A 57,671-nucleotide genomic window follows, 5' to 3' on the forward strand; every position below is an offset into this window, starting at 1 on the left:
TCTGTCAGTGAGATCGCTTTCACGCGTGGGGCACCCGGCATAATCGTATTCTTTGCCAGATCAAGCGCGAGATGGGAAGCGGTTGCCGCGCTGCCACCATTGCCCATAATAAAGATGCGTTTTTCTTTGTAATATGCATCTTCAAGGATATCCAGGACATTTTGCAATTGCGGCAACGAGATAGAACGAACCATGCGCTCAACATCATGAAAGTATGCTACAGTTGAATGCAACATGTTTCCCCCTTAGACAAACTCACAACGCTCCGCGAACAACAACAGCCCGCTTACTCGTGTTCATAGGGCTGAACCCGCAGATGATCGTAACCAGACGAAACGTTGAGTATTACCGCTGCCCCCTGCCGATCAAACCGGAAATTCATTCGCTGCAAGCCCTGCTGCTCAAGAGCCAGCGTGACCGCCTCTTGAGCCTCTTCCGGGCAATAGAGCAGCAGAAAGCCACCACCACCGGCACCGGTAATCTTTCCGCCAAGCGCTCCACGCTGAAGCGCCAGTTCGTAACATTCATCAATAAAGCTTGAAGACAGGCCAGGTGCAAGGCAACGCTTCTCCTGCCACGCATAATGGAGCAGGCGAGCAAAGCGTTCAAGATCCCCAGATTCCAGACACTCCTGCATTTGCAGCGCCCCTTCTTTGATATGATGCAGTGCCTGCAACACCATCACATCATTCTGTTCAGTCGATGTACGCTGCTGTTTCAGGATAGAGGTTGACAGCCGGGAACGGCCCGTAAAGAAAAGCAACAGGCGCCTTTCCAGCGTCCAATAGGTTTCACGGGCAATCTGTAAGGGGGTCACGGTGACCCCATCGGCAGTAAAGGAGATTTTATTCAGGCCACCAAAGGCGGAGGCATACTGATCTTGCTTGCCAATTGGCATCCCCATTTTTTCGATCTCGATAGAGGATGCCAGTTCAGCAACCTGCTGTTTGCTCATTGGCAGCTCCAACAGGGTTGAGAACGCGCGCACCAGCGCCACAGCCGCAGAGCTTGACGAACCAAGCCCTGTCCCCGGGGGCACTTCGCCCGCCAGAAAGAGATTCAGACCACCACGTATACCAAAGTGGTGACAGACCGCTTTCGGCAACGCAAGATCACCATCCCAGGAAAGGGCATCAAAAGGCGCATGACGAAAGAGAGAGCGATAATCGGCTGAGATTATTTGTAATTCATCTGTAGCTGCAGCTTCAATAATAGTATAAAAGTATTTATTAATAGCAGTGCTGATCACCACGCCACCAAAGCGGCCATAGTACGCTTCTAGATCCGTCCCTCCACCTCCGAAACTGATTCGCATAGGAGCTCTTACAAGCAACATAGAAACACGATCTCCTCTACCACAAAATAAGGGAGCGCTTCCTTGCCTTTACCACAGGATTTGATAAATCCTATAAACCTTACAAATGCTTTGTGAAGCGCAAGCATAATATCTTCAACCAACTATCTAGTACCACGAAACAGATGCGTATCCTGCTTCAAACAAAGCTTCAACCAGGGAGTAGTATACGCAAGCCGCTCATCACCAGGCGATATAGCGGGATGAAACCAGAACAGAAAGCATGCAGGTGGAATATTTTACCCCGGCAAAAAGGTTAAGATGTTGTAGAGTCCGTGCCGGGCTGCATTCTGCGAGTGAGTCTTTTCCCCCTGAAAGCGACAATGCGCAGCCAGAAGAAGCACGGAGAAAAGGAGAAAAAAGAGAAGTGTCGAAGAAAAAAGTTCGTGTTGCAATTATCGGCGTTGGCAACTGTGCCAGTTCACTGGTGCAGGGAGTGCAATACTACCAGAACGCCAGCGAGGACGATTTCATCCCGGGACTGATGCATGTCAACCTGGGAGGGTATCATATTCGGGATATTGAGTTCACCGCTGCCTTTGATATCGATCAGAACAAAGTCGGCAAGGATCTGAGCGAGGCTATTTTCAGCGCCCCCAACAATACCTACAAGTTTGCTGATGTCCCCTACCTGAACGCCCGCGTTTATCGAGGAATGACACACGATGGTCTGGGTAAATATCTTTCACAAATCATTACCAAAGCCCCAGGCCCGACCGACAACATCGTGCAAATCCTCAAAGATACCGGAACCGATGTCGTCATCAACTATTTGCCTGTCGGCTCCGAGAATGCCACCAAGTGGTATGTTGAACAACTGCTACAGGCAAAGGTCGCCTTCGTCAACTGTGTCCCCGTTTTTATTGCTCGCGAACAATACTGGCAGAACCGCTTCAAAGAAGCCGGCCTCCCGATGATTGGAGATGATATCAAGAGCCAGGTAGGCGCAACCATCGTTCACCGCAAGCTGGCCCGACTCTTCCGTGAGCGCGGCGTCAAGCTGGAACGCACCATGCAGCTCAACGTCGGCGGCAACACCGACTTCTACAACATGCTGGAACGCGACCGCCTTGAGTCCAAGAAGATCAGCAAAACCAACGCGGTGACCAGCCAGCTTGATTATGAACTGGGCGAAGAGAACGTGCACATCGGCCCTTCAGACTATGTGGAGTGGCTCAGTGACCGCAAATGGGCCTATATCCGCCTTGAAGGCCGAACCTTTGGGGATGTTCCGCTCAATGTTGAGCTCAAGCTTGAGGTCTGGGATTCGCCGAACTCCGCAGGTGTGGTGATCGATGCCGTGCGCATGGCGAAACTGGCCCTCGATAACGGAATAAGCGGCACGCTTGAGGGACCGAGCGCGTACCTGATGAAATCGCCTCCCGTTCAACACTCCGATGACGTGGCTCGCGAAATGACCGAGTCCTTTATTGCCGAAATGGCAGGAAAAGGAAACGTCAAAGTGGAGGCAAATGGTCATCAGGTTGAAGCACCAACTGAGTAAGCAGAAAAAAGGGCGGCAGTATATGCCGCCCTCGGGTTTTACCCTGCACTATCTGTAGATGCTATGTATTCACACAGGCAATACATGGCATATCCACGATTGCTCACCGATGCTGTACCGGAGACGTGTTCTGTACCGAAGACGTCTCTGGAACAGAGCGGAGCAACTCTTCGCGCACAATCGAGACATCTGGGGGTGCGCTAATGCCGATCTTTACCCGCTCGCCTTCAACAGCCAATACAGAAATGTTAATTACTCCAGCCAGCACAATGCTTTCGCCAACTTTACGTCGCAATACAAGCATGCAAAGCTCCCTTCACCTTCATCATTTTGAAGCACATTTCAAGCGTCCCTGCGCTGCGACAAACGCCTAAAGGAGCATCTTTCAGCGTAACCGCACCAGTAGACAAAAAACCTGGCATACCATCAAGAGTTACAGACCACACCTATTATGACGTCTGATAGTGCATTTTTGATCCCCTATGACTATCAGACAATCCGCGGTCAGTCTCTCCCTCTGTACAAGGAAGATAGAATACATTCTCTCTTCCGAAAACGTACACCAACCTACCTGAAACAGGTTTCATTTTTAAGTATACAATTGGCAACAACCGTACTCTCTACAGTATACGTACCTGCTTCGATTTGGGCACGTAATTTGTCGACCAAAATGGCTCGATCTTGCTCCCAGGCAATTAAGCTCTCAACAGTTGGTAGATCATAGTACCAGCGAGAATGTGGTACTGGCTCGTAGTTCATCTGATTTCCCGGTTGAAATGTCTGGCCTTGCACTTTATTTCTCTCCCTATGCTGCGCTTGTTCAAAAAACAGAGGTTTACGCGCCGCATTGCTTTTCATCTCTTGACCTCCCGAATGAGAGCCTCCGACAGGCCCTCAACATCCTACACATTACAATCGGCAGCGCGTGAATTTTTGTTAGACATAGGTCACTGAAAAAGAATCCGGTCAGTTCAATCAGTGGATTTTTCTTCGGTCGTGCTTTTCCGTCGTGGACGACCACGGCCACGGCGCTGACCGGCCTCCGCCTTTTTTCTGGGTGTTTTACGAGCCTTCGCTTCTCCGGTCTGATAGGTCTGCATAGAGGCCCGCAAATGCATGATGGCCTGCATCCGAAGCTGGCAGATACGAGACTCGGAAACGTTCATGATCCGGCTGATTTCCTTCATAGTCAGCTCCTCTTTGTAGTACAGAGAGAGCAATAGCTGTTCCCGTTCCGGCAAGCGCTCGATCGCCTCTGCCAGCACTGTAACAAGCTCATGCTGCTCAACTTGCTCCGCGGGCCCTGTCGTCTGCTCATCTTCCAGCAAATCGCTCAGGGAGGTCGCATCGTCTTCCTGTGCCATTGATCCCAGGGGGGCATCAAGCGAGAGCACGGTTGCGCTCATATCCAGCAACATCTGTCGATACTGATCGATGGAAACGCCCATTGCCTCCGCGGCTTCCGTCTCAGTCGCCGGACGCTGCAAACGTTGTTCCAGCGTTGCTAGCGTGTCCTCGACCTGCCGCATGCGCGAAACAGCAGAACGTGGTAACCAGTTCAACTGTCTGATCTGATCAATGACCGCGCCTCGAATCCGGGGTGTCGCAAAGGATTCAAAGCGCACTCCTCGTGATGGATCATAGCGGTCAATTGCGTTTATCAGGCCAATCATACCATAGCCAATGAGGTCTTCAGTATCGAGTAGGCTGGAAGGAGGAATACCCAGACGACCAACAACAAAACGAGCAAGGGGAGCATAATGTGCAATCAGCTCTTCGCGCAGTTCTGGACGGCGAGTATTCATATATTGTGTCCAGATATCATCAACAGAAGTTTTCACCCCGACCCTCATACTAATTACTCTACGCTCCTTTCACCTGCAAAATACAACTCACCGCCCTCCTCTTTTCGTCTCGCTCCTTGACGTACCTACAGTGTAGTTTGGAATTACAGGCAATACCTATTGACTCTGGTCCCTTCTTCTACATACAGAAGTCCCGAAGAAAAGAGAACTATACATTTTGGCAAAGAGGTCGATATAAGTAGATAACCAATCCCTTCCATATGCACTGAAACGCTATTATCTTTCAAGATCCTAAGGAGAGAAACAGGAATGCACAATCTACCCTATCAGCCAGGAGATTCGGAGCAGCCAGAACAAACGCTGCACACCAGTGAGACAGACCAGACAGAGACCACACAACTGGCACTGTACAAAGAGCATACACAGTTAAAAGCATTGCTGGACAGCGGTTTTTCCTGGGGTGAAGCTATTCGCCTCATCGATATGAAAGAGGGTTTCTATAGCAATCCAGAAGTGCGCCAGCGCATGGAGGAAGACAGCCATATTCAATTCGCCCGCTGGTTGTACGAGCAGGGTGAATTAAACGAAAATTAGTGCTTGTCAGAATGCGGAAGTTATGCTATACTTCACGGCGGAGAGGTGTCAGAGTGGTCGAATGTGCCGCTCTCGAAAAGCGGTAGGGTGAACAGCCCTCGCGGGTTCGAATCCCGCCCTCTCCGCTTGCGTGGAGGAGTCTCATAGTGGTCTAGTGAGCACGACTGGAAATCGTGTAGGGTGAATAGCCCTCGTGGGTTCGAATCCCACCTCCTCCGCCCGTCAAGAGGTCAATCGCCGGTTGGTCTCTTTTTTTTGTCCTGTTTCCCTTGTTTTCTCACGCTTCTTCAGGTAAAATTGCGAAGAACCTATACCTTCCCCCGTCCTTGTAAGAATGCATTAACGCATTTTTACCCCCTTTTCCCGATACAATCTAGCTTTTTTTTATGAAAGGGAAACCCGATGGACACCTGTACAATCGGGCTGCTACTTGGTCTGCGCACACCCTTTTTTCTCACGATCCAGAAAGGGGCTGAGACCGAAGCCGCCCGTCAGAACGTCGCACTGCTTGTTGATGCACCCGCCGACTGGGATGCATCCTTACAGATCCCACTGATCGATTCGTTTATTGAGCGTCACGTTGACGCGCTGATTGTCACTCCCTGCGATAGTCAGGCACTGGTTGAACCCTTGCGCCGGGCCCACGAAGCCGGAATCAAGGTGCTAACCGTTGATGCCCACATCGGCGATGGCACCTCTACCAATGGTTTTCCCCTGACATTTATTGGCTCCGACAATACCGCCGGGGGTAGGCTCGCCGGCGAGCTGTTGCTGCGTCTGCTCAATGGTCAGACCAAACCAAAGGTCTATATCCAGAGCCTGCACCCGGGCGTCAGCGCAACTGATCAGCGCGAGGAGGGCTGCATTGAGATCCTGCGCACAAGCGATATCGAACTGCTCGGCATCGAGTATGATGGCGGCTCGATTGATGTCGCGTGTGAGCAGGCCACAGCCATGCTCCAACGCCACCCGGACCTTGCGGCCATTATGAGCACTGGAGATTATAGCTCGAAAGGTGTTGCCCGTGCTCTTAGAGCCACAAACCGGGCGCAGGACATCAGAGTTGTGCGCTTCGATGCTTCAGAACAGGGCATTGATGAGCTTCGTGCCGGAGTCGCAGATGTTGTGATCGCGCAGCGCCCATTTGATATGGGCCAACTCGCGGTAAAATGCGCGGTAAAAGCAGTGAAAGGAGAAGAAAGTACTATTCCCGAACGTATTTCAACCGGTTTTGTCATCATCGATCGGGAGAATGTAGAGACAGAAGAAGCACAGGCAGTTATCTGCAAAGAGCCGGAAATAAATCAATAACGCTGTCATATTACAGAAGAAATACGGGCTGTGGATTCCCTTCCACAGCCTTTTTACCTCTGTAGCTATCCCGCCCCCTATCTATAATTTTCAGAAATTTCTCCCGTTTTTAAATTCAAAACCAAGGATAGTATATATCGTTCTTCTAGCATCTTCCATAGCTTCTATGCCACTTTCCTACCTACAAATAAGAAGTACTTATATGGACTTGCCTGCCTTTATTTGTTATAATATTGCCCGGGAAGGTAAATAAAGATAATACTTTTTTTCGGGTGTATACATGAATAGATAGTAATACCCGGGCAATATATTTTAACTCAATTTATTTTTCTACTTTCGCTGGCAAGATCACCTTATTTTTTACTATATTGCTCCGGAATTTCAATCTACCTGTTCTACCTGTCATTTCTCTGTATACGCCCGTCTTCTCTACGGGGTGTCTCACCCCCGGAGTTCTTCTTCATGGGAACGAGCACCTGTGTTCACGTGCAGAAGTAGCGCTATGCAAATGGGAGATACATTCAACCGGTCACCTTGACGACAGATATAGAGGTAGAATACGAAGGAAAGGCCACCCGGCAGCTTCTCAGGCGTACTACAAGCATCACTAGAGTTATACGCTGGATGGGAGCACTAGACGAATGTTTGAACCAAATGAAACCCAGACCGATGATCTGGGGAGCGTGATAGATACGCTACAGTTAGGACGGAAATCCGGGGTACTTATTGTGAAACGAGAAGATACAATGAAAAAAGAAGTAGGGGTCATTACTTTTGTCAACGGGCAGATTACCCGGGCTACACTGGGCAATCTGGGAACAGCGGAAGCACTCCGGTGGCTCAGCACCTGGAAAAATTGCTTCTTCTCCTTTTCTCCCGGCATCCCACCCGAGACAAGCCCCACCCTTTTTCGTATGAGTGGCCCCCTTCCTCCTCGTCAAACCAGCAGGCAGCGGGCTCTACCACCTGCCACCCCCTCTGTACAGGGCTCTCCGACGTGGTCTGGTATTCGCAGAATTAAACATCCAGCAGAAGCCCTTCAGATTATTGAACAATACGGCCTTTCTCGTACGCATCGCCGTCTCTTCCTGTTACTTGACGCTCAACGAACCATCTCTGAGCTAGCCGTCCTGGTCCGGCGCTCACCCGAGGAAGTTCACCAGATGCTCGGACAACTGGAAACCCTCGGGCTCATTCAGCGATAGCACATCCGTAGAAGGGAGCCTCATGTTACAGCCAGTCCATCGGACACACACCCGACGCTCGCTCTCGCTTTCGCTTAAAGTTGCCTTGCTTCTGGTGATTGTCGCCATCACACCGCTACTCTTCAGTATCGGTATCATTACGCTTGTCACGCGTCCGACCGCAATCGCCCAGGCGAATCGCGAAATAGAGACCGACGCGAAAATCCATACAGAGCTAATTGACAACTTCTTTGCCGAACGCATCCTCGCCGCCGAAGCGCTCAGCCGCCTGGCTCCTCTCCATACCTTTATGGAAGAGCTACAAAAGAATGGCAGCGCAAGTGAAACGACCAAACAACGCGCACTGGACAGCCTTGAAACCGGTCATGGACGCGGCAGCTACTATGAGAACTGGACACTGCTTGACCTGCAAGGAATGCCCAAACTCTCTTATCCAGCCTCGCCCCTGCCACATGGGCAGTATTACATTCTCCCGGCAGATTTAAAGCAGATGCAGCCAGATGGACAGCAACAGAGTAGCGGCGCCAATCAGCCGCCACCATCAGCCAAGAAGACCCTTGTCTCTGGCGTGTTTTATAGCCCGATCACAAAGGAAGCCTATATTGATATCTATACGCCTATTACAACCACAGATTATGTGCAGGTTGGTATCTTACGCACCACGTTCGACATTCACTATATCTGGGATCTGGTGAATAAAGAGCAGGGAACGAATGGAAGCGGCAGCTATGCCTTTATTCTTGATCAGAACGGCGTCATTATTGCCCATAGTAGCCCCAACCCGGACCCATTCAGTGGTGTGCACTCGCAGCATCTTTTTCAAGCCGTGATGCCGCTCTCGGAGAAAACACGCAGTCTGATCGGCGCTGGTGATCTTTACGGTAAAGGGGCAGAGAATGCTGTTGACGTGCTTGACATTCCCGAGCTTGAACAGCTCTATAAGCAGGTCAACCCACCTGTCACGTTACAATTTACGCCTCCCGGACAGAAGGAGGTCCATCAGGCCGCGCGCCAGACAACATATACCGTCCCCTGGACCTATGTCGTGGTAACGCCGCTGAAAACCGCTACCGCGGTCGCTGATGAACAGCTTCTCAGCACCATCATTATCGCCTGTATACTCACCATTTCAGCCACAATCATCGGTGTTCTGCTGGCCCAACGCGTCACGTTCCCGATCCTGGCATCGGTCAACAATTTGCGTAAGAGCAGCGAATCTCTGAAGCAGCTAGCGGAAAAAGAGCAGAAGGCCGCGACCCAGCAGTCCTGGGTGATTGATTCCTGTAACGTCGGTCTGCAATCACTTCAATACTATACCGACGCTGCCAACACCGCTATCAAGCAGGCAAGCGAGGTCGGCACCAGACTAGAACAGCACTGGGAAAACCTGGACGGTGTTACAACCCGCAAAGCTTTGCAGCAGCTTATGAACGCAACTCGCTACGCGGAAAAGGCCATCCGGCTTCAGACGGAAAACAACAAAAAGCTGACCTCGGCTGTCAAGGTTTCAACCCAGGTCGCCGATCAGCTCGTGATGGGAGCGACCTCAGCAACCGACGCCGCTGACCAGCTAGAGCAGGTGGTGAACCAGTTGCGCACCGTCGTTGGCAAATAAGACATTTCTCTTGTGTTGCATAAACACATTCACTCTTTCTCTATTTTCTGTGCATTAAAGGAGTTTATTCATGAGCAAAACAAACAAACCCCTGGACCTTTCGAACGCGCTAAACAGGCGCACATTTCTTGTCAGCATCGCTACTGTTGCTGGTGGTGCGGCCCTGGTTGCCTGCTCCGCCAACAACTCAACCAACGCCTCAAACAATAACAACAATCAAAATACGTCTTCCTCAAAAAAGTACGCTCTGGCGGTCGTAGGCGGTATGGCGGGCGTCCCGTTCTATGAGATGATTAAAAAAGGGGCGGAGGAAGAAGCAAAGGCGCAAGGCATGGATCTGACCTATCAGGCCCCCAAACAGTGGGACCCGGTCGAGCAGACCAAAATTGTTGAGGCCCTGATTGCCAGGAAGGTAAACGCCATTATTATTTCTCCCTGTGACAATCAGGCGCTGGTAGCGCCGCTCCAGAAGGCGCACGATGCTGGCATCACCGTCATTACCGTTGATACCGTTCTGGGCGATGGCGACTACGCCAATGGCTCGGTCAAGTTTCCTATCACCTATATTGGCTCCGACAACACCAAAGGCGGCAAGATTGCCGGTGAGGTGATGATCAAAGCGATCGGGGGCAAAGGCAAGGTGTACATCCAGAGTAATAAGCCCGGCACAAGCTCAACCGACCAGCGCGAGAAGGGCTTTAAGGAGGCCATTGCAGCCACGAATGGCGCGGTCACCATCGTCTCCACCAGCTATGACGAGGGCAGCATGGATAAAGCAACACAGCAAACCTCGGCAGTGCTCCAGGCACACCCTGATATCGCTGGTATCTTCGGCACCACAGCCTTCAGTTCTGAAGGCGCAGCCGCCGCGGTGAAAAATGCCAACAAGAGCAATGCCATTAAGATTATCCACTTCGACTCGTCACAGCAGGGCGTGACCGATCTCCGCAACGGGATCATCGACTTTATCATCGGCCAGAAGCCCCGCGAAATGGGCAAAATCGGTGTGCAGTACGCGATCAAGGCCTTGAACGGCGACAGCTCGCTTCAGAAAAACGTGCAGACTGACTTCGTGGTTATCGATAAGACCAACGTTGATACCCCCGAATCCCAGAATGCGATCTACTAAACCAATTACGACCATCAGAACATGTGCAGTAAGAGAGGCGAGATCAGTACGATCACGTCTCTCTTCTGTCAAACAAAGGAGCAAGTATGGTCAGCGTTAAAACTCGTAACCGCCGGGAGCTATCCTGGAAAGACCTCAGCAAAGCATGGTCATGGATATTTCTGTGTGTTCTCTTCCTGTTCTTTTCTATCAGCGGCAACGGCTTCCTCAGCATTACGAATATCCAGAATATTTTTGCTGATATGTCTTTCATGCTGCTCATGGCACTCGGCCAGACCTTTGTGATTATTCTGGGCGGCCTGGATATCTCCGTAGGCTATACGACTGGCATGGCTTCCGTGATTGTGGCACAGATTATCATTGCCCTCGCTCCACGGCTGCCCCTGCCGCTGGTTGTGGTGATCGCCTTCCTGGTTGGCCTGGCGGTAGGTGTTCTGCCTGGCCTGCTGAACGGCGTCCTGATCACACGTCTCTCTGTGCCTCCCTTTATCGTCACGCTTGGTATGTATGGCATTGCACGAGGAGCCGGCTTTATCATCGAGAATGGCCTGCCGATCAGCATTCCCTTGCAGGATATCGGGCGCATCGGCAATAATAACCTGCTCTATATTCAGCCCACTGGAGCAATCACCTTCTTTCAGCCGCCACAGGGCTTGACTGCCGTGCAGATGAGCAACGTGGTTGGCCTCTTTACGATGCCATTGATCCTCAGCCTGCTCCTGGTGCTCTTCTGCCACTGGTTGCTTACCCGCACCCGCTTCGGTCAACATACCTATGCGATTGGCGGCAACAAAGAGGCCGCTCGACGTGCAGGCATCCCGGTCGCCCGCCACACCGTGCTCGTGTATATTCTCTCCTCCTGTCTGGCCGCGACGGCTGGCGTTCTCTATGTGTTCCGCTTTTCCAGTGGTGCCGCTGAGGCTGGTGATCCCCTGCTGATTGACTCCATCGCGGCGGTGGCAATTGGTGGCGCTTCCTTGTTCGGTGGCGAGGGAACCATTATCGGCACGCTCATCGGTACGCTGATTATCAGTGTGATTCAAAATGGCCTGATCATTCTGGGAATCGACCCATTCTGGCAGTTTATCGCGGTAGGCGTTGTTATCATCATTGCCGTCTTTGTTGACCGCATGCGCACCAGAGCCTGAGGAGGTTATCCATGCCCGAGAAAGAGCCTGTATTGCAACTCGATGGCCTCTCAAAGCATTTCGGGGGCCTGATCGCCGTCAATCAGGTAAGCCTGACTATCTATCCCGGTGAGGTTGTCGGCCTGCTTGGAGACAACGGGGCCGGCAAATCAACCCTCATCAAAATGATCTCCGGCGTCTATCGGCCCGATCAGGGTACTATCAGCATTGCTTCGACACCGGTTCATTTCTCAACGCCGATGGACGCCCGTAAGGCGGGTATTGAGACCATTTATCAGGATCTGGCGCTCTGTGAAAATCTGGATGCCAGTTCAAATCTCTTTCTGGGACGCGAGCCCTTGAAACGTCGCCTGGGCCTGTTCAAAGAGCTCGACCGCAAGCTGATGCAGAGCGAGGCCCACACCTTGCTTGAACAGCTTGATATCCAGATCCCGGATCTGACCCGCCCCATACGTGAGCTCTCCGGAGGCCAGCGGCAGGCAATCGCGATTGCTCGCACTATCTACTGGAACGCCCGTCTGCTCATCATGGACGAGCCAACAGCAGCCCTGGGCGTCCCGGAACAGCGGAAAGTGCTCCAACTGATCAGAACGCTACGCGAACGCGGCACCCCCATCCTGCTGATCAGCCATAATATGCAGGATGTCTTCGAGGTCGCCGATCGCGTCATCGTGCTGCGTCAGGGGCGCAAGGTAGGGGAGCGGCTCATCCAGGAAACAAACCAGAACGAGATCATCAGTCTGATTACCGGCTCCGAGCAAAAAGGATTGCACGCATGACAACAGTAGAAGTTCCTCAGCAGATGGCAGCCCGGACACGCTGGCTTGCGCTGGTTGTGCTCGTATTGGCCGCCTTTATGACAACGCTCGACGACTTCATTGTCTTTGTGGCCGAGCCCGCGCTACAACGCGAGTTGCATATGGATGCAGCGGGCCTGCAATGGGTCATCGCGGGCTACGTTCTGGCCTATGGGGTGCTCGTCGTGACAGGCGGGCGCCTCGGCGATATCTACGGGCGAAAGCGCCTCTTTCTTTACGGGGTCTGGGGCTTTACGCTCACCTCATTTCTCTGTGGGATCGCCCCTGATACGCTTGTCCTGATTATCGCGCGTATTCTGGAAGGAATCACTGCCGCGCTGATGTTTCCGCAGGTATTCTCGTTGCTGAAGGTCACCTTTCCCGAGAAAGAACAGGGAATAGCGCTCGGAATTATCGGAGCAGTTCTGGGAGCCGCCGCGATTGGAGGGCAATTACTCGGGGGCCTGCTACTTGGTGCAAATATCGGGGGTCTGGGTTGGCGACCCATCTTCTTCGTCAATGTGCCTATCGGGCTTCTTGCAGCGCTCGCGGCTCCTTTTCTGCTGCGTGAGTCGCGCTCAACCACAGCAACCCGCGTGGATGGGCCGGGCGTCCTGCTGGCAACAGGAACCCTTTTCCTGCTTGCGTTTCCGCTTGTCGAGGGGCGTGAAATGGGCTGGCCGTGGTGGACCTTGCTCTGTCTGGTGGCCTGTCTGCCTGCAGGCTGGCTCTTTCTGCGCTATGAGCAACGGCGCACCCAGATGCTTGGATCCCCGCTGCTGGATCTCTCCCTGTTCCGCAACACCGTCTTTACACGGAGCATCCTGATCCTGTTACTGGAAACAGCTCTCGGCAGCGCCTTTTTCTTTATTCTGGCCCTCTATCTTCAGAGCGGGCATCACTTCAGCCCCTTTGAAGCGGGGCTGGCCTTTACGCCTATGGCGATCGCCTATACTGTTGGTTCTCTGGCAACCAGCCGCCTGACGCCGAAACTCGGCACTCGTATCCTGCATCTGGGCATCCTTATAGCAGCCTTGGGAACGGTCGTGACCTTTGTGGTGGTCAGTATGACGACAAAACCAACGCTTCTCACTATGCTTCCACTTGCTATACTGGGCTTCGGCAATGCGCTGGTTGCCACGCCTCTGCCGGGCTTTATTCTGACTGTCGCGGGCGATGATGCCGCCGGGGCCGCCTCAGGCTCGATCAGCACGGCGCAACAGGTTGGGCCTGCTCTGGGTATTGCGGTGATCGGGGTTATCTTTTTCAGCCTACTCGGAGAACAGCATTATACCACTGCCTTCTCAATCACAATGCTGTGCTACATTCTGGGAATCTGTATGTTACAGATAGCGCTGGCGCTTGGCCTGCCCCGCCTGCTACATGAACAAGCATAACAGAAAGAAGAGAGGCTTTGCAGCCTCTCTTCTTCTGGTGCTAGTGTGTATGTTTGCGTCGACGAAGCGTGCGGCGCAAAGCCACTGCCTCCCGCCAGAGCCGATATAGTACAGGACGATAGATGTAATCTTGCGTCCAGAGATAGTGAGCAGGGAAGCCGCCAAAGCCCTTCTTGAAGTGATAGACTCCCCACATCTCTGACCCTTCGCGTGGATTGTCAGGAATGGTACGGAAATCAAAGAGGGTGCAGCCCTGCTCCTTTGCCCACAGAAGCGCATGGTATTGCAGAATATGCGATTTCGGCAGGTCGGTTCGATCATCTGTCATGCCGGCAAACATATCCCAGCAACAGTGACCATACCGAATCAACAGTTTTGCGGCAACCGGTTCCCCCTGATATTCAGCGATCAACAGAGCAGCATTGCCGTTCTCAGAGAACTGACGCAGGATCTCTCGATGATAGTCTTTATCATGAATAAAGAAGTCATCACGTTTGCTCGTCAGTTGCAGTAGTCGATAATACGTCTCGAAGTCCTCTTCGCTCTGTGCCACGCGTACGACCGCGCCCATACGCTCGGCCTTTTGAATATTATGTCTCCATGTCTTACGGAACGCCGAACGAAGTATCGGGAGTGCAGGCCGGATATCGAGATGCCAGCTACTCCGCCCATGAACAGCAATCGGATTGATCTTAAAACCCAGAGAGCGAAAAGCATCAAGCCAGCGCTCATACTGAGGATCATCTTCGGTAATGTTAGGCTCAAGACGCAAAATAAGGGCTCGCTCTCGACTCGCAATGGCATGGGCCTCTTCAATCAACGCTTTTAAAGCAGGCGAATCAGGCGCATCAACGGCAGGCCCACGACAACAATACAGCCATTTCAGGCGCAAGCCGGGAAGCGGCACATCAGAAAGAGAGAGCATCATAGCACCGATCATGCACCCGTCCTGAATAGCAGCCAGACGATATACTTTCGCGCCCAGATAACGCAACAGCTCTCCCCACTCATATGACTGAAGCAGGTGACCCTGTGGATGTTCCTGTAAGAAGCCATTCCACTCTTCACGATCTATCTCGGTTTTGATTTCCAACGACAACTTCGTGAAGGGCTTTTCTTCTAGCTGGCTCATCGACTCACTTCCTTTGTCAAGTATGTATTTCAGCGGCATATGACAATACACGCTCCTCCCCTCTCCATACATTTCCGTCATTCGCCTTCATAAGAGCCTTAACCTAGCTACGGAGTAATCACTTTTCTTTATTACGTCTCCGCAGAAGAAGATGTTCCAGCACGATGCACTTTTTCAGCGAACAACTACACACTCATACATCGCTGCAAGGTCGACATATATAACTAGTATACAAAATTTAAGCATTTCTATCCTCCTTTTCATGAAAATCATGCTGCTTCTTCTATGGCTCTCCGAGATACCTTCCCTCGCTGAATTTCTGGAAAGAATACTGCTCTTGCATAAGAAATTGACATATATCTATCATCAAGGTAGACTTGTAGTTGCCTTTCGGTATTCTTTCACATTGTTCATCCTTTTTATTACCTGTAATAAATAGCATTCTTTGTCGCATATAAGGAATTTTATAAATGAAAAGATCTAAATGGCCTCTTGCTTCAACATGGGCGGCAATTTTTGTCCTCACAGGGTGGCGTTTGCGGAAAACAGGACCACTGCTGGCAATCACAGGATTGGGAATGATCGCGGCCTCGTTCGTTATCTGTGCGATCCCCCTCTTGACACAGACTATTTTTCGGCTGGGGTTGCCCGAGGCCACCATTACCCTGCATGCCACCGCAGGAACACTCTCAGCGGCCCGGATGGCCCAGATCCAGCAACAGCTGACCCAACCCCTTCAACGCAATCTAACGGATTGGCTTACGGTGCCCCCGACGCTCTCACTTGAAACGAGCAGTACCAGAGTACTTGCACCATCAACGTCGCACCCGTATACCATGAGCCTGATAGGAGCCTCCGGAGAGCAGGCCAGGCCGCACCTGACGATTCTTGAGGGTCGGCTTCCCCGCATCTCAGCGGACGCACTCGAAGTCGTGCTTCATCCGTCTGTTGCCACTCAGCTTCAACTCAGGCCTGGAGCGACACTGACCTTGCGCTATCTGCTGCTAGTGCCGGGCACACATGTCGGCACTCCAGCGACACTGACCTTGCGCGTCGTCGGAATCTTTCTTCCTGCGGCAAGCGATCCCTATTGGCAAAATACCACGTTCGCCTATCAGCCAGATACCTCCCTGACCGCATTGACCGAGAATACAGCGCTGGCTAACGCGATCGATACGCTGACGCGATCAGGAACAATGACGCTTCCAGAGCCGATTCATCTCTACTGGCGTTATCCGGTTGTGCTCCAGCGCCTTGAGAATACAGAACAGCTCAACGAACTTTTGACGCGCTATCACATAACCGGGGAACAACTGAAAAGCAGCGACAGCAGCCTGACCGAGAAGCCTCCTTTCCTTCAGCAACGTGAGCTACGCTCGGCAGCCTTTGGCACAGCAGGCAAGCCCGGCACCCTCTCAATCTACCGCGATCAACTTCAAGTAGTGCAGCTCCCACTTTTTGTCCTCGCGGTTCAGATAACAGCGCTGATCCTCTTCTTTGTGGCGATCATGACTGAACTGTTACTCGAGCAACAGGACGAGGCGCTCGCGCTGCTGCACAGCCGTGGTGCAACCCGGCTTCAGCTTTTCGGCACGCTCCTGCTTCAGGTCTGTGGCCCCGCGATCCTGGCGCTACTGCTTGGGCCGCTCCTTGCGCTGCTCGCGGTCAGATCGCTTGTACAATGGCTCTTTAGCTCGCAGTTGCGTCTCGGAATAGATACCCTGCTCACGATCGCGCCTTATAACCTTGTCGTGATTCTGCTCACGATGGGGATCATGCTTCTGGTCAGTTCTCGTTCGCTACGGCTGGATATCCTGGTGCTCCGTCGCGAGACCAGTCGTACCAAACAGCGCCCCCTCTGGCAGACCCTCTATCTGGATATTGTCGCCGGGCTGCTTGCCTTCATTATCACCCTCATTTCGCAGTATCTGCACTCGGTCGGCATCTCCAATTCCACCGCAGATGTCTTACTGACAACTCCGCTGACGCTGCTTACCCCTATTTTTCTGGCGCTGGCAGTCCTGCTCTTCGCGTTGCGCCTGTATCCCCTTGTCCTGCGCTTCTGTGCGCAGCTCGCCCAACATGCCACTGGCGCGATCCCTTCGCTGGCCCTGGCTCAACTGGCCCGAGCCCCCGGGCGATTTGTCAGAACATCGCTGTTGCTGGCCTTTGCTATCGCCCTCGGCATCTTTACACAGGTATTTGCAGCGACCCATACCCGGCACAGTAACGACGTCGCTGCCTACCTCAGCAGTTCCTCGATCAGCGGCCCCATCAGCGAGCAGGCAATGCGCAATCAGTGTGCAAATCATCCGCAGACGACACCAGAGACGCTGCAAGCCGTTACGCTACTCTATCGCTCACTCCCAGGAGTACAGGTGGCCTCGGTGGGCTATCGGGAAGAACTCTCGCTACCCTCGGATCTGAACACACCATCAGTCGTGCTTCAGGCAATTGATACGGACACATTTCTCCCTACCGTTCATTGGCCATTGGAGCAACCTGTATCGCTCCTTCAGCAGCAACAGGGACCATTTCTGCCAGCAATTGTCGACCGCCAGCTTCAGCGCAGCCTGCAACTCACCCTGCACCATACGTTTACGCTGACCACCAGTTCCAAAACACGCACCTTCTTCGTGGCCGGCATTGTTGAGCGCATCCCACCCCTCAATGACGGAGACAATGCCACACAGGCCGGGCTGCTCGTTGACTACACTCGCTATGCAACTGGCATCACCTTACAACCAAACTATGTCTGGCTCGCCACAGAGGAGCGCCCGGAGACACTGACACGCATCCGTAGAGCGCTCACAAGCAACCCACAGCTCCAGCTCGACGCGCTCTATGATCGCACTGCGCTTCAAAACGCTCTGCACACCAACCCATTGATCCTCAACCTGCTGGCTTTGCTCGCACTGGGCACACCACTGGCACTCGGGCTGGCGCTCTTCGGCAATCTGGTCGCGGCCAGCCTGAGCGCCCAAAACCGCCTTGTGCATTTCTCTGTTTTGCGAGCGCTAGGGACCTCTACACGCCAGATAACCGCTATGCTGCTCTGGGAACAGACCTTCTTATATGGCACCGGGCTCCTTCCGGGACTCAGCTTCGGGCTCTTCCTCGCCTGGACCATCGCTCCGGCGCTGGCACAGACAATCTTGCTCGATCCCACCAGCACGCGCATAGATCTGTTCACGCTACAACACCTGCTCCCAGCACGTCCTGTCTTTCCCGCGACGCTCTGGCTCTCTGTCTCCCTACTTGTGCCGCTATACATCGCGGCTCTGTTGTTGATGCTTCGACTGACCACCCGAGCCGATATGCCCGCCACGCTCCGATATAATGCAGATTGAAAAGGAAGAAACAGTATGCAACAGAATAAGCGGTTTGAGAAAATGAAGGCCAGCCTGATTCTCGCGAAGTGGCAGCTCCGCCCTTCCCTGCATTCCCTCGCGTTGACGGGTCTGGGAATGCTCTGCGCGATTGTGCTCACCTGTGTGGCACCACTTCTGACCGAAGTGATGCGACTGGCAGTTCTACGGGAGGCGATTCAGGCACAACCTGAAACCCCCTATCTCTCTATTCAAATCGAAACGCAGCGCTACACAAATGAGTGGACAGCTCAGGAACTTCAGGGCCTTGTTTCAAAGGCCTCACAAGGGATCAGCCCGTTTCTGGCATCCACGCCACCCACACCCTTTCTGACAGCTATCAGCAGAAGAGCATCCGGTGCGCCATACAAGCTCATTGGCACCTCTATAACCGAGGCAGCGCCCCATCTGACGCTCTTCGAAGGAAGATTACCTCGTCAAACCACCCGGGGAATCGAAATCGCGCTCCACAAGCAGACAGCGGCACAGCTCGGGCTGCACATTGGAGAGACACTACTGCTTCGTTTTCAGCTTATCCAAAGAGAAAACGCACAACCAGTATCCAGCCAACCCATCAGGCTAACTGTTGTTGGACTGTTCACCGCAGATCCAAATGACGCCTTCTGGCATAATCAGCCCCTCGCCCTCACCCCACCACCACAGCAAGAAGAGCCGTCCTATTACCCTCTGCTCGCCGATCGCCTTGCGCTTGAAAAGGCGCTCTTCACAGCATGTGGACAGAATACCTTCAGCGCCGAATCCTTCTCACTGAACTGGTATTATCGGCTTGACCCTCAACGGATTACCAGCCAGAATACCACTCAATTTGAGCACAGTGTGACACATCTCCCTGAGCACGTCTACACCACCTTTCAGAGCTTTCTAAACGCTGAGGAGGAAAGTTCCTATACCCATCTGCCTACCCGCAGTACAGCAGTGGCAGCCGGAAAGCTTCTGCCTACCACGCAAACACCCGGTCTGCTGCTGCTCTATACACTCCGGCTGCAACAGGCCATTCCTTCAACCACCGCTCTTCTGCTTCAGCTTCTGGTCCTTGCCCTGATCTTTCTTGCTATCACGGTAACGATGCAGGTTGAGCACAAGGCCGAAACAATCGCCCTTCTTCGGAGTCGGGGGGCCAGCCGCTGGCAGATCTTTATCATCTTCGGGACACAAAACGCACCCCTTATCCTGCTCACACTTCTGCTTGGTGTCCCGCTCTCCTTCGGGATCACGGATCTGCTGATACGGCTCGGGATGAGTCAGAACGCTCCGCTTGACGCCGTCTGGACCAACCCACTCAGCACGTTTCTCATACCAGTTCGATGGCTCCTCATCACGATCTGTTTGCTGCTCGGAACCCTGTTCTTCACGCTCTATCGTGCAACCAGCCGTGATATGCTCACGGTGCGTCAAACTGCCAGCCGTCCGAGACAGAAGCCGCTCTGGCAGCGGTTGCATCTGGATATGTCTGCAGGCATTGTGGCGCTGAGCGGCTATGGGATGACATTCTCTCTTCTGCACAGCAATGTGCTTGATCCGGGCACATACTATCTGATCGGGAGGCCCCTGGCCTTGATCGCACCCTATTTTCTGGTTGTGGGCTGCCTGCTCCTTTTTTTGCGTCTCTATCCCTTTCTCCTTCGATGGGGTTCACGACTGGCAATTCGTGGGCGCGGAGCAGAACATATGCTGGCGTTGACCCATATTGCACGCTCACCGGGCCCGTTTCTGCGTATGAGCCTCTTACTGGCTGTTGTAACAGCATTAAGCCTCTTTGGACAGATCGTCACGGCATCGCAGCATCATTACATTGAGCATCAGGCGATGCTAGCAACGGGAGCCGATTTCAGCGGTACAACTGAACTGCATCCGCTTCTCGGGACTTCTCTTCAACAGCTCGGGCAACCTTATCGCGAGATTCCCGGAGTGCAGGCAGTCTCGCTGGCCTTTAAACAGGAATTCCCTTCACAGGAAGCAGGCAACGCACAGCAAACAGATATAACCGTCTTTGCCGTTGATACCGATACCTTCGCACAGACCGTTCAGCTTCCCGACAGCACAAGCCTGATCCAGCAGCTTCGGGCACAGCGCATTCTCCCCGAGCGAGCCCGGAACACACCTCTACCGGTTATCATCAATCAGGCGTTTCAGGACAGAACCCACCTGACCCCCGGCACACCCTTTATGCTAAAGCTCGATAGTGCAACCGGCCTACCCTGTATCGTTCTGGCAGTCATCCCTCGCCTGCCAGAGCTGAACGATCTGCCAGGCACGTCAACAGCCGCTAATGGCCTGCTCACCGACTTTCATAGCCTGGCCGCCATCCTTGCCCGACAGCACAACCGTTCTCTGAGCATCAATCACATCTGGCTCAAAACGGATCATGCGCCGCAGATACTACAGGAAATTCGCACTCGACTATCCAACGGTCCAACCCGGCTCTTTCCGCTAAAGGATCGCATAGCGGAACTGGAAACGCTGCAAAAAGATCCACTCTATATCCAGGTTATCAGCCTGCTGTCGCTCGGAACCCTGGTAATGCTCCTGCTGGCATTTCTCGGGAATGTGCAGGCCGCACAACAACAGGCACGCTCCCGCATGACGCATTTTGCCCTGCTACGGGCCCTGGGCACAGCCCCAGGACAGCTTCTCCGTGTGCTCCTCTGGGAACAGGGCATCCTTTATAGCATAGGGGTGCTGCTTGGCCTCGTGGTTGGTCTCTTTCTGGCATTTACCACCCTGCCCTATCTGCTCCCGGCAGCAATCAATTACGCCTCTTTCACCAACATCAGCACAACGAAGGAGTTCTTCAGCATGCTCAACAGTGGTGCGGCAATCTCAGTCATCATTCCCCCTGAGATCTGGCTTCCTCTGCTGGCTCTACTCGGGATCAGCCTGCTTGTCCTCTTGCTGACTGTCAGCACCATCATCCGCGCCTCGCTCCATACGGTCTTGCGCTTGAACGCTGACTAAAAAGAAGAAGAGAGAGCAAACTCACTCTCTCTTCTACACCTCGCGAGAACAGATATCCTGTCCTCTGGCTCCTAGCGCTCTGGTACCACTATCGTTGGAATCGGTGGTACCGTTGGATCAGCAATAAAAAGGGGGTCCGGCACAGAAGGAATATCTGGTACACGAATGATCGGTCCCGGTTCGGGCTCTTTTTTCTTCTTCCCGGGATCGGGGGCAGGTGGTTTCCGCTCAGGAGTGACGTGTGAAGGTCCCGGCGTCGGCGTCGGGAGCGCGATGGGCGGCCGCTCCTGCTCAACCGGTAGTGTCGCGATTGGCTCAGGAGTCGCGACCGGGAACACCACCTGAGCAGGCGGGGGAACGACCACCTCCGCAGGCGTCGTCGCCACCGCGCGCGGCTGCACAGGAAGCAGCGTCAGTGAGCGCCGCATCTCGCTTTCGTTACGGGGCACAATTTGCAGCTTGCTCTTCTGTTGCGTCATGGTAATGACCTGTATCGGCTCGACGCTTCTGAGCGGAAAGAACATCTGCCAGAAGGTATAGCATATCATCGGCCCAACACACAGACATCCACCAAGCACGGCGTAAAAGAAGCGTTCTTTCAACCCTCCTCGCTGCTTTTCCTGATTCCACAATGCCATTACTGTATCTATCATAGCTCACCCTCAGAATTTGTCCGGTAGCGAACTGAGTCGTCTCACCCGGCGTCCAGCGACCTCATGTTCATCCGTTGAGAGCAGATCACCAGAAAGCGCATCCGTTCTAGGCTGACGCTCTTCTCCAGATGAAAAAGAGAACACCTGACGAACGGAGGTGCCACGCCACGGCGAGAGCCGTTGATTGATATGCTGCACTTGCTGGAAACGCTGTACAATCGTTTCCAGATACATCAGAAATTCTAGCGGGCGCTTCACCGCAAACAGCTCACGCTTTGACCAGTGTTCCGCCGTAAACGCGATGGCCCCCTGAAGCTCCGTTACCTCAACCAGGCGTCCATAACCAAGCACAATCTGACATTTGCGTCCAAAATAAATCAAGCGCTCGCTGGTCAGGATCAGCTTGCCATGATCCCGTGCAGGATAACGCTGTATCTGTGCGTCCGGGGGGATCTCATCACAAAGCGTCACATCAGCGCTATAATGGGCATACTCCCCGGGCAGAAGGCGTACCGGGACGGGAACACGTGGCAAGGTCTCTTGCTGCAAGCGTAACCTCAATTGTTCAACATCAAAGCCATACTCGCGAAGCGAGCGCTCTGACTGTAAACGCTGTTTCCTCCGCTCACGCAACTCTTGATATCGATGCAACCAGTGGGACACCTGAACGGGCCCTCGCTCTTCGGTGGTTGCCGCTTTGCGCATTCGGGAAAAGCTTCGGATCGGCTGATCTGCGGTCGTCACCATTCGCCGCGGGCGAGAGCGATAGACGTTCCGGCGTGACGTCGACACATACCTATGTAAATATTCAGCGATTCGGCGGGCTTCCTCAACCGCAGCGATACCACGCACTATGACCATGGACGAGCGAAAGCGTAGTTCAAGTCGAGCCGAGGCGATACCCAAAATGCGAAAGTAGCGAGCCCGTACCTGAAGTAAATCCGTGAGTGCATAGCGCTTTCCATGTAAATCGAGGTGGTCTTGATAGAGGCTCAAGCGGCGTCCCCATCCATAGTGACAGACGATGAGCGGTACAGAACGCTTGGTCATACTCCCCCTCTCCACATCATCCCAAAAATTCCAGACGTCTCTTAATAGGGAGACGAAAAGAGTCAGCGAACGTAACATACATCAATACATCCGTACATAGGCAAGCACCCGTATAACACACAAAAAAAAGAGGCACATCAATGATATGCCTCTGTCATTTTCTACTTTGTGCGTCTCAGCCACTTCCGCTTGAAAAGCTGCCAGTGGAGATCTCGCAATGCTGAATGTATCTGCTCGGCCTCTTCCGGTCGAGCGGCTCCTTTACCCCAGCGCTCACGCACAAACAGCTCGGTTAAACGCCAGAGATACGGCGCTTTCTGTGGTACCTGCTGCCCCAGCGCCCTACTATACTCATACGGCGTCTGCCAGGGCTTCGGTGCAAAGCCGACCCGACCGGCTAACCAGCAGAGCCGCCAATAGACGCCAGCAATTGGTGAGCTACCCGCATAGAGCCTGCGCCACCAGAGAGAGCACAGCGCGACCACTCCCGCTACCAGAGAAATACCCAGTGTGAGCAGGATCAGCACGGTCAACAGGACGGAGACTGCGGGATTGTCCCTCTCGTCTTGAGACTCTGACGAATTGGGCTTCTCTACTTGCGGTTGCTTGGTTGGCGCCTCTTTCTGCGTGACCTGGGTTGCGGTGGCTATCTGCGTCGGAACGGCCGGCTGCGTTGACTCCGGTGGAGAAATCACAAGCGACTGCGACCCATCACCCGAGAAGCCCGGCGTTGGATCAAAGTTTACCCAACCATACTGCGGGAAATAGGCCTGTACCCAGCTATGGGCATCGCTCCCATTCACAACCCAGGCCTTGCGCTGTGAATCATAGTGGCCGGGGCTAAAACCATTTGCCATCCGCGTCGGGATATGCAGCATACGAGCCATCACAATCATGGCGCTGGCATAGTAGGTACAATACCCGACTCGCGTTTGCAGCAACCAATCAACAACATTGGTATTCGATGGAATAGGTGTATTTTCTATAGAATAGGTAAATTCGTTTCTATCACTTAGATGCTTCTCTATTTGCTTCAGAGCATCATAGGCATTGTGCGCCCCCTCGGTCCACGCTTGCATCTGCCTCTCCACCGCTGGCGAAAGATTGGGCGGAAGCTGGACATAGCCAGTGAGAAGCGCCTGATAGTAGCGATCTTGTTGCCAGAAGGATGAGTTCTGTGAAGGCAAAGGGACCGTTGAGAGGAGACGGGAATCCGAGACAGGCAGGATCGACTCCACTGTGTAACGCTCATCCTTCTGTAAGCGCTCCTCTTTCTCCCATGCGCTCATGGTCACATCAGATCGCACAATTGTAGGGATCGTGAAACGATGAGGTTGAGCAGGGGCAAAGACATAGTACTTCGGTCCAAGCGGCGGATTGAACATGGTGATATTCGTTGCGATGGTTGATGTTGAGCTATCATGCACAATATCGTCGGGTAGGGTCGCCCCCGCCGGGAAGTAGGCCGAAGAGAGCATTCCAGGTTCAATCGTCCAGGTGCGGCCATCGAAAACATTATACGTAAAGCCTTGCAGATATTGTGGCGCATTAGCGGTAGTGGTATAGGAAAGCACCTCACCAGTCGGCAGGCTGACAGAGCCAGTAATGGTCATCCGGTCACTAAAGAAGTTCGCGGGAGTCGCATTGAAGATATCCCCCAGATTCTCTGGCGTGATACGTCCAGAAACCACATTATTCCAGGCCGCATCCAGTCGTGCCCAGAACTCACGTCCCTGGGCAGGCTGAGCAACAATGGGCAGGAACCATGCCCCGAGAACCGCAAGCAGCGTTATTACCGAGGCAAATTGCATCCGACGCAGCGTCATTGCACGGAGCCAGGAACGGTCCGTATAGAGGCCGTCCTGTCTCCAATTGTAAATCTGCGCAGCTAGCTGAACCCGAGCGATCAGTAACGCGAGTGCTCCCGCCAGAATGACAACCAGATAGCTATAATCTGCCTTGACGTAGTTGAGATTTACCAGGATGATCGAGGCATAGACCAGCGCAACCAGCCAGGGCAAGCGGGCCCGATAGATCAGCCAGCTACCAAAGTAACCCAGGAAGTACGCCAGGAAAGCAAGGTAGAAGAAGAACAGACGCTCAATAGCCTCCATTGCCTGAAAGCCACCAATGAACGCCTGACGTGTCGTCTCTATCAAGGTTTGTATCGGTATATGATAGGCCAGCATACACGTCACCAGTACGGCCAATGTATGACCGAACAGGCAAGCCAACAAGTGCAGGACCGATTGCGGCACCTTCGACACTTTTGAGATTACCAATCCAACCAACAGGCCAACCGCCGGACAAATAAAGAGCAAAGTATCATGCCTGACCCAGTTTGCCGCAATGACCGAATACACAACACTATACAACGCAACTGCAAGCAGCACTAACGGAAGCCATCCTTCAGCAGGAGCCCACGAAAAAGAAAAGCGCTGAGGGGCAGGATATGCCGCCACGACAGGTTGAGAAAATAGCTGTGTTGATCGAGGTGGCTTACAATCTTCCGGTGGTATATCAGGTGGTCGTCGGGTGTCAAGCACGCTCAACTTTCCATACTCCTTACCATTGAAACGACAAGTCTATATTGACCAATAGAGATATGCATTGCCATACTATGCAGTATACCTTTTTCAGTGCGTTTCACTATCGCTTATTACAGGTATCAGGACTTTTTCTTTATTTATCAAGAGTAGTAGCAACCTTACCTTACCATATCAACCCAACCTAAAACAATAGCCCCCGAAGAGAGGGAGGAACGCTTCTCTTCAGGGGATAAGAGCTATGAGGATGACACAACCCTCCGCTTTCGCCCGAAGAACAGGAGCAACAGCGTCGCACTCAGGACAAGACATCCCGCGCCATACACAAAGGATGTGGAGAGACTGACGTGTTGCTGTAGCCAGCCCGCAATTGAAGGCCCAACGCTAAAGCCAATACTCCATGTTGTGGAATACAATCCAGCCAGCTTGGAACGATGGCGATTCGACACCTGCTCCATCGCAAAAGTTGCATATACCGGTTCAATAATCGTACGCAAAATCGAGCGGGCATATTCGCCCCCGATTGCTACCAACAGGGAAGGCGCAAAGCCGATCAATACCATCAAGGGCGCGCTGATATACTGCACCAGCGTCACGATGCGTATCTTCTCCCATCTCCTGGTCAGCAAGGGAGCCAACAACGAGAAGATACCACCCGCCAGACCCGAAAAAGTGAAGATCACGCCCAGTTCGCCCGGCAAAAGCTGAAACCGGATCACAAAGTAGATCTGTATCAGGGCAACCACAGCCCCTTCACCCATTGTAAAGAGCAAATCAGGAATCAGCAGCTTAACAAAGAGCCAGACCGGCAGCTTCTCCTGAGATGCTTTCGGTTCTGTAGACGCAACCACGGCCTCAGCAGCCCCTGGCTCCGGCACCGCAACCACCGTCTCAGCCGCTGGCGCCTCATCTACCGGCTTCGACTCCTTCAAGAGCCAGAGCGGCAAACCAAAAAGGAAAGTAAAGAGTGAGGCAGCAATCACACCCCAACGTAGCGGCTCCGGACTATTCGCGGGAACATGCAACAGGCCAGCAACAAACTCCGGGATTGCTCCTCCGAGAAGGTTACCCAGTGAACCAATGCCAAGCATCAGGAAACTGTTCAGAGCAATCACACCCACGCGCTGGTTTGCCGTCGTACTCTCGGTCAACAGAGGGAGATTCGTTACCCAGTATGCAGTTGACACCAAACCCTGAATCAGACTGAAGGCAAGCAACAACGGAGCCGACGTTACCAGACCTATGCAGACCAGAAAAAGCGGAGATAAAATAGCGCTGGCAAGCAGGATCGGCTTGCGCCCAAAACGGTCGGCCAGGAGGCCGGCAGGGAAAGCCCCCAGAAAAGCACCGATCGCTGGCATCGCACTAAAAATCCCGATGAATTCCTGCGTATACCCAAGACTGTATGCATAATAGTTAATTGTAAGTGTTGCGATCGTAAGCTGTAATCCTTTGCCCAGGGTGAATACAAGCAAAAGATACACATTACGAGGCAAATGAAGAAAAGAGGACAGAACTGAAAGAGGTGAAGAGCGGGTAGTGTGCGCCTCTCGACCCTTTATGGTGTGCTCTGTCTCAGGGTCTCTGGACACAGAGGACATACAAGTAATACTCCTGGACTCAGTATGATAACAAATATATGTATACAGTAACACACACGCTTGCACTCATACAATGGACAAAAGGTCAGTTTCTCAGCTCTGCCATCCAGGCAAGCAATAAAATATAACCTCCGACATTGAATCCGCGTATATTGATAACAACAACATAGATAACAACACCCGGGAAACCGGGACACAAACAAGCCCCTATAGCACAAAGAGGAGCAAAGCACACAATGCAATTTCAAGGCATTCACATCGGCGTACTACTCCAACCAGGCGATATTATTGCCTGGTTACTGGTTGGTCTCATCTCTGGATATATTGCCAGCTTGCTCGTCCGAGGTCGAGGTCTGGGTTGTCTGGGTAATACGGTTGTCGGCCTGATCGGTGCGGTAATCGGGGGATACCTGGCCAGTGCCCTGAATATAGGCGGGACCTATCACTTCTGTGGAACCATCTTCATCTCATTCCTGGGAGCCGCCCTTCTGCTCGTCATCTTGAAATTACTGACAGGTGGTAGAAGCTAAAACAGCATGTTCGATACAAAGAGAGGCAAGATAGCGTGAACTATCCTGCCTCTTTCTTGTTTGCTTCCAGCGTTTAGCGTCCGAAGCGCGGTCGCTCGGGGCGGCACTGCGTGGCACGCAGCAGCGTTACCCCGAGTTCTGGCTGTGTGCTTAACGTTGTCCCGAATACCTCATGCTGACCGTGAGGATCGGTCAAGATCCATTGTACCTCGGCAGCAACGTGCCGTGCAGGCAACTGCAACGGTTGAATGTGTTCTAGAATGCGAGCGGCAACCGCACTGACAATCGGGGTGGCGAACGAGGTTCCCGACCAGAATGCCCAACAATGATTGTTCCCCTCATAGGCAGGCTCTGGGGGGTTCTTCGCTTCAAGTGCGGGATATCTGGACCCGGTATACACGCCAATCATCGCATCCGCAATCCCATACTCAATCTCGTTCAGGGTCGGCGAGCCACCGCCATAAGTCGCGATACCATTGCCCTTTGGCGGAATCTGTGGATAGTTTGAGTAGCGTGCCGCCCGCTCACGACGATCAACCGCACCCACCGCGATCACTTCCGGAAAGGCGGCCGGATATCGTGGGCCGATACGGGTCGGGGTGCTATCCGTATTGGAGTCATTGCCTGCTGCCCCGACAATGACCGCGCCAGACTCTACCAGGCGTTGAATTGCATGATGCAGCGGCGCCCGCAAGAGATTGATGTCATACATCATCTGCACATGCTCCTGAGGCGTGCAGGCACCGGCAGCATGCCAGTACTTAAAGAGATCCTCATCTGAAGGCGTCAGCACCAGGCTCAGATTAATGACGACCGGCTTGTTATGCAGATCACCCGGCTGGCCCGTGCGCGGATTAATTGGCTGCATGCGTGCATGAATGGCTTCCAGCGCATTGATAACCGTTAAACTATCACTCACGCCAAAATCGTTCAGTACCCGCACATACTCGATATCAGCATCTGGCGCCAGATCGCGCAGGATGCCAGTCACAAAGAGGCCATGATCTGGCATCGGGAAGCCATAGAGTTTCCCATAGATATCGCGTCCGGTGACGAGCTGATCATCCGCCCCCTCGCCAAGCTCTTCGGAAAGCTGCTGATAGTAGAATTTGATTGAGGGCGATTCCTCGCGGTTCATCTGTGCTGCGATCGTCTGCAAGAGCATATTGGAATCACCTGCACGTTGAGCCGCCTCGCGGATTGCCGCCTGTGGGTCTCCGGCTGTCGCAGGCATGGTATCCAGCACAAAGACCGTTACGCCTTTCCCCGTCTTCGTTTCAAGAGGGGTATTCTTCAATTCAGGCAGAGAAAGCGACCAGCTTCCTGGATGTTCTGGACAGCTATCCTCGACGGGCACCGGAAACGGAGGATAAACCGGGCTTCCATGAGAAATACACCCCTGAGGCGTAGCACCGCCCAACCAGTTTGGAGCCGCTGACACGATAGGAATACGCGCATGCTCACGCAATGCTTGCAGGTTCTGATTCAACATGTTGACCACACGACGAGATGGAGAGGTATCATATCCCGGCCCCTCAACATCCTGCAACTGATGGTGCATCTCCACCTCTTCTACCGCGAAGAAACCCACAACGGTGGTACCGGTTGAAGCAGGAGAACAGAAGAGACACTTTTTCATCGCATGCTTGAGTTCAGTATGTTGTTCATTGATTTGCGTATGGTCATGAGTATGAGTGTGAGAATGAGAAGAGCCCAGAGGGGCCAGTTTAAAACCGCGATTGATTAGAAAAGAGTTTAATTCATCAATATTCAGAGAATCAGCCACAACAGCCGTACCATGTGTATGAGGTACATCCGATTGAAACGTCACCACCAGTTCATGTTCAAACCAGTACATGACAGGAGCACTCCACCAGGGGGTAGACAAATGATAATGTTCTTCAGACATGTATTCCTCCAAATATTTCAATAACATTTTCGTTTAAATAAACGACTATCCCCCTATTTTTTCTCCTATCTTCTCTTCACAAAAAGTGGGAGGACAAAGCCCCCCACCTCACACTGATTGAGACTCCTGCTTCTCTAGCTGGGTCCTCACCGCACTGCCAAGCGGCCCCGGATTACCAACCAGCCGAAAAGCGGCCCAGAAGTACGGGTGCGCGTAGGCCGCAGAGCTCCGCAATAGCTGACATTGAGCAGTACGCAATGCCTGTACTTTACTTTCTCCCTGCAAGATCTGATGGTAAAAATAATGCATAAATAGACCTGTAGAATTATCCTCTACCGACCAGATCGTCATTACCAGGGAGGCAGCGCCCGCCACCAGAAACGCACGTCCTAGTCCTAGCTGTTCGTCACCTCCGCCACTCAACGCAAGTCCCGTTTCACAGCCGCTTAACGTCACCAGTTCACAGCAATGAAGATCCAGGTGGAAAGCATCAAAGGCTGTCAGCAGCCCATCAGCAAGCAGCACCGCGGAAAAATTCGGCGCGTCCAGTCTGCTATGACCGTGGGTTGCCAGATGAATGACCGGCGCACCAGAGGCCAGCATCCGAAGCCTCTCCCCTGTTGCCTCCTGCTCCAAATAGCAGCGGCCACGCAACAGTTCAGCAACTTCCAGAGCCTCACGCCGAGCCGAGGGGAGCTCTCGATTCCCCGAGCAGCCAAAGATGAGCGGCTCGTTCAACGCGCTTTTATGCTCCGCCACCGGCTGCATGGCTCGCGTCAACAGCGTGCTTGCGGGCAAATAGCTGATCTGAAAATCCTCGATCAAAAAGCGCGCGCCATCAAAGAGCGCGTGAAAGGGCAATGAATGCAGCGGCCCATACGGCACAATTGTGATCAGCCCTTCGCGTGGCGGCAAGCACGAAGCCACAGGCTCGATCAGCAGCTTGTGCAGACGGCGCAGTAGCCCACGAAGTCCCTGCTGTGGCGGATTCGCAGGGTCAGACCATCCGGCTGGCTGTAGATGGGCATGCAACAACGGCAGGTAGCGTTCCACCTGAAGCGCTGCTCCCGGCACCTCAAAAACAGCCAATGTATCGGGAGTAAGCGCAAAGATGACCACATCATCGCGACACAAATAATAGGTCAGAACCACCTGATCCGGTTGCAGACAGGCACGCAACTGCGCGATATCGACCGTCCGTACGTTACGGAAAGTCGAGCGCAACGACGAATCTTGATGATCGGGTATTTCGATCTGCTGAACATACAGCCACTCAAAAAGCTCACTGATCTTTGCCTCGCACAGGTTCATCTCCTCTTTGACAGCCTCTCGGTCAACCAGGGCGAGCAGCAGCGGATCATTCGTCGCAAGTTGAGCGCTACATTTACGATAGCGCTCCTGCCATTGCTCAAGTTCGGTCTGCTTCTGCAGGAAGAGTGTACCGCGTTCCTGCCAGACCGTCCCCTGAGCTTGCTGCGCAGTGACCGGAGCAACATTTAAATACTGTCGCAAAGAGATCGAGCGTGCGCGTTCCAGATACCGAAAGGCCTGCTCTTTCTTGCCACGGCGCAATTGCAGCACAATCATATCCTCGTACATGTTCCAGGTTGTACGCAGGAACGAGGGCGAAAGATCGTAGAGCAGATTCCCGAGAATGCGTTCCACCTGGGCAATCGCGCCCCCAAAATAGCGTGCAGCCTGACCCTCATTCCCCCGCAGGAGCGCCAGACGCCCCTGCAAATAGCGGCATTTATACACCAGTTCCTGAAAATTATGCTGTCGGGCTCGCGTGGCACAATGCAGACACAGCTCTGCTGCTTCCTGCAACAGCTTCTGTCGCTGGTCAGCATCAGCAGCACAGCGTTCCGCCTGCGAAATACAGGCATCAGCCAGCACAATTTCAGTACGGAGGAGAAGCTGCTGCAATGTCTGCTGCTGATAGATCTGCCGAAGCTCACGGGCCTCGGTTGCTGCCTCAGCCCAACGCCCCAACTCAAGCAACAACTCGGCCTTCTGGAGCCGAGCAATATTAGAGAAATACATCAGGTTACGGGCATGGAACAGCTCAACAACCTCTTGTAGCGAGTTCAGGGCCTCCTTTGTGCGCCCTACCGCCACCAGGATCAGCGCATACTGATGCAGCATATCACCCGCCTCCCAGGACCCCTCTTTCGGCTCGAACTGTTCCAGAGCCTCAGTGGCAAGCCGATAGGCCTCTTGAGTCCGACCAAGCTTGACCAAACAGAGCGCCATCTGAAGCAAGATACCGGCCAGCAATCGGGCATCGGTCAGCTTATGCTGCTCAAACAAATCGCGTAGCTGATAGAAGCGTTTCAGGGCCGAACCATAATAGCCCTGAGCAAAATCGATATCAGCAAGCGTAATTTCCGTGATCATCACGGGCCAGATATTCCCGAGGGCAAGGAAGCGCTCTCGAGCGCTATAGAGCAGGCTATATGCCTCAGAGAAACGGCCAAGCACTGAGAGATTACTGGCCTTGTTATTTTCCGCAATCGCAATCGAGCGATAGACATTCGGATCGCCGTCCTGAACAAGCTCAGCATAAATAGCCAGCACACGATCATAGAGTTCAATCGCGCTCTGACAAAGGCCGGCCTGCTTATAAATAATCGCGGTGTTGAGATCAACAGCACACATCCAGTAACGATCACCCCGCCGCTCAAACACCGCTCGTACCGTTGCGGCTTCCTGTAACGCTTTCTCAATCTGACCCGCCGACGCGCAGGAGATCAGCCATTTCATTCGGCTTCGCGCCCAAAGATACTCATCTCCGAGGCGTAGAAATTCCTGCCCGGCACGTTCCAGACACTCAAGGGCCGCTTGATGATACCCTAGCGTCGAAAGCGCATCCCCTTTCGCGGAGAGACCGAGACCATAGGCTAAAGGAATCTGTAGCTCCTGTCCGAAAAAGATCAGAAGCTCGCTGTATTTTAAGGAGATAGACGGGTCAGCATACAGTTGTTTTGAAGCCTCCTCTTTAAAAGCCCGGGCCAGCGCCAGCGGGTCTTCAATCGAGCGAGCCTGAGAGAGGATGTATGCTTTTCCTTCCTCAAAATCACGAACAAACACCTCGCGAAAGAATTGTGCGACATCCATAACAACCCCATAACAGCGGATGTGAAGAAAAACAACATTTGCATCTTCCTTAATAATAGTCCATCTACTTTCAGGAAGCAAAAAGCTGTTGCGTTTCTTCCCTTTCGGCTGAAAGCGAAACAATACCGCCGCGCAAGCAGTTTCAGGCACTAGCTTGCGGGAATGGAGAGAGCTGGAATCACTACTTCATTTTCAGGCAAGGTGACCACCATCACATATTCACCAGTTGGCACCGGCTTTAAAACCACGTTCCCAAGATCATCAATGGACGCCTCCAACAGAGGGGGATCAACGGGTATCTCCTGTGCTGAAGGAAAGAGAGCAGCGGTGTAGAGAGAAACAGAGCCTCCCTCAAAGGTTTCGCTACTGACATTTGGATCAACACTGGAAAACAAGCCGAGAATCATCGCTTCCCCATAGCTGGTACGTGAGAGATGCAGAGAGATATTCAGAGAACCGGCCCGATATTGACGAGGCCAGGAACTCTCAGTCGGAGTTTCATGTAGGGCGCTTCGCGTCACAAACTGTGGCTGCCAGGGAACCAGCGTTGCCACGATTCGTTCAACAAAGCCACGCAGGGCTTCTCGCGGTGAAGGAGGCACGGGGAAGGGGTCAAAATCAGCGAGGATCTGGCGGATCTCCTGCACTTCCCTGTTACAAAGCGGACATTCCTTCAGATGTCCTGTAATCTTCATCACCTCATCGACAGGGAGCATATGAGCGCAAAAGAGGTTTAATGCTGTCGCATCGGGGCACTGGCTCCGATACAGCCTCGACACCAGAAACGCATTCGTTTCCTTGTAAAATACCAGTCGCTGACGACAAACCTCACATTGTCTGAGATGCTCCTGTGTCTCAGCGCGCAATGGCTCCTCATCAAGAATAAACCGGAGCAGTTCGTCATCATCAGGTGCCATTGCATGTACACAATCCATCATGAGCGGGTCCTTCAATTTCTCTAAACATTTAGCGCAATTTAGACGGTTGTTTAGGTTGCTGCTGTTTTATAAACGCCGGAGAGCAGATTTTTCGCACTCTATTTTCACCTGAGCGCCATTCTGGAGAACAGGTATAGACTCTTATCCCGCTTCTGAAGAGCGCTCGCACTACATAGATACATGTGCACATAACTATTGTACTCGCCCGGACTAACAGCCAGCAAAGCACAATAGGAAAAGAGAACCGGCGGGTAAAACAAAGGAGAGCGCGGCTTCAGGCCACCTCTCCCTGTAACAGACAATTGCATGGACCTTTTCAGACCACCATCACAGAAGTATAGAGTGTTACCATCAAACGAGATATCTGCCCTCCCAATCAGGCGTCACCGTTCCCGAGTTTCCAGCGAATCTTATCGGCATTGCGTAAAAGGCGTTCCATAATATTGCGCTTTAACCGATAAATCTCGTCTTCACTGTGAAACTCATCCGGGCAATAGCGTACAATCTCGCGCGGTTTGAGATTGCAGTGAAAATGGAGATACGCAACCCGACGCTCCTTTTCACCGGGGAGCAGCGATTGAATGACGTGCCACAATTCGTTCTCATGATAGCGGTCAACCACAAAGGGCTCGTCATGATTCCCCTGATGATAGTCAGGCATTGGCTCGACGGTAGAACGTGAGTAGGCACGCAGGGTATCCATAATTGCGCAGTTCAAACAGAGATGCAGATAACTCAGCGCCCCTCCGAGAGTGGAGAAACGCAGCTTCTGATCACTTACTGCCTGCCAGAAACGTCGGAAGGTATCGTCCATATAGGTCTGCTCATGCTCCAGGCGCAGCGCCGCCTCACGACTGGGATGACGTCCAATCCAGAGACGAATACTTTCACTGAACAGCTTCTGTAATACAAGCCACGCCTCCTCACAACGTTCGACAATTGCACGGCGCAGCACCTCTAAACAATACTGGTCGTTACATGGCTCTTTCCGACGATACTTGCCCATTTCACGTACGCTACATTCCATCAACTCCGTCAGGCTCATTTCGCCAGGTGGTTTATCCATTCTGATCCCCATTTGCTCTTGTCCTACTTCCTCTTCAGTTGTACTGAAGGCCGGATAGTACGTCTCCCCTCCACCGGGTGGACGCACTACGAGAATAAACGCAGCATCTTGCGGTTACTCAAAACCTTCCGCAGGTTCGCTTCTAAAGCCTTTCTTGCGCAATTGCGGTTACGCTCCGGCTTCCCTGGGATCTCCCCTCACTACAACCACTACAGTACACAACGATCATGTACAGAAATCTGTCGCTCCCGAAAAATAGGTTCTTGAAGAAGCTGCCATCTCTCTCAATCGATCTCCGACAAAAATTCAGTGATGATCTATACGCGAGTACAGTATCCCTCTCAGTCCCTTCCCCTGCCTGGTTACTCGCACACTTTACTCTGTCAAATGTACCATTTCTTGCCACAAATGAATAAAGCAGGTATACTTTATATATAAGATTACTCGCAACATGCGATTTGTACAATGTCTTGCGTAACCAAAAAAAAGTGACCAGTCCCACAAAAAGGACTGAGGGACATGAATAAGTCTATCCTGCTTGGTATCGATTCTGAACTTTCTCCGACAGCTCAGTACGCCTTGCAGGCCGTTAGCGAGTTTGTCGAGCGTGCTGCCCCCCAGGTTCGTTTGCTGCTTTTAAACGTCATACCGGTTACGCAGGTCATTCCTGCGCAGCCAGGAATGTATGTCGGGCAGGTCCTTCCCGGCGTCGTCACACCGGCGCAGCGTACCCTGGCAGAAGAAACGCTACAAAAAGCGCGCCTCCTGCTAGAACAGCGCGGAATTGGACTGGAGCGCACCGAGAGCATCATTCGCGAAGGGGTACCAGCAGACGAGATCGTGCGAGCTGCCAGAGAACATAATGCCAGCTTTATCGTTGTTGGCAGACATGCCGATACGCTCAAGCATCGCCTCCGGCGTATGCTGGTTGGTAGTGTCTCTCAGCGCGTCCTGCAGCTTGCTTCGTGCCCCGTTATGGTTGTCGTTACCCCCGAACCAGACCGCGTTGACGATCTGGTCGGCTGGTACAAAGAGGAGGTTAAACGCTACCTCAAAGAGAATAACGCATCTCTGACCATCCTGACACCTCAAAAAGTGGTGCAGTTCTTCACCCCCCCTGGTAAAGATGCCTCTGGCAAAAAGGAACTTGATGCCGCTACAAAGGCGCTTGAACAGCTTACTGAAGGTGGCATGCTGTGCCGCCATCAGGTAGAAGGAGAGCTACGCTACGTTAACGACTAAAGGCAGCCCTCCCTGAAACCGCGTTCTCCTTCTCATGCTAGCATCTGTTCCAGCTCATGTGGAAATGAAACCGGTTGCTGACAGATAAAGTTCTGGCAGACATAGGCGGTTGCCTTTTGCTGGAGCATGGAACGGCCAGCCAGCAATGGTATGGCCGTCAGCACTGCCTTGTTCTCCGGCTGAACACAGGCAAGCACACTGTTCGGTAGATACCGCTGATTGACCACAGCCAGAAGCGCCTGTGTGTCCACTGAGGCCGGATCTCCCAGAATCGAGATTTCACGCGCTGGTGACAGGGCAAAGTCCAGCGCTCCCAGTGCATGTCCGAACGCCTGGGGGTGCTGTACCATCACATCCGCGAGTGCCTGTAGATAGTTCTCTGCTCGCTCCCGATAGCTACTCTCACCGGTAAAGGCAGCCAGCCGCAGCAGCACATCCGCCGCACCGCTGTTCCCCGAAGGCGTTGCGTTGTCCATAATATCCTTTGGCCGGCAGATCAATTCCTCATGATCCTTACCAGTATCGAAGAAACCGCCGTTCTGCTCATCGGCAAAGAGCGCAATTGCCTGCTCCACCAGCTCCTGAGCCGCCTGGAACCAGCGAACGTCAAAGCACGCCTCATAGACAGCCAGCAGACCATCAGCCAGAAACACATAATCTTCCAGATATCCCTGAATATGCGCCCGACCATCCTTGTAGGTGCGTAGAAGACGCCCGTTCTGGCGCATGGTGGATAGCAGGAACTCCGCGTTCTTCAGCGCCACTTGCAGGTAATCCTCACGCTGGAGATGACGCGCCGCCTCCGCGAAACTGCGCAGCATCAGGCCATTCCATGAGGTCAGGATTTTCTCATCACGTCCGGGCTTCACACGCTGCTCCCGGAGCTGGAAGAGCCGCTCTCGTCCACGCCGCAAAGCCTGCTCAATCTCCTCGGGTGAGCGCTGAAACTCAGCCGCAAGCTCGGGCACGCTGGTGACAACATGCAAAATCGTTTTGCCCTCAAAATTGCCCTGACGCGTCACATCATAATAGCGCATAAAGATACGGGCATCCTGCGACTCAAGCGCCTGCTCGATCTCCTCGGGTGTCCAGAGGAAAAACTTGCCCTCAACCCCCTCGCTATCGGCGTCCTGCGTCGAGTAGAAGCCTCCCTCAGGCGAGAGCATCTCGCGCATGACATAGGCCAGCGTCTCTTCAACAATACGCCGATACAACGGCTCTTTTGTTACCAGATAGGTATGCAGATAGACGCGACTGAGTAGCGCGTTATCATACAGCATTTTTTCAAAATGCGGAACCAGCCACTCCGCGTCAACGGAATATCGATGGAAACCGCCCCCCAGTTGATCATAGATCCCACCCTGAGCCATCTGTTGCAGTGAGTGTTCCACCACTTGTAGCTCGGAATAGCGAGGAGGTTGTCCCTCGATCTCGCCCTTTTCCCGGTGCAGGTGGACGCGCAGCAGCAGTTCAAGCGCCATCGTATTCGGAAATTTCGGAGCACTGCCAAAGCCACCATGCTGCGCATCATATTCAGCAATCAGGGCATGGCTGGCTGTGCCTAGCAGATCAAGCGACTCGATGTGCCGAGTTGAGCGCTGTAATAGTGGCGCCTCACTCTGCTGTTGGAGATACTGGGCAAGCTGATTCGCCTGCTCCTCGACCTTTTCCCGCTCCTCTCGATAGGCATGCGCCATACTGAGCAGCACCCGCGGGAAGCCCGGCATCATATATTGACCATAATGACGATCACGGGGCGGATAATAGGTTCCACCAAAGAACGGACGACCATCAGGCGTCAGAAAGACGGTCATCGGCCAGCCTCCCTGTTGCGTCAGGGCCTGAACCGCACGCATATAGATCGCGTCGATATCCGGGCGTTCCTCCCGATCAACCTTGATACAGATAAAGTTCTGGTTCATCAGGGTTGCGATCTCTTCGTTCTCAAACGACTCATGTTCCATGACATGACACCAGTGGCAAGAAGAGTAGCCAACGCTCAGCAGGATAGGCTTATCCTCCTGCCGGGCCCGCTTCAGTGCCTCATCTCCCCACGGATACCAATCCACTGGATTATGAGCATGCTGTAAGAGATACGGGCTGGTCTCATGAATCAAGCGGTTGGTGTGCGTATGTTCACCCTGTCGGGGTGGTTGCTGCTCGGCCATAAGTGTTTCTCCCGAAAAAAGACAGTTTCTCTTGCATTGTACGACATCCAGAAAAGAAGAGAAAATTGAGCAATAACCCCGTACTTGACATTTCCAGGCCGGCGCTCTATACTCAAACTCTGAATATGTGACCAGATACAGCCAAAAAGTCATAACAGAACACCGGCGCGGGAAGGGAGGAACACAATGGCTCGATCACTACAATCCGATTCCACCAGACGACAGGAGCGTGCAGATCGCATTCTGGATGTCGCCGTTGAGTTGATGCTTCGCTGGGGCTATCGCAAGACCACCATTGACGACATCGCCCGACAGGCAGGCGTGGCAAAAGGCACCATCTACCTGCACTGGAAATCACGTGAAGCGCTGTTCCTTGCGGCCATATTCCGTGAACTCCTTCGCGCAGGAGAGGAGATGCTTCACAGGATCGAGGCAGACCCCGAAGGCATCCTGCTTTCCCACCTGACCAGACACTCCCTGTTTGTGACGCTGAACCGCCCGCTGACCAGAGCCCTCTTTCTCAACGATACCGATCTGCTCGGTGACTTTTTGCAACTGGCGAACGTTGGCACGCCTACACTGGCTCAGCAAAAACTGGCAGTTATCGAGAAACTCTTGCTCTTCCTGCGTGAAAGGCAACTGCTTCGTACTGATATGGATGTCCGAACCCAACTGTACTCGGTTAGCGCGATTATGATGGGCTTTTTAATGACTGAGCAGTACTTAGCGGAAGATCAGCGCCTCTCAGCCGAACAGATTGCGGATGAGGCTGCGGCGGTCATTCAGCAACGCTTTGAGTCAGGGCAAGCACCAGCCCCCGAAACCATGCAGGAGGCCCGTGAATACTTCGCGCCACTGCTGCGAACATATATCGGAGCAGCCAGAGAGTGGTTTCAGCGCCCCGAGACCGGGGCCTCACTTCGCCTGTAAAGCCAGATACGGATACAAAAAGCGATCAGAAGAAGTAGAAAGTCATATCCACCAGTATAGGGCTCTCCTGACCATTTTTCCCAGTACTTGCTGACGAAAAGGTTCATATGTCGTACAATAGAGACCTGATCAATAAAGAGAAGTCGCAGCCCAAAAAGAGTATGACAGAACAAGAATCCTTTGCCACATTGCGCATAAAGGCAACAGAGCACCTCAAACAGGTCGATCCAGTCCTGAACCATGCCATTGAGCTGGTGGGGCCTTGCACCATTGAGCCCGAACCCAATCTTTTTGAAGCCCTGGTTGATGCCATCGTTTCGCAGCAGATATCCGTTCAAGCGGCAGATGCGATCATGGCGCGTATCCGACAGGCTGTCCCTGATGGGAAGATCACCCCTGATACGCTTCTTCCTCTGGCCTATGAAGATCTGCGTTCCCTCGGCTTTTCCAATGCAAAGGCCCGCTATGTCCGTAATCTCCTTGAACACATTCTGACCGGACAGCTTGATCTGGAGCGCCTGCCGGAGCTGGACGACGAGACCATTATTCAACAGCTCACCGCTGTGAAGGGAATCGGGCGCTGGACCGCCGAAATGATCCTGATTTTCTCTCTGGCGCGTCCGGATGTGCTTCCAGTTGACGATCTTGGTCTTGTTGAGGGCGTGCGACAGGCATACGGTCTGCCAGAGCGGCCCGGGCGGAAAGAGCTGCTTGCCCTCGGGGAACGCTGGAAACCATATCGCACATTTGCCACGTGGTATATCTGGCGGTGGCGCAGATATACTATGAAGGATGACCGCAAGCGCACGCGTATTGTATCCTTATAGAGAATGCAGATGCGCCATTCGTACAACCTGAACCGATAAGCCAGATAGTTATTATGGACACTCCTGAAAATTACTATGCCATTCTTGGCGTTTCAGAGGATGCGGATAACGAAACACTGAAACGTGCATATCGCCAGCTTGCCAGACAGCATCATCCCGATCTGGCAGGCGAAGGAAGCGCAATTCAAATGAAGCGGATCAATCGGGCATATGCCGTCCTGAGCGATCCCGAAAAGCGACAGCATTACGATGCGATTCGTGGTGGCGTCATCGGCCAGACACGGCCTCGTTCCAGACCCAAACGCTTCAGCGAACAGGAGGACCTGGAATTTGCAGGCCTGAATACTTTTTGCACAAAGGGACCTTTCCGTTCAGGGCCGCGCCTGCATACCGGGCTCGGAGTGATCTCTGCTCTGCGCAGCATCTCCATCGCCAGTGGTCAATTGATCGCCGCAGGCACCCTTGACGGCACAGGCAAGATCTGGCAACTTGTTGACGACCAGCCCTGCAAAGAAATTGCCTTCTCGGCAGCTCCTATCCCGACCGTTGAATCGCTGCGCGAACTGCGCTTCTCAGAAGCTGGAAGCTTGCTAACCGGTTGGGGGCGTCAGGCGGTCCATGTCTGGGACGCATGGAGTGGTCAGCGCCTCTGGAGTTATAATGTCTCAGAAAGAGCCGTCTCTGCTCACTATTCCCTTGATCTCGTGCCCCAGGTGACCGCAAAAGGGAAGCAGGCAGTACGAATGGCCCTTCCACTCCTGCCAGGAGATATCCGGGCACCGCGCTCATGGGGCGTACGTGGCAGCGACATTATCAGCCATATTATGGAGGATGACACCCAGAAACTGATAGACCCTGTGACCTGTGTTGAAGAAAACATTGAAAATCGACAATTTTGGGCTATCCGGCTGCGAGCGCTCTCCGAGGACACTAACCACCTGCTCACCCTCTCCTGCGCCCAGATACCAGGGGAAAAGCAGCAGAAAGTGATCCTCAGACGATGGGATCTGACAGCCAGAGGGCGCTTTGGCGGACCACGCCCCCATATTGATATCTCGCTCGATGTGGGAGATTGCGCTGCGTGTGCGCCTCCCTACGCGGTCACGCCAGATGCTCGTATGGTTGCCTTTGGCTTTGCCGGAAATCAGCTGCGTATCTGCGATAGTACAAACGGAACCTTTAGCGATTTACCCTCGGGTACAATGGGAAGCAGCGCCCGCCTGGCATTCTCGTCAGACGGTCAATGGATCGCGATTGCACGTGAAGATAGCGAGATCAACGAAGGGGTCATTGATTTATGGCATGCTGCAACGGGCCAGCTTGTTCAGAAGTTTTATCACCCCTGGCAGATCAGTTCCCTCTATTTCAGTGAAAGACAACTTTTTGTTGCACTGACGGATGGGACTATATATACATGGAAGTAACTTAACCGTTGCTATTGTCATTCTGAATCGTTCGTGTAATCAGGCAACAGAACTTTTTTCAGGGAACGCCTATAATAAATTCCATATGTAGGAGAGAGGCCTTATTTTATGCGTGTATCAGTAATCGTTCCTGTTTATAATGAAGAACAAACTGTAGCAACCATTCTACAATCATTATCAGAAGTTCCTCTGGATCTGGAAGTCATTGTTGTTGATGATGCCTCAACAGACCGGACCTGGGAAATTTTGCAGGAGCTAAAGCAAAAAGAACCGTTTAATAAATATCTCTATGTCCGCCACGATCATAACCAGGGCAAAGGCGCAGGTCTGCGGACGGGCTTCGGGCTGGTGAACGGCGATCTGGTCACGATTCAAGACGCCGATATGGAATACGATCCACAGGACATCCCTGCATTGGTGCAGAAGTATGAGCAGGGAGTGACCCGCGGTATCAAACGAATCGCGGTCTACGGGTATCGCAACCTCTCACGCCAGAAGTTTACGACCCGTTGGGGCAATCGCTTCCTCACAGCCGTTACCAACCTCCTCTACGGTAGCCGCATCCACGACATGGAGACCTGCTATAAGCTCTTCCCGCGTGCAGTCGCCAAAGCGCTCCCGATGGAAGGCAAACGCTTTGAGATAGAGCCAGAAATCACCTCCTGTCTGCTTCAGGCTGGCTACACGATCCTGGAAGTGCCCATCAGCTACAACCCGCGCACCGCCAAGAAGCTGAATCCCTGGAAAGATGGATGGCCAGCCCTGGCCATGCTGTTACGCCGTCGCTTCCGCGGGTCATTTCATATCCCTGAGGAGAGCAAAGAGCCAGTAGCGCAACATACGGCTTAGAAAGGAGCCCGGTGTCTTGTTGTGCCGGGCCTTCCCTCTTCTGCCGAGAACACTTATGCACACGATAGAACAAAGGGGACAAAAAAAGGAGCCGCTTCCATGATGATTCGGGCTGGAATTCTCCAGGAAAAGGAAGAGGGGAAAACAATGTTCTTTCAGGGAGAAGAACGGGCCTACGTTCGCTGCGTGATCGCGGATCAGATAGAGCCAACACGGCGCTTCGTCTGTCGTATCCTGAATCAGGCTCACTTGCCGTTCCAGATCGGTGAGCATATCACAGTCGGTATTCAGAAAGTCGTCACTGAAAGGCAAAGCGGGACCGTTCGCTTCGACTGTATCCTGCTTGATTCTCCGCAATAAATCGCCGATTTTCAATCTATTTCCAAACGAAAGGGCCTGCCACCCGGAACGGGAAGCAGGCCACTTTTTTTGATCTATCTGCGAAACGGAGAACGACTAGTACTCAGGCATTGCCGGAGCAGCGGGTTTCTCCTTCTCAGGGATATCGGTAATCAGGGCCTCGGTGGTCAGGATCATCGCGGCGATGCTGGCTGCATTCTGTAGAGCAGAGCGCGTCACCTTCGCCGGGTCGATAATACCAGCCTCGACCATGTCGATATAGCTGTCGCTCAGGACGTTATAACCGATGCGGTTGCTGTTGTGCTCTTTCTGAGCGCGGCGGATACCCTCAACAACCACAGAACCATCACGGCCACCGTTTGCGGCGAGCTGGCGCAGAGGCTCCTCAAGCGCGCGGCGCAGGATGCTCACGCCGGTCGCGGCATCACCCTCAAGCTTCAGATCGTCCAGAGCGGCAACAGCGTTAACCAGAGCAACGCCACCACCGGGGACCATACCCTCTTCAACACCGGCCCGAGTCGCGGACAGGGCGTCCTCAACGCGGGTCTGGCGATACTTCAGCTCAACCTCGGTGCCAGCACCAACTTTGATCACGGCAACGCCACCGGAAAGCTTCGCCAGGCGCTCCTGAAGCTTCTCGCGATCATAGTCGCTGGTGGTCGCCTCGATCTGAGCCTTGATCTGGCGGATGCGGGCCTGAATGTCCTCGGGATTGCCATGACCCTCGATGATGGTGGTGTCGTCTTTGTGCGCGACAACCAGGCGAGCAGTCCCCAGATCTTCCAGAGTGGCGCTGTCAAGGCGGCGGCCCATGTCCTCGCTGATGACGGTACCACCGGTCAGTACAGCGATATCCTGCAACATATCCTTACGGCGATCACCGAAGCCAGGGGCCTTGATTGCCAGCACGTTCAGAATACCACGCAGCTTGTTCACAACCAGGGTCGGCAGCGCTTCGCCGTCAACATCCTCGGCAATGATGACGATGTTACGATTGCCCTGCTGGACCATCTTCTCGATCAAAGGCAGGATATCCTGAATGGCACTGATCTTCTTGTCGGTGATCAGGATATACGGGTTCTCGATCGAGGCTTCCATCTTCTCGGTGTTGGTCGCGAAATATGCAGAGATGTAACCTTTATCGATCTGCATACCCTCAACGTAGTCGACCTCGAAGTTGATACCACGGGACTCCTCAACAGTGATGACACCATCTTTACCGACTTTGTCCATCACTTCGGCGATCAGCTCACCGATCTGCTCATCAGCGGCGGAGATCGAGGCGATCTGTGCGATCTCCTTCTTGCTCTCGACGGGGATAGCCATCTTGCGGATGTACTCAACAACAGCCTCGGTACCCTTGTCGATACCATACTTAAGCTGCATGGGGTTGGCGCCGGCGGCCAGGTTCTTCAGACCCTCAGTCACGATAGCCTGAGCCAGCACGGTTGCGGTGGTGGTACCATCACCAGCAACGTCGTTTGTGCGGGTCGCGGCCTCTTTGAGCAACTGAGCGCCCATGTTCTCGAATGGATCCTCGAGCTGAATTTCCTTCGCAACAGTGACGCCATCATGTGTAACGGAAGGAGCGCCGAATTTCTTATCCAGAGCAACGTTGCGGCCCTTAGGACCAAGAGTGGTCTTTACAGCATTGGCAAGTGTATCGATACCACGCTTGAGCGAACGACGAGCCTCATCATTAAATACGAGCTGCTTTGCCATTGTAACCCAGTCCTTTTCCTTCTTTTTTCAATGAGCAACTAACCAATAATGGCGAGAATATCGCTTTCCTTAAGAACGAGGTATTCTTCACCTTCCAGCTTGAATTCTGTGCCGCCATACTTGGCAAACAGAACGCGATCACCCTCTTTGACCTGGATAGGAGCACGATCGCCATTATCGAGCAAGCGACCGCTACCAACTGCAATCACGGTGCCTTCCTGGGGTTTCTCTTTCGCTGTATCAGGGATCACGATACCGCTCTTGGTCACTTCTTCCTTTGCCGCGGGCTTTACTACAACGCGGTCACCAACAGGACGAATATTAGCCACTGCCGTATACTCCTTTTGTTTCACAAAGTCTATGGTTATTGCTCAGGGATCTCCCTATCATCAGGAGCGCCAGTAGTCGCGCCCCCGTTTTCCCGCTCATAATGGATCACCCCGGCAATGTTCACCGAGCGATACTGAGAGTAGTCGCAGGTACAGGGACCACCCGCTGCACATCCCGCACAACAATAGACCTTTCCCTGAACCACCACTGGCCGCCAGAGAATCTCAATGTCGCAGTTCGCACAATAGAGCCTCTGCCGCGACTGCACATGCAACCCGGTTTCGCTCTCAAAAGCCTGCTGATTTGTCTGTTTCTCATTGCGTTCTGCGAACATGGCTCATTTCTCACGGATGGTGGAACAACTACTACTTCATCCGTACATGAGTATGCCACAGAAATTGTTAGAAGCGCATAGGAAGAATGTTAGAGAAGTGTTAGAATTTCCCTGTGGCGTCAGAAGAGCCACGATCCAACGAGCCCCACCGCTGTTGTTACGCCCATCCCCCCTTTCTTCCGCTCTCACAGCGTTCTCAAAGGTATGGTACAATGTTTGCACGAAATGTAAGAACAAGCAAGCTATTATGTGCCAGGAGGAATGCATGTCTTATGGCCTACATTACAACGCTTCATACCAGAAAAGAAAAACCTTCCTATCGTGTTGAGGTTGGCGAAAACGGCCAGAAAAATACGATCACGCTTGATGGCAACGCCTATACCATCGACTGGCAGCAGATCGCGCAACTGGCAAATATCGCACAGGGCGCGGCCCATGCGGAGGGCCATTTTAGCCTTTTGATCGGCAACCTTTCCTATGATATTTTTGCCCGTCGCATCACCAGGCCCGGCCAGAAGGGAAGTGAAACCTATGAATTGTTCATCGGGGGCCAACGCTTTGAAGTCACCGTCGAAGATGAGCGCACCCGCCTATTAAGTGGCCTGATCAAAGGCGCAGCAGGTACAGGCACCGCCGAAGTGACCGCTCCGATGCCTGGACTGGTTGTGGGCCTTCCCGTGGCCGTTGGCGATCATATTGAAGAAGGACAGACCGTTGCGGTTCTGGAAGCGATGAAAATGGAGAATGACCTGACTGCTCCACTTACCGGTAAAGTCACCGAGATCCGCGTCCAGAAAGGGCAGACCGTCGATCAGGGTGACATTCTGGTTGTTATCGCCGGAGAGGACGCCTGAACACGCTCCTCAACGACTTCGGGCAAAGTGGCCCGGTACCATTTTCAATCGCGTACCCGAGATGGGCAAGCTACTGCGAAGAGCTACCTGTTCCGAAACCTGAATGTGGAGGTACCAGGACTCAAGACCCATTGCCAGAGCAGAATGCGGGGGTCATCGCAGAAGGTATGCTATAATGCCAGAGGTATGCAAAGGAGGAATGTTGCGATGCAGCAGCATGTGAGCAAAAGCGCCAGGGAATGGCAGGAAACAACCTACCGGAAGGCGCGTGAGAAGGTAGAAGAGCGCAAGGTCCAATTTACCACCAGTTCAGATATTCCAGTCCAGCCACTGTATACACAGGAGGATCTGGCCCAGTTTCAGCCTCAGGAGCAACTGGGATATCCCGGCGAGTTCCCGTTTACCCGGGGCGTACAGCCGAGCATGTACCGCTCACGCTTCTGGACCATGCGCCAGTATGCCGGTTTTGGCACCGCCGAGGAATCAAATAAACGCTACCATTATCTGCTCTCACAGGGCACCACGGGCCTCTCGGTTGCCTTTGATCTTCCTACCCAGATCGGGTATGACGCAGATCATCCCCTGGCCGCCGGAGAAGTCGGCAAGGTCGGCGTCTCTATTTCCAGCCTGGAAGACATGGAAACGCTGCTTCATGGCCTCCCGCTGGAGCGGATCAGCACGTCAATGACGATCAATGCCACGGCCTCTATTCTGCTAGCGCTCTATATCGCGGTCGCCAAAAAGCAGGGGGCCGATGTCCGCAAACTTTCAGGCACCATTCAAAACGATATCCTGAAGGAGTATGTCGCCAGAGGCACCTACATCTACCCGCCAGAGCACTCAATGCGCCTCATCACCGACATCTTCAAATATTGCGCCGAACATGTGCCGCGTTGGAACACGATCAGCATCAGCGGCTATCACATCCGCGAGGCGGGAGCGACGGCAGCACAGGAAATCGCCTTTACCCTCTCGAATGCCATTGCCTATGTACAGGCGGCCATTGATGCAGGGCTGAACGTGGATAGATTTGCCGGGCAGCTCTCGTTCTTCTTCAACTGCCATAACAACTTCTTTGAAGAGATCTGTAAGTTCCGGGCAGCCCGCCGCATGTGGGCACACATCATGCGCGAGCGCTTCCACGCCCAGGAGAAACGCTCGATGATGCTCCGCTTCCACACGCAGACGGCCGGCTCAACCCTGACGGCACAGCAGCCTGATAACAACATCATTCGTACCGCCTATCAGGCGATGGCCGCCGTCCTGGGAGGCACGCAATCACTGCATACCAACTCCAAAGACGAGGCACTTTCTCTCCCGACCGAAGAATCTGCTCGTATTGCCCTGCGCACACAGCAGATTCTGGCCTACGAAACTGGCGTCGCCGACACCGTTGATCCCCTCGCAGGCTCGTACTTTATCGAAACCCTGACCAATCAGCTTGAAGAGGCTGCCTGGCAGTATATCCACAAGATAGATGAGCTCGGGGGAAGCGTTCGTGCCATCGAAAAGGGCTACCTCCAATCTGAGATAGAACAGGCAGCCTATGACTATCAGCTCTCTTTAGAGCGAGGAACTGCTACTGTTGTGGGCGTCAATCGTTTTACCATAGAGAATGAGGTACAACCGGAAATTCAGCGGGTTGATCCTGAGGTAGGCAAGCGTCAGGCTGCCAAACTTGCGGCATTGCGCCAGCGGCGCGATAACGAGCAGGTACAAAACAGGCTCCAGGCTCTTCAGGACGCAGCACGAGGCAGCAAGAACCTGATGCCGTTTATCATTGAGGCAGTTGAAGCCTACGCCACTCTGGGAGAGATCAGCGATGCGCTGCGACATGTCTTCGGAGAACAAAGAGAGTTCGCCGCTGAACTGTAAGGATCTGTTCATAAGTACAGTTGATGATTTAGACTATGACGCAACAAATACTGAGAAACCAGGAACACACAAGCGAACAGAAAACACGGGGCGACCGCAGAGGTCGCCCATCCGCTCCTATCGGAGTTTTTGATTCCGGGGCGGGTGGCCTGACCATTCTGGCCGATCTACGAAAGCAACTACCCCATGAGCACTTTGTCTTTTTTGGGGATACGCTCAACAATCCATATGGCCCTCGCACCGATGCAGAAGTACGAGAGCTGGCTCAACTTGCCACCCGCTTTCTGCTGGAGCAGGATGTCAAAATGATTGTGGTCGCGTGCAATACGGCCTCACAGGCAGCCCTGGAAACACTTCGGATGGCATTTCCACAGCTTCCTTTTGTCGGTGTAGTGCCAGCCGTCAAGCCAGCCGCACGCCTTTCCCAGAAGCGACGCATCGGTGTTGTGGCAACCAATGGTTCTGTAAAGGCTGCATACCTTCAAAACCTGATTGCTACTCATGCAGCAGGGGTTGAAGTAGCCGTCGCCGCCTGCCCCGAACTGGTGACGCTGGTTGAACAGGGAAGAATCGAGGGTCCCGAGGTTGATGTTATCCTGCGGCAATCACTGCGCCCGGTGCTGGAAAAAGATATCGATGTTCTGGTCCTCGGCTGCACCCATTTTCCAGCTTTGCGACTTGCGATTGAAAAAATCGTCGGCGAGAACGTTCAAGTAATTGATAGCGGAAGTGCAATTGCCCGCCGTACACAATGGGTATTGGAAACGGAAGAGCTGCTCCGGCCTGCTGAACAGGAGGAAAGAGGAACGGTCCAGCTATGGAGTAGTGGGGACGCCACAGCATTTCAACGGACAGCCAGCGTGATTCTGGGCTATCCAGTCACTGTCACACAAGCGAAAAACTATCCACAGGTTTCAGGATAAAGCACCTGAGAGCACCATTCTCGCTTCAATAACACGCGAGAGAAAGAACGAAGGAGGCGCATGAGAGAACAACCACTTACTCTCGATAAGAATACACCACTTGCGACGTCACAATTACCTCATATTCGCATTGCCCGCTATCTTTCAGCTATTCTATCACCGATAGTGATTTCTATTCCGGCAGTCTTTCTGGTGGCGCTTTCACAGGCCGCGAATCAGTACACCGCGCTTGGCTATACCGCGTTAACGCTCTTCTTCCTGAGCGTTGGCCCGATGATCTATATCGCGATCGGCGTCAAAATGGGCAAGCTCAGCGATCTGGACGTCAGCAAGCGCTCACAGCGGACCGGTCCTTTTCTCTTCGGTCTCAGTTCAGCGTTGCTCGGTCTGATCGCGCTGGCCCTGACCCGAGCGCCACGAGCCCTGCAATCCGTATTGCTCGCCACTATTATTATTGGAGTCATTCTTCTGATTATTACTGTGTGGTGGAAAATCAGTATGCACGCGGCCTCGCTCTCAGGGGCGCTCACTATATTAACAATCATCTATGGAGCGATCTGTTTACCGGCCTATGTTCTGCTCCTGCTGGTCTGCTGGTCACGGGTTATCCTTCGGCGTCACACCACCGGTCAGGTCATCGCAGGCTCCATTGCCGGTGTTCTACTTCCGTGGCTCTTGCTGACATGTATAGGCTTCTAAGCTATTCAAAAATGGTGATCTAAAAAAAGAAGAAAGGGTTATCTCTCCTATCAACAAAAACAGGCACTGAGCCGGGCATTGCTCCGGCTCTTTTTTCGGGCAAAAAGAAAAGAGACTACATGCAAAATCTGTAGCCTCTTTTCGCTTCTTCTTTTGCTTAGTGCGAGCCACCACCTGCGACTGAACTGCCCGCTGGGAGCTCAGAGACGCGAGACGGAACCCCGTCACGCAACTGAAGCGCAGGGACAGAGGACGCTCGACGCTGTGCCCGGATCGCGGGAGCCTGAGCGCGACGCGTGGTCGCCACAGTTGCACGACGCACAATCCAGATGAACAGGCCGATCGAAAGCCAGTTGATGACACCAAGCACGATCAAGTAGATCAGGTTGGAGAGACCAAGCGCGTTACAGATCAGGTAGATGCCACCGCTCAGCACAATGTTACAGAGTGTAACAGGCATCAGGATCAGCCATGCGAACTGCATGAGCTGGTCAGCACGCAAGCGTGGCAGAGTTGTGCGAACCCAGATGAAGACCGTACACAGCAGGTAGATCTTCAGCACAAAGTACGCCAACGCCAGGATGTTTCCAAGCAGTCCCCACCAGATATTGCCGAGGCCGGTCAAGAAACCAACGCCAGGGCCAGAGAAACCACCCAGGAAGAGATAGCTTGCGATCGCGGACACGATCGTCATGTTACCGTACTCACCCAGATAGAAGAGAGCCCAGCGCATACCACTGTACTCGGTCACATAACCAGCCACAAGCTCGGACTCCGCTTCTGGCAGGTCGAACGGCGAGCGGTTGGTCTCAGCCAGACCACAGATATAGTAGATCATCAGCATCAGCGGCTGCACCAGGAAGAACCAGCTCCAGGGAGTGAAGCCCTGGAAGAGGAAGTCCAGCACGCCATTGCCAGTCTTTGTCCAGGTATCCTGGTACTGCTGGATATCCCAGAGGGACACCGTACCGATACCATCCTTCGCCAGGACGCTTGTCAGCATCACCACGCTTACCAGCGAGAGCACCAGCGGCAGCTCATAGGAAATCATCTGAGCCGCGGAACGCAGACCACCAATCAATGAATACTTGTTATTCGAGCTCCAACCGGCCATAATCACGCCAACAACGTCAATGGAGCTCATTGCTACATAAAAGACAATACCGGTTGCCAGAGCCGTAAACGGCAGGCGAATATACGGGGAGAACGGGATCACCGCCCAGGATGCCATCACCGGAGCCAGGAAGACAGAAGGCGCAAGCAGGAACATCAGCTTGTCGCTCTTGACCACATGAATGTCTTCCTTCAGCAACAGCTTACCAACGTCAGCGACCGTCTGCAACAAGCCCCACGGCCCGGTATGAATAGGACCCAGACGGTCCTGCATCCAGCCCATCACCTTACGTTCGAGCAGGATCAGGATAACCGCACTGGTCATGATAAAGCCAAAGATCGAGAGGAAGGCAACCACATATTGAAGGGTCTCCCAGGAAAGGAGTCCGCTTACAAACTGAGTCCACCAGGTCCAAAGATCGCTCGATCCGGCCTCAGCCATCACAACGCTAAACATCTTGAATTACTCCAAAACAGCACACATAGAAACAGGCAAGGGGAGCCACCCTGACCTGTTTCAACTCGTACCGTCAAAAACCTCGTGTTATCTATCAACTTCACCAAGCACGATGTCCAGGCTACCCAGAATCGCAATGGTATCGCTCATCTTATGACCACGCAGCAGCTCCGGGAGGATCTGCAAGTTGATGAAGGAAGGTCCGCGCAGTTTCGCTCTCCACGGATATTCACTGCCATCGCTGATAAAGTACACACCAAGCTCACCCTTACTGCTCTCAACAGCGAAATAGGTTTCGCCGCGTGGTGGGCGCAGGGCAATCGGAGTGCGTGTCGAGATCGGACCGCCGGGCATCTTATCGATAGCCTCACGGCACAGGCGAATGCTCTCAAAGATTTCATTGAGGCGGACATAATAGCGAGCAAAACAGTCGCCTTCCTGACGGACCTGAGGATTCACCGGGATCTCACGATAGGCCATATACGGGCGGTTCACACGCAGGTCCCAGTTCACGCCACTGGCGCGCAGCATCGGGCCAGTCAGACCATAAGCCATCGCCTGCTGTGGATCGATATAGCCGACCCCTTGAGTACGAGCCATAAAGATCTCGTTCCCGGTCAGCAGAGTATCCAGTTCTTTGGTGTTCTTCTCCAGCTCATCCAGGAACTTTTCGCACTGCGTAAGCCAACCACTGGGGGTATCATGGAGCACCCCCCCCACACGCATATAGTTCACATTGAAGCGACTGCCGCCGAGGGCCTCAAACAGGTCCAGAATGCCCTCACGGTCGCGGAAGGTCCACAGGATCGGGGTAAAAGCGCCGAGGTCCATGCCGTAGGTTCCCAGAGCCACCAGATGGCTTGCGATACGCTGAAGCTCATTGGTAATCAAGCGAATGTACTGAGCTCGACGCGGGGGCTCGATGCCCATTAACTGCTCAACAGCGCCAACATATGCCGTTTCATTGAGCATCGGAGAAAGATAGTCGGAGTTATCCATATAACGGATACCGGCCATTACCGTGCGGTTCTCTAGAATTTTCTCAATGCCGCGATGCAAATAGCCGATCACTGGAGTACAGTCAAGGACTGTTTCGCCCTCAAGCTTCAGCATCAAGCGCAACACGCCGTGAGTGCTAGGGTGCTGAGGACCCATGTTCAACAGCATTTCCTGTGACTTCGACTCCTCGATAACTCCCCCTTCAGGATGTATTTTCATCTCTTGGTCTGTAGCCATGAGTATCCTCAATCAGAAAATTTCAAATCTTCCACCCCGCGCAACGACTACACAAGAGCCGTCAGGCGGAACAGGAAACACAGAGTATCATGCAACTTTATCTACGATGTATTCTTCGCGGCAGCCTTCGCACACGGGACCAGACAAGGAACAGCCAGATAAACCCCGTGAGCACAGCAATGCCACCAATCACAGCGCGGTTCGGGTCCGTTGAGAACAGGGCATAATAGAAGCCACCACAAAAACAGACAAGCGCGGTAAGAGCAGGAATAAGGACCGTTCTTCTCTGCTGGGTCGGACCGCCGGTTCCACCGCTGTTCCCTCCGTTATCTCTACGATGACGAGCCTGTTCACTCTTGGGTGTGCCTGTTCCCTTTTTGCTCTGTCCAGTATTCCGACGCGCCCTTGCTCTCGGCATAGCACACACTCACATTTCAGTCAGGTAGAGGCTCAAACGCTCACTCCTCCCGGGCAATTCGGCTCACAGGAGAGAGCAAACGACCAGACAACAAACAGAGATCGCTTCCAGTCAGGAGGGAACGCCAGTTCCCGCATTGCATAACTGAACCAGAAGAAACGGGCCTTGCTACTTCTCTGGCGCGCCCTGGGGGGTATCTTCCGGCCCATGAGCAGAATGACCAAACGTCGGTGTCCCGGGGTGCAAGCGCTCCTGCATGCCCTGACCGAGCTTCTTCTGCACAACGCGCTCCAGACGCTGCTGCTGGAATTGACCGGATACAGCCATATTCGGATCAACCTGTGTTGTCGCCCGTGGCTTGACCGTCAGAGGGACCTGATGGAAATCCTTACGCAGCGGGTAGCCCTCAAAATCATCATCAAGAAGCATACGACGCAGATCAGGATGCCCGGCAAAGTGGATCCCATACATGTCGTAGGTTTCGCGCTCCAGCCAGTTCGCTGTAGGCCAGACCGAAACGACACTATCAACAACCGGCTTCTCACGATCAATGCGCACTTTCACCTGAAGCAACTGCCCTCTCACAATGGAGCGAACATGGTAGACCACTTCCATATGATCGAGCATATCGACCCCTGATACACAGCTCAGCAATTCAAAGCCAAGCTGATCACGCAAGAAACGGCACACGGCGACCAGATGTTCCGCATCAACCTCCAGACCCAGGAAGTCTCCCTTCATGGTCTGCGGCTGAACCGGCTTCCCAATAATCTGCGCGATCGGCGCCAGATCACGGGCAAGCGCTGCGTTCTGATCTCGATAGCCAGTTGTTGCACTGGGTATGTTTGTTGAACGTGGTACTAGATCCATCGCGTCACTCCCTTACGCCAGGCATAGACCAGGCCAAGCGTGAGCACAATAATAAAGAAAAGAATTTCCGCAAAGCCAAAGATACTTAGCTGTTTAAAGATCACCGCCCAGGAAATGATAAAAACAATATCAACGTCAAATGCAACGAAGAGCAAGGCGAAGATATAAAAGCCCAGAGGATATTGCACCCAGGCGGAACCGATCGGAGTTTCACCAGACTCGTATGTCTGTAGCTTCTCTTTTGTAGCATTATGGGGTGCAAGCAGATTAGCAACGGCCATTGCAAGTATCACAAAAACAAAGCCCGCCACTAAGAGAATGCCTGCATATAAATACCCAGGATTAAGGGTTGGCACGAGCTTTCCTCCCAATAAAAAGGCCTTTATTATTTCGACAAAGGCTAGAAGATGCTGCACTGATTATAGCACAGGGAGAAAGGAGCGACAATTTATTACGCCCCTTCCCTTTCTACGAATCATGCGCAAAAAGCGGCACAAAAAAGCGGGCGGGATGCGATCCCGCCCGAGAGAAAAAGCCTTATTGCAGGGGTGGTAACTCGATGGTATCCGGCTTTCCCACCACCTGGAAAGAGGGTGCAGTTGGTGGCTGTGCCGCCTCTGCCAGTTCAACAAACACCACACTGACATTGTCTTCACCGCCCCCATCAAACGCGGCCTGAATCAAGTTCTGGACCATCTGTTCTGGTCCCTCAGGCGCTGCCAGGATACTCTCGATCTGGGGATCACGGACCATATCCCAGAGACCATCCGAGCAGAGCAGTATCTTATCGCCCGGCTGAAGTGTGACCTGGAAGCTATCTACCTCTATCATTGGTTTCTCGCCCAGGCTGCGATAGATCTGGTTGCGCTTTGGATGGGTGTAGATGTCGTCAGGCTTGATAATGCCCGCCTCCACCAGACTGGCAACAACCGAGTGATCGTTTGTTATCTTCTTCAGTCCGGTTCCCGGACGATACAGGTAGGTGCGACTATCGCCAACATTGGCGACATAGGCATTCGCCCCCACCAACAACGCCGCAGTCATCGTCGTGCCCATATCAGCACGCTGCTCCATGTTATTCTGGTGTACCGCCTGATTGGCACGCTGCACGCCCTCCACAAGCAACTTCTCCAACGAGTCGCCGTGAGCGATATAGTTTTTGTTCAGGATCGGCAGCATAAAGTTCACGATCGTCTGGATCGCCAGACGGCTTGCAGCGCGTCCAGCTGCATGACCACCCATACCATCAGCAACGATAAACAGGCCAAACGGCACATACGTTGAATTGACATTCCAACTCCCATAGGCCGCAAACAAGCTGTCCTCATTCGGCTTGTGCTTGCGCTTGATGCCCGGATCAGAGGCCGTGCCAGCTCGGTACAGCGGCATGAAATCAGCCATGAAGGAGCGATCAAACGGAACCGTCTTCTCCGTATCGGCAGAGGACGGGGCCACACCGGGTGGAATCGGGCGTGTTGGCTCATCCTGAATCGACTGTTTGGGTGGCATCTCTGCGGTTGGCATCTCCGCGATTTTATCCGCCGGTATCAGATTTGCCGGACGCAGGCTCCCAAGCGGCTGAGACGAGATGCGATAGTGCACACCCGAGGTTGAAGGTGAGAGCACCTGCCGACAGTTTGTACAGAAATTATCGTCTTTCTGAACCGGAGCGCCACAGGCAGGACAGGTCAATTCAGCTCCCTTCCGCTGAGCGGACGAGGCAGCCTGAGCAGGCTGTGTTTCACTGCCAGCAGGGAATGAACCGGGGGCAACTGACGCTTGATTGCCAGCGCCCTGAGATACCTGCACCTTTTGCTGCTCCCAGAGAGGCTGAGATTGCGGGGGCTTTTGCTGATGTTGCATGGCTTGCGCCTCCTCCTCTTGTTTAATTCTTGCTGCGTCGGGCTCTGCCAGGCGCTCAAGTTCTTCCAACTCGGCCTGAAACTTGCGCATACGTGCCTTCTGGCTTCGTGCACGTCCGAAACGCAGGCTAACCCAGATCAGCAGGATCACCAGAATGAGAAATACGGCTGCAACGATCAACAGCCAATATGGAAGATGGAAACCGAATAGAGTGAGCCCTGCGGCTTCGGCCTCCCTCTCCTGATTCTCAGTAGTGGTTGTGTTCTGATGCTGTAGCTCTTGCGCTGCTTCCTGACGCAACAGATCGGCCCCCTGAAACTGAGGATTCTCGGCTACCACACTCTGGAAATCGCTCTGCGCCTGCTCATAGCGCTTCTGGTAAAAATTGGTAACGCCGCTCTTCCAGTGGGCGTTTACAGTGTTTTCATGGGACTTCTGTAGTTCCGGTAGCTGCTGCTTGATAAAAGCATTGATTCTGTCGCCGGAAATCCGGGTGTTTCCCACATAGAGGCCAACCAGATCCCCGACATTATTGACCACAGGCATACCCAGACGGTTCTGACCAAGCTCTTCACCGGGCATCTGCACCGGGGTGCGATAGGTACCCGCCTCCTGTCCATCGCCACCGTCATGCACCGCTTCAGGCATCACAATCGCGTCTTCATTCTTTGCCAGGCCAAGTGTGAACGTTTCCGATGGTGAGTTGCTGACAACAGAAATGAAAGGTAACGAATGCGAATAATTCAGCGAAAAAGCAACCACGCCATCCTTACAGGGGCTGGTCTGGCACTTCAGAGAAGTCAGCTTATCTCCCTTTTCAATATCAAACTGCAAGGGGATGGGAGGCATTTTCTCATTAAACGCCGTACTGAAATAGATAAACAGCCTGGATAATTTGGCATTTGGACGAGAGGAAGCGCAGGTTCGTCCATCATTGGTGACAACATTGCCATCCGTTAGAATCCAGGTATTCAACTCATTGTCAGCAGCCCAACTCGCAAAAATCACTCCCAGGCCGGTACAGGAAAACATAGTGCTGGGAACCACCACTGAAGTAGCCTGGGGAGTCCCTGAGGTTGGCGAAGGGGTCGCGTCAGCTGTATTCTCTTCTACGGTATACGTAGCCACCAGGCGCACCAGCGAAGCACCGGCACGAGCAACACCCAATGGCGGCCTGTTTTCTGCCGCCGCGACAGAGACGGGCGAGAACGCAAGCAGATGCAGAATCAAAGCAACAAGAAGTCCCCCCAATGCACAGACAGACAGCGACCGACCTCGCCATTGCCATCTGGAACTGAGACTATGCGTATTCATTGACATTTTCCCTTCATGCCGGAGTGACAGCGCATAGAAATCTGTCTTTATCGTCCTAAACGTGCGCGTAATCGTTGATACATCTGTGCGACCGCCGGATTCATCGAGCCCAGAGGGCCCAATACATAGGAGCATTCCCTGAAAGCATCTTCCAGCTTCTGTTCAGCTTCATACACCTGACTCAGCAAGAAGCGCGTGTTATGATCGGCTGGATTCGCGATCAAAGCCTGTACAAAACCATGTTCAGCGACAGGATAGCGCTGCATACGCATTGCAAGGCGTCCAAGCATCTGCCCATAATGACCCATCATCTGAGGTGGCTGTTTCGGCACCAGATTTAGCGCTTCCTGATAGGCTTTCAGCGCCGGTTCCAACTGGTTTGTCTTCTCATAACACAACCCCAGACGGAAATGCGTTTCATGATCCCGCGGGTTCAGGCTAACCGAGCGTGTGTAATGTGGAATGGCCTGATAGGGCTGCGGACGAAGATAGAGCCAGATATCCCCCATCAACTTGTGCGTTTCGGCGTCATTCGGGTCCAGCTCAATGGAATGTGCATAGGCCCGGATCGCCTGATCGACCTGAGGGGGGCGTCTCCGCGCAAACACCTGACCGAAGAGCTTATGCACCAGCGCGTTATTGGGTTCTATACCACACGCCTGCATGGTTGCCATATACGCCTCTTCAATTCGCCCCGCCGCCATATGACCAAGCGCCGCCGTAATAAACTGTCCGCCCGGGCCGGTTGTCCCGGTTGTCACCGGACCAGATGAAGGCACATATCCACCCGAGCCGCCACTTGGCGGATTCTGTGGGCCGCTTGGTGTTTGCCTGCCAGCGAAATGCTGTCCGCTGCCCAGAGGAGCAGAAACGACCGGTGTAGCGGTGACCGGCGGCAAGTTCCGTAAAGCCCGCGCCATCTCATCACAGCTCTGCCAGCGCTGATTAGGCGTATATGCCAGAGCCTTCATCAAGATCTGCTCAAAGCCGACAGAGAGATCTGGACGCAAGGAGCGCACAGGCGGGAAAGAAAAGATAGTTGGCTTGTTATTTGCAGCATCATGGCAGGTTAACACACGGTGCAGGGTCGCCCCCAGAGAATAGATATCACTGCGCGG

47 protein-coding genes and 2 tRNA genes (2 of these 49 only partly in view) are annotated in these 57,671 nt (G+C 53.3%); 24 read left to right on the forward strand and 25 right to left on the reverse strand.

Translation table 11 applies throughout. From position 1 onward, the window contains the following. Both EI42_RS04555 and EI42_RS04560 read right to left on the reverse strand, forming a co-directional pair. On the reverse strand, positions 1–236 hold the beginning of the coding sequence (locus EI42_RS04555; protein ID WP_111319238.1) for a D-sedoheptulose-7-phosphate isomerase. It extends 373 nt beyond the left edge of the window; only the first 236 of its 609 coding nucleotides appear in the window; the start codon lies at positions 234–236; its stop codon lies off the left edge, out of view. 50 nt (positions 237–286) lie between these two features. Continuing rightward, positions 287–1,336: a GHMP family kinase ATP-binding protein gene (locus EI42_RS04560; RefSeq protein WP_111319240.1), complete on the reverse strand. Its 1,050-nt coding sequence runs from the start codon at positions 1,334–1,336 to the stop codon at positions 287–289. 385 nt (positions 1,337–1,721) lie between these two features. Here EI42_RS04560 and EI42_RS04565 point away from each other — a divergent pair, with 385 nt between their 5' ends. Further along, positions 1,722–2,858 (forward strand): inositol-3-phosphate synthase, encoded by a 1,137-nt coding sequence (locus tag EI42_RS04565; RefSeq protein WP_246046321.1) that lies wholly within the window; start codon positions 1,722–1,724, stop codon positions 2,856–2,858. Positions 2,859–2,961: 103 nt separating this feature from the next. Here the strand turns inward: EI42_RS04565 and EI42_RS04570 are convergent, their stop codons facing one another. The 3 genes from EI42_RS04570 to EI42_RS04580 form a co-directional block, all read right to left on the reverse strand. Then, complete coding sequence (locus EI42_RS04570; RefSeq protein ID WP_111319244.1) at positions 2,962–3,162, reverse strand: carbon storage regulator; 201 nt, start codon at positions 3,160–3,162, stop codon at positions 2,962–2,964. Between the two features lie 263 nt (positions 3,163–3,425). Continuing rightward, positions 3,426–3,716, reverse strand: coding sequence for a flagellar biosynthesis anti-sigma factor FlgM (locus EI42_RS04575; RefSeq protein WP_111319246.1), 291 nt, complete (start codon positions 3,714–3,716; stop codon positions 3,426–3,428). A gap of 113 nt (positions 3,717–3,829) precedes the next feature. Continuing rightward, positions 3,830–4,663 (reverse strand): FliA/WhiG family RNA polymerase sigma factor, encoded by an 834-nt coding sequence (locus EI42_RS04580; RefSeq protein ID WP_170142348.1) that lies wholly within the window; start codon positions 4,661–4,663, stop codon positions 3,830–3,832. A gap of 309 nt (positions 4,664–4,972) precedes the next feature. Between EI42_RS04580 and EI42_RS04585 the strand changes: the two genes are divergently transcribed. The 10 genes from EI42_RS04585 (at position 4,973) to EI42_RS04630 (ending at position 13,859) form a co-directional block, all read left to right on the forward strand. After that, positions 4,973–5,257, forward strand: coding sequence for a hypothetical protein (locus EI42_RS04585; RefSeq protein ID WP_111319250.1), 285 nt, complete (start codon positions 4,973–4,975; stop codon positions 5,255–5,257). Positions 5,258–5,296: 39 nt separating this feature from the next. Continuing rightward, positions 5,297–5,382: transfer RNA gene (locus EI42_RS04590), tRNA-Ser, on the forward strand. 7 nt (positions 5,383–5,389) lie between these two features. Then, a tRNA-Ser gene (locus EI42_RS04595) sits at positions 5,390–5,475 on the forward strand. A 184-nt stretch (positions 5,476–5,659) separates the two neighbouring features. Continuing rightward, positions 5,660–6,568, forward strand: a complete 909-nt coding sequence (locus EI42_RS04600; RefSeq protein WP_111319252.1) for an ABC transporter substrate-binding protein — start codon at positions 5,660–5,662, stop codon at positions 6,566–6,568. A gap of 641 nt (positions 6,569–7,209) precedes the next feature. Continuing rightward, positions 7,210–7,773 carry a DUF4388 domain-containing protein gene (locus EI42_RS04605; RefSeq protein ID WP_111319254.1) on the forward strand — a complete coding sequence of 188 codons (564 nt, stop codon included), beginning with the start codon at positions 7,210–7,212 and terminating at the stop codon, positions 7,771–7,773. A 22-nt stretch (positions 7,774–7,795) separates the two neighbouring features. After that, entirely contained in the window at positions 7,796–9,388 is a 1,593-nt protein-coding gene (locus EI42_RS04610; RefSeq protein WP_111319256.1) for a cache domain-containing protein, read from the forward strand. Positions 9,389–9,458: 70 nt separating this feature from the next. Beyond that, positions 9,459–10,517 (forward strand): ABC transporter substrate-binding protein, encoded by a 1,059-nt coding sequence (locus tag EI42_RS04615; protein WP_111319258.1) that lies wholly within the window; start codon positions 9,459–9,461, stop codon positions 10,515–10,517. A gap of 86 nt (positions 10,518–10,603) precedes the next feature. After that, complete coding sequence (locus tag EI42_RS04620; RefSeq protein ID WP_111319260.1) at positions 10,604–11,665, forward strand: ABC transporter permease; 1,062 nt, start codon at positions 10,604–10,606, stop codon at positions 11,663–11,665. Positions 11,666–11,676: 11 nt separating this feature from the next. Beyond that, complete coding sequence (locus EI42_RS04625; protein ID WP_111319262.1) at positions 11,677–12,444, forward strand: ATP-binding cassette domain-containing protein; 768 nt, start codon at positions 11,677–11,679, stop codon at positions 12,442–12,444. Then, complete coding sequence (locus tag EI42_RS04630; RefSeq protein ID WP_111319264.1) at positions 12,441–13,859, forward strand: MFS transporter; 1,419 nt, start codon at positions 12,441–12,443, stop codon at positions 13,857–13,859. Before EI42_RS04625 ends, EI42_RS04630 begins: the two co-directional genes overlap by 4 nt. A 40-nt stretch (positions 13,860–13,899) precedes the next feature. On the opposite strand, the gene EI42_RS04635 is transcribed toward EI42_RS04630, so the two are convergent. Continuing rightward, on the reverse strand, positions 13,900–14,991 hold the full coding sequence (locus tag EI42_RS04635; protein WP_170142349.1) for a lipid II:glycine glycyltransferase FemX: 1,092 nt from the start codon (positions 14,989–14,991) through the stop codon (positions 13,900–13,902). Positions 14,992–15,461: 470 nt separating this feature from the next. Between EI42_RS04635 and EI42_RS04645 the strand changes: the two genes are divergently transcribed. Next, complete coding sequence (locus tag EI42_RS04645) at positions 15,462–18,341, forward strand: FtsX-like permease family protein (RefSeq protein ID WP_111319270.1); 2,880 nt, start codon at positions 15,462–15,464, stop codon at positions 18,339–18,341. Between the two features lie 15 nt (positions 18,342–18,356). Beyond that, positions 18,357–21,335 carry an FtsX-like permease family protein gene (locus tag EI42_RS04650; RefSeq protein WP_111319272.1) on the forward strand — a complete coding sequence of 993 codons (2,979 nt, stop codon included), beginning with the start codon at positions 18,357–18,359 and terminating at the stop codon, positions 21,333–21,335. A 71-nt stretch (positions 21,336–21,406) separates the two neighbouring features. Here EI42_RS04650 and EI42_RS04655 read toward each other — a convergent pair whose 3' ends face one another. The 4 genes from EI42_RS04655 to EI42_RS04670 all read right to left on the reverse strand — a co-directional run bounded on the left by EI42_RS04655 (position 21,407) and on the right by EI42_RS04670 (position 27,185). Next, entirely contained in the window at positions 21,407–21,988 is a 582-nt protein-coding gene (locus EI42_RS04655; protein ID WP_137686115.1) for a hypothetical protein, read from the reverse strand. A gap of 9 nt (positions 21,989–21,997) precedes the next feature. Continuing rightward, positions 21,998–23,038 carry a hypothetical protein gene (locus tag EI42_RS04660; protein WP_111319276.1) on the reverse strand — a complete coding sequence of 347 codons (1,041 nt, stop codon included), beginning with the start codon at positions 23,036–23,038 and terminating at the stop codon, positions 21,998–22,000. 161 nt (positions 23,039–23,199) lie between these two features. Next, the gene (locus EI42_RS04665; RefSeq protein WP_246046398.1) at positions 23,200–25,584 is read right to left on the reverse strand and encodes a transglutaminase TgpA family protein; all 2,385 of its coding nucleotides are present in this window, start codon (positions 25,582–25,584) and stop codon (positions 23,200–23,202) included. Between the two features lie 239 nt (positions 25,585–25,823). Next, on the reverse strand, positions 25,824–27,185 hold the full coding sequence (locus EI42_RS04670) for an MFS transporter (protein ID WP_111319280.1): 1,362 nt from the start codon (positions 27,183–27,185) through the stop codon (positions 25,824–25,826). Positions 27,186–27,421: 236 nt separating this feature from the next. On the opposite strand from EI42_RS04670, the gene EI42_RS04675 reads away from it, so the two are divergent. Beyond that, positions 27,422–27,715, forward strand: coding sequence for a GlsB/YeaQ/YmgE family stress response membrane protein (locus tag EI42_RS04675; RefSeq protein WP_111319282.1), 294 nt, complete (start codon positions 27,422–27,424; stop codon positions 27,713–27,715). 73 nt (positions 27,716–27,788) lie between these two features. On the opposite strand, the gene EI42_RS04680 is transcribed toward EI42_RS04675, so the two are convergent. From EI42_RS04680 to EI42_RS04695, 4 genes are all read right to left on the reverse strand, one after another. After that, on the reverse strand, positions 27,789–29,624 hold the full coding sequence (locus EI42_RS04680; RefSeq protein ID WP_170142351.1) for a S8 family peptidase: 1,836 nt from the start codon (positions 29,622–29,624) through the stop codon (positions 27,789–27,791). A gap of 108 nt (positions 29,625–29,732) precedes the next feature. Continuing rightward, positions 29,733–32,741: a CHAT domain-containing protein gene (locus EI42_RS04685; RefSeq protein WP_137686117.1), complete on the reverse strand. Its 3,009-nt coding sequence runs from the start codon at positions 32,739–32,741 to the stop codon at positions 29,733–29,735. Positions 32,742–32,890: 149 nt separating this feature from the next. Beyond that, positions 32,891–33,679, reverse strand: coding sequence for an anti-sigma factor (locus EI42_RS04690; RefSeq protein WP_137686118.1), 789 nt, complete (start codon positions 33,677–33,679; stop codon positions 32,891–32,893). 376 nt (positions 33,680–34,055) lie between these two features. Beyond that, positions 34,056–34,745 (reverse strand): hypothetical protein, encoded by a 690-nt coding sequence (locus EI42_RS04695; RefSeq protein ID WP_111319290.1) that lies wholly within the window; start codon positions 34,743–34,745, stop codon positions 34,056–34,058. A gap of 519 nt (positions 34,746–35,264) precedes the next feature. On the opposite strand from EI42_RS04695, the gene EI42_RS04700 reads away from it, so the two are divergent. After that, positions 35,265–35,987, forward strand: a complete 723-nt coding sequence (locus tag EI42_RS04700) for a universal stress protein (RefSeq protein ID WP_111319292.1) — start codon at positions 35,265–35,267, stop codon at positions 35,985–35,987. A 32-nt stretch (positions 35,988–36,019) separates the two neighbouring features. Here the strand turns inward: EI42_RS04700 and EI42_RS04705 are convergent, their stop codons facing one another. Then, the gene (locus EI42_RS04705; protein WP_111319294.1) at positions 36,020–38,155 is read right to left on the reverse strand and encodes a thioredoxin domain-containing protein; all 2,136 of its coding nucleotides are present in this window, start codon (positions 38,153–38,155) and stop codon (positions 36,020–36,022) included. Positions 38,156–38,341: 186 nt separating this feature from the next. On the opposite strand from EI42_RS04705, the gene EI42_RS04710 reads away from it, so the two are divergent. From EI42_RS04710 to EI42_RS04730, 5 genes are all read left to right on the forward strand, one after another. Then, positions 38,342–39,085 carry a TetR/AcrR family transcriptional regulator gene (locus EI42_RS04710; RefSeq protein WP_111319296.1) on the forward strand — a complete coding sequence of 248 codons (744 nt, stop codon included), beginning with the start codon at positions 38,342–38,344 and terminating at the stop codon, positions 39,083–39,085. 161 nt (positions 39,086–39,246) lie between these two features. Further along, positions 39,247–39,912: a DNA-3-methyladenine glycosylase family protein gene (locus EI42_RS04715; RefSeq protein ID WP_170211505.1), complete on the forward strand. Its 666-nt coding sequence runs from the start codon at positions 39,247–39,249 to the stop codon at positions 39,910–39,912. Positions 39,913–39,965: 53 nt separating this feature from the next. Further along, complete coding sequence (locus tag EI42_RS04720; RefSeq protein ID WP_111319301.1) at positions 39,966–41,336, forward strand: DnaJ domain-containing protein; 1,371 nt, start codon at positions 39,966–39,968, stop codon at positions 41,334–41,336. A 108-nt stretch (positions 41,337–41,444) separates the two neighbouring features. Beyond that, positions 41,445–42,185 (forward strand): glycosyltransferase family 2 protein, encoded by a 741-nt coding sequence (locus EI42_RS04725; protein ID WP_111319303.1) that lies wholly within the window; start codon positions 41,445–41,447, stop codon positions 42,183–42,185. Positions 42,186–42,284: 99 nt separating this feature from the next. Next, positions 42,285–42,545, forward strand: a complete 261-nt coding sequence (locus EI42_RS04730; RefSeq protein ID WP_111319305.1) for a hypothetical protein — start codon at positions 42,285–42,287, stop codon at positions 42,543–42,545. Positions 42,546–42,641: 96 nt separating this feature from the next. Here the strand turns inward: EI42_RS04730 and groL are convergent, their stop codons facing one another. From groL to EI42_RS04745, 3 genes are read right to left on the reverse strand one after another with little or no spacing between them, the layout of a single operon-like run. Next, positions 42,642–44,267 (reverse strand): chaperonin GroEL, encoded by a 1,626-nt coding sequence (groL, locus tag EI42_RS04735; protein WP_111319307.1) that lies wholly within the window; start codon positions 44,265–44,267, stop codon positions 42,642–42,644. A 38-nt stretch (positions 44,268–44,305) separates the two neighbouring features. Further along, positions 44,306–44,596: a co-chaperone GroES gene (gene groES, locus EI42_RS04740; RefSeq protein ID WP_111319309.1), complete on the reverse strand. Its 291-nt coding sequence runs from the start codon at positions 44,594–44,596 to the stop codon at positions 44,306–44,308. Positions 44,597–44,631: 35 nt separating this feature from the next. Next, on the reverse strand, positions 44,632–44,931 hold the full coding sequence (locus tag EI42_RS04745; protein WP_111319311.1) for a hypothetical protein: 300 nt from the start codon (positions 44,929–44,931) through the stop codon (positions 44,632–44,634). Positions 44,932–45,203: 272 nt separating this feature from the next. Between EI42_RS04745 and EI42_RS04750 the strand changes: the two genes are divergently transcribed. The 4 genes from EI42_RS04750 (at position 45,204) to EI42_RS04765 (ending at position 49,282) form a co-directional block, all read left to right on the forward strand. Beyond that, entirely contained in the window at positions 45,204–45,785 is a 582-nt protein-coding gene (locus EI42_RS04750; protein WP_170142352.1) for an acyl-CoA carboxylase biotin carboxyl carrier protein subunit, read from the forward strand. Positions 45,786–45,992: 207 nt separating this feature from the next. Further along, positions 45,993–47,660, forward strand: coding sequence for an acyl-CoA mutase large subunit family protein (locus tag EI42_RS04755; protein ID WP_111319315.1), 1,668 nt, complete (start codon positions 45,993–45,995; stop codon positions 47,658–47,660). A 35-nt stretch (positions 47,661–47,695) separates the two neighbouring features. Next, on the forward strand, positions 47,696–48,583 hold the full coding sequence (gene murI, locus EI42_RS04760; protein WP_111319317.1) for a glutamate racemase: 888 nt from the start codon (positions 47,696–47,698) through the stop codon (positions 48,581–48,583). Positions 48,584–48,643: 60 nt separating this feature from the next. Next, the gene (locus EI42_RS04765; protein WP_111319319.1) at positions 48,644–49,282 is read left to right on the forward strand and encodes a phosphatase PAP2 family protein; all 639 of its coding nucleotides are present in this window, start codon (positions 48,644–48,646) and stop codon (positions 49,280–49,282) included. Between the two features lie 157 nt (positions 49,283–49,439). Here EI42_RS04765 and nuoH read toward each other — a convergent pair whose 3' ends face one another. The 7 genes from nuoH to EI42_RS04800 form a co-directional block, all read right to left on the reverse strand. Next, entirely contained in the window at positions 49,440–50,852 is a 1,413-nt protein-coding gene (gene nuoH / locus EI42_RS04770; RefSeq protein WP_211326014.1) for an NADH-quinone oxidoreductase subunit NuoH, read from the reverse strand. 87 nt (positions 50,853–50,939) lie between these two features. After that, positions 50,940–52,088, reverse strand: a complete 1,149-nt coding sequence (locus EI42_RS04775) for an NADH-quinone oxidoreductase subunit D (RefSeq protein WP_111319321.1) — start codon at positions 52,086–52,088, stop codon at positions 50,940–50,942. 97 nt (positions 52,089–52,185) lie between these two features. Then, positions 52,186–52,506 carry a DUF2776 domain-containing protein gene (locus EI42_RS04780; RefSeq protein ID WP_137686119.1) on the reverse strand — a complete coding sequence of 107 codons (321 nt, stop codon included), beginning with the start codon at positions 52,504–52,506 and terminating at the stop codon, positions 52,186–52,188. Between the two features lie 168 nt (positions 52,507–52,674). After that, on the reverse strand, positions 52,675–53,376 hold the full coding sequence (locus EI42_RS04785; RefSeq protein ID WP_111319325.1) for an NADH-quinone oxidoreductase subunit C: 702 nt from the start codon (positions 53,374–53,376) through the stop codon (positions 52,675–52,677). Next, positions 53,367–53,732 carry an NADH-quinone oxidoreductase subunit A gene (locus EI42_RS04790; protein ID WP_111319327.1) on the reverse strand — a complete coding sequence of 122 codons (366 nt, stop codon included), beginning with the start codon at positions 53,730–53,732 and terminating at the stop codon, positions 53,367–53,369. The genes EI42_RS04785 and EI42_RS04790 overlap by 10 nt, the downstream gene beginning before the upstream one ends. 181 nt (positions 53,733–53,913) lie before the next feature. Then, complete coding sequence (locus EI42_RS04795) at positions 53,914–56,553, reverse strand: PP2C family protein-serine/threonine phosphatase (protein ID WP_170142353.1); 2,640 nt, start codon at positions 56,551–56,553, stop codon at positions 53,914–53,916. A gap of 47 nt (positions 56,554–56,600) precedes the next feature. Then, positions 56,601–57,671, reverse strand: partial view of a protein kinase domain-containing protein gene (locus tag EI42_RS04800; RefSeq protein ID WP_111319331.1) — the 3' portion only. It continues 717 nt past the right edge of the window; 1,071 of the gene's 1,788 nt are visible here — the last part of the coding sequence; the start codon falls outside the window, past its right edge — the gene reads right to left on this strand; its stop codon occupies positions 56,601–56,603.

It is taken from the genome of Thermosporothrix hazakensis, assembly GCF_003253565.1.
Lineage (GTDB): Bacteria > Chloroflexota > Ktedonobacteria > Ktedonobacterales > Ktedonobacteraceae > Thermosporothrix > Thermosporothrix hazakensis.

Coding starts and splice junctions, on each gene's coding strand:
- EI42_RS04560 (WP_111319240.1), bottom strand. CDS start 1,336: ATGTTGCTTGTAAGAGCTCCTATGCGAATCAGTTTCGGAGGTGGAGGG.
- EI42_RS04570 (WP_111319244.1), bottom strand. CDS start 3,162: ATGCTTGTATTGCGACGTAAAGTTGGCGAAAGCATTGTGCTGGCTGGA.
- EI42_RS04575 (WP_111319246.1), bottom strand. CDS start 3,716: ATGAAAAGCAATGCGGCGCGTAAACCTCTGTTTTTTGAACAAGCGCAG.
- EI42_RS04580 (WP_170142348.1), bottom strand. CDS start 4,663: ATGAATACTCGCCGTCCAGAACTGCGCGAAGAGCTGATTGCACATTAT.
- EI42_RS04585 (WP_111319250.1), top strand. CDS start 4,973: ATGCACAATCTACCCTATCAGCCAGGAGATTCGGAGCAGCCAGAACAA.
- EI42_RS04600 (WP_111319252.1), top strand. CDS start 5,660: ATGGACACCTGTACAATCGGGCTGCTACTTGGTCTGCGCACACCCTTT.
- EI42_RS04605 (WP_111319254.1), top strand. CDS start 7,210: ATGTTTGAACCAAATGAAACCCAGACCGATGATCTGGGGAGCGTGATA.
- EI42_RS04610 (WP_111319256.1), top strand. CDS start 7,796: ATGTTACAGCCAGTCCATCGGACACACACCCGACGCTCGCTCTCGCTT.
- EI42_RS04615 (WP_111319258.1), top strand. CDS start 9,459: ATGAGCAAAACAAACAAACCCCTGGACCTTTCGAACGCGCTAAACAGG.
- EI42_RS04620 (WP_111319260.1), top strand. CDS start 10,604: ATGGTCAGCGTTAAAACTCGTAACCGCCGGGAGCTATCCTGGAAAGAC.
- EI42_RS04625 (WP_111319262.1), top strand. CDS start 11,677: ATGCCCGAGAAAGAGCCTGTATTGCAACTCGATGGCCTCTCAAAGCAT.
- EI42_RS04630 (WP_111319264.1), top strand. CDS start 12,441: ATGACAACAGTAGAAGTTCCTCAGCAGATGGCAGCCCGGACACGCTGG.
- EI42_RS04635 (WP_170142349.1), bottom strand. CDS start 14,991: ATGAGCCAGCTAGAAGAAAAGCCCTTCACGAAGTTGTCGTTGGAAATC.
- EI42_RS04645 (WP_111319270.1), top strand. CDS start 15,462: ATGAAAAGATCTAAATGGCCTCTTGCTTCAACATGGGCGGCAATTTTT.
- EI42_RS04650 (WP_111319272.1), top strand. CDS start 18,357: ATGCAACAGAATAAGCGGTTTGAGAAAATGAAGGCCAGCCTGATTCTC.
- EI42_RS04655 (WP_137686115.1), bottom strand. CDS start 21,988: ATGATAGATACAGTAATGGCATTGTGGAATCAGGAAAAGCAGCGAGGA.
- EI42_RS04660 (WP_111319276.1), bottom strand. CDS start 23,038: ATGACCAAGCGTTCTGTACCGCTCATCGTCTGTCACTATGGATGGGGA.
- EI42_RS04670 (WP_111319280.1), bottom strand. CDS start 27,185: ATGTCCTCTGTGTCCAGAGACCCTGAGACAGAGCACACCATAAAGGGT.
- EI42_RS04675 (WP_111319282.1), top strand. CDS start 27,422: ATGCAATTTCAAGGCATTCACATCGGCGTACTACTCCAACCAGGCGAT.
- EI42_RS04680 (WP_170142351.1), bottom strand. CDS start 29,624: ATGTCTGAAGAACATTATCATTTGTCTACCCCCTGGTGGAGTGCTCCT.
- EI42_RS04685 (WP_137686117.1), bottom strand. CDS start 32,741: ATGGATGTCGCACAATTCTTTCGCGAGGTGTTTGTTCGTGATTTTGAG.
- EI42_RS04690 (WP_137686118.1), bottom strand. CDS start 33,679: ATGATGGATTGTGTACATGCAATGGCACCTGATGATGACGAACTGCTC.
- EI42_RS04695 (WP_111319290.1), bottom strand. CDS start 34,745: ATGGATAAACCACCTGGCGAAATGAGCCTGACGGAGTTGATGGAATGT.
- EI42_RS04700 (WP_111319292.1), top strand. CDS start 35,265: ATGAATAAGTCTATCCTGCTTGGTATCGATTCTGAACTTTCTCCGACA.
- EI42_RS04705 (WP_111319294.1), bottom strand. CDS start 38,155: ATGGCCGAGCAGCAACCACCCCGACAGGGTGAACATACGCACACCAAC.
- EI42_RS04710 (WP_111319296.1), top strand. CDS start 38,342: ATGGCTCGATCACTACAATCCGATTCCACCAGACGACAGGAGCGTGCA.
- EI42_RS04715 (WP_170211505.1), top strand. CDS start 39,247: ATGACAGAACAAGAATCCTTTGCCACATTGCGCATAAAGGCAACAGAG.
- EI42_RS04720 (WP_111319301.1), top strand. CDS start 39,966: ATGGACACTCCTGAAAATTACTATGCCATTCTTGGCGTTTCAGAGGAT.
- EI42_RS04725 (WP_111319303.1), top strand. CDS start 41,445: ATGCGTGTATCAGTAATCGTTCCTGTTTATAATGAAGAACAAACTGTA.
- EI42_RS04730 (WP_111319305.1), top strand. CDS start 42,285: ATGATGATTCGGGCTGGAATTCTCCAGGAAAAGGAAGAGGGGAAAACA.
- groL (WP_111319307.1), bottom strand. CDS start 44,267: ATGGCAAAGCAGCTCGTATTTAATGATGAGGCTCGTCGTTCGCTCAAG.
- EI42_RS04745 (WP_111319311.1), bottom strand. CDS start 44,931: ATGTTCGCAGAACGCAATGAGAAACAGACAAATCAGCAGGCTTTTGAG.
- EI42_RS04750 (WP_170142352.1), top strand. CDS start 45,204: ATGGCCTACATTACAACGCTTCATACCAGAAAAGAAAAACCTTCCTAT.
- EI42_RS04755 (WP_111319315.1), top strand. CDS start 45,993: ATGCAGCAGCATGTGAGCAAAAGCGCCAGGGAATGGCAGGAAACAACC.
- murI (WP_111319317.1), top strand. CDS start 47,696: ATGACGCAACAAATACTGAGAAACCAGGAACACACAAGCGAACAGAAA.
- EI42_RS04765 (WP_111319319.1), top strand. CDS start 48,644: ATGAGAGAACAACCACTTACTCTCGATAAGAATACACCACTTGCGACG.
- nuoH (WP_211326014.1), bottom strand. CDS start 50,852: ATGTTTAGCGTTGTGATGGCTGAGGCCGGATCGAGCGATCTTTGGACC.
- EI42_RS04775 (WP_111319321.1), bottom strand. CDS start 52,088: ATGGCTACAGACCAAGAGATGAAAATACATCCTGAAGGGGGAGTTATC.
- EI42_RS04780 (WP_137686119.1), bottom strand. CDS start 52,506: ATGCCGAGAGCAAGGGCGCGTCGGAATACTGGACAGAGCAAAAAGGGA.
- EI42_RS04785 (WP_111319325.1), bottom strand. CDS start 53,376: ATGGATCTAGTACCACGTTCAACAAACATACCCAGTGCAACAACTGGC.
- EI42_RS04795 (WP_170142353.1), bottom strand. CDS start 56,553: ATGAATACGCATAGTCTCAGTTCCAGATGGCAATGGCGAGGTCGGTCG.